The organism is Streptomyces sp. NPDC006193, from assembly GCF_040613915.1.
GTDB lineage: Bacteria > Actinomycetota > Actinomycetes > Streptomycetales > Streptomycetaceae > Streptomyces.
Window position 1 is genome coordinate 1 of record NZ_JBEXTB010000032.1, and the last position, 57,671, is coordinate 57,671.

Genomic DNA, 57,671 nt, shown 5'->3' on the forward strand with positions numbered 1-57,671 from the left:
CGTGGACGCCTTCACCGACCGCCCCTTCGCCGGCAACCCGGCCGGAGTGCTCCTCCTGGACGACGTCTTCCCGGACGCCCGCGCGGGGTGGTCAGTAGGCCTTGCCGAGGTCCTGCCGGGCGTTCTTCGCGTCGTACGCGCCGTCCTGGATGACGATGTCCTGCGGGACCGGCTTGCCCTGCGTGAACGCCTCCAGGGTCTGGAACGCGAGCGGCCCGAACCGCGGGTTGGACTCGATCACACCGCTGATCCAGCCGTCCGCGATGGCCTGGACCGCGTTGCGGGTGCCGTCCACGGTGACGATCTTGACGGCCCCGGGCTTCTTGCCCGCGCCCTTCAGGGCGGCTTCCGCGCCGAGACCCATCTCGTCGTTCTCGGCGTAGATCCCCTTGATGCCGGGCTTGGACTGGATCAGCTGCTCGGTGACCTGCTGGCCCTTCTCCCGCGTGAAGTCGCCCGTCTGCTGGAAGACGACCTTGAGGCCGGGCGCCTTCTCGGCGATGCGGTCCTTGAAGCCCTTGGTCCGCTCGGTGGTGACGTTGTTGCCCGCCGCGCCCAGCAGGATCGCGATCTCGCCCTTGCCCCCGGTCGCCTCGATCATCTGGTCGGCCGCGCGCTTGCCCTGCTCGACGAAGTCGGAGGCTATGAAGCTCACATAGTCCTTGCAGGCGGTGGCGTTGATCTTGCGGTCGATGGTGACGATGGGCACGTGCTTGGCGGCGGCGGCCCGCAGGACCGGCTCCCAGCCGTCGGAGTTGAGAGGCGCGACGACCAGCAGGTCGGCGCCCTTGGCCAGGAGGTCCTGCACGTCGCTGATCTGCTTGGAGAACTGGGACTGGGCGTTGGCGGTCAGCAGCTTCACGCCCCGCTTGCCGGCTTCGTCCTTGATGGACTTCGTCTCGGCGATCCGGAAGGGGTTCGCCTCCTTCTCCGACTGCGAGAAACCGACCGTGGCGCTCTTCAGGTCGATCTTCTTCGCGCCGTAGGCGTCGGCGGTGCAGTTCTTGCCGCCCGGCTCGGGGGTGACGACCTGCTGCCCGGCGTCGGCGGCGGAGGAGCCGCTCGGCGCCGCCGACGCCTCGTCCTCGGACTTCGTGCAGGCGCCGGCGGTCAGGACCACGGCGGCTGCCAGGGCCACGACAACCGGGCGGGTGAGGAGCTGAGGACGGTGAATGGTGCGCTTCATGGTGACCCCGATCCGGTGGCGCTGGAAACATGAGGCGTGACAGCAGGCAAGCGGTGAGGCGGTGGCCTCGTGGGGCTGGTGTGCCGACTGCAGTGTCCGCACGAGGGTTTTACATCGTTGGAAGAGGGCTGTAAACCCCTTGCGCACGACCTGACTCGGCGCGGCGGCCGATGTGGGGGAACGACAGCACCGTGCGGCTGCGCAGCGGTCGGCCCGGCCGCAGGACGGTGCTGGGGAAGTCGGGGCGGTTGGGGGAGTCCGGGAAGTGCTGGGTCTCCAGGCAGATCCCCGCATGGGCGCCGAGGCGGCGTCCCGCGGTGTCGGTGAGCGTTCCGTCGAGCAACTGGCCCGTGTACAGCTGCAGTCCGGGCTCGGTGGTGTGCACGTCGAGGACGCGGCCGCTCGCCGGATCCTCCAGCCGGGCGGCCCGCGCCAGGCCGGGGCCCCGCCGCGGACGGGCGCGCAGCACCCAGCAGTGGTCGTACCCGCCGCCCCGGGCCAGCTGCTCGTCGGCCTCGCCGGCCCGGTCGCCGACCCGGTGCGGGCGGGTGAAGTCGAACGGGGTCCCCGCCACCGCGGCGGGGGCGCCGGGCAGCGGGATGCCCGTCGGGTCGATGGGCAGGTAGGCGTCGGCCTCCAGGGTCAGCCGCTGCTCCAGCACGCTGCGGCCCGGGTCGCCGGAGAGGTTGAAGTAGGCGTGGTGGGTCAGGTTCACCACGGTGGAGCGGTCGGTGACGGCGCGGTAGTCCAGGCTCAGGGAGCCGTCCTCGGCGAGGGTGTAGGTGACGGACGCCTCCAGCGTGCCGGGGAACCCCTGGTCGCCGTCCGGGCTGACCAGGTGCAGCCGCAGGCTCGGCGCGCCGTCCGGCCGGCGGCCCGGTTCCGCCCTCCACACCCGCCGGTCGAAGCCGTCCGGGCCTCCGTGCAGGGCGTTCCCGCGGTCGTTGGCGGGCACCCGGTACGCCGTCCCGTCGAGGGTGAAGACGCCCTCGGCGATGCGGTTGCCGAAGCGCCCCACGACGGCGCCCAGATAGGCCCCCTGGGCCGCGTATTGCGCCGCGTCCGGCAGCCCCAGCACCACCTCGGCGGGCCGGGGGTCGTAGCGGCCGGGGACGCGCAGCGAGTGCAGCACGGCGCCGTAGGTCAGCACGGCGGCCTCGACTCCGCTCGGGCTGCGCAGCACCCAGCGTTCGACGGGCGTGCCGGACGGGGTGGCGCCGAAGGGGGCGGACGACAGGGCGGGGACGGGCAAGATCTCCTCCTTGCGGGACGGGACGGGGAGACACCCGGCCGGGGCCGCACCGTGCGGGCGGGGCCGACGCGGAGCCGAGCCGGACGCGGCCGCCGGCGGGCGGGGACACCGGCGGGCGGGGAGGCCGGACCGCCGTCCGCGGGCGGCGCGGGAACCCGTCGGCGGCTTGCGGTGAGCGACGTTACAACGTTGTAAGCACGGGTCACAAGACCATCGGCGTCCTCGGTCCCGGCTGCGGACCCGGGGTGCGGGCGCGCTGTCGGGGAGCGGGGGACGCCGGGCCGCGGGCGCGCCGCGTCCGAGCGGGGCTGCGGAACTGCCCGCGCGCCGCGCCGGAGCAGGGATGCCGGGCCGGGGTGCGCGCCCGGTCGCGGCAGGGCTCAAGCGGCGTGAGCCCACCGAGCCGAAGCGCGGGCACCGGACCACGGGCACACCCTCCTCCGCGTAGGCCGGCGAAGACCTCCCGGAACGCCGGTTCCTCGGCGGGTCGTCTGCGTCAGCCCGCCGGCGAGTCCGCCCCCGGGACCCGGCCCCTCGTGCTCTCGCGCTCGATCAGCCGGTACTCCGCCCAGATCCGCCGAGGCTCGGGGGCCTCGCCCTCAAGCCGCCGCAGGATCGACTCCACGGCGAGTCGTGCGATGGCCTCCTTGTCCGGAGAGATCGACGTGAGGCTCACCATGCCGAACCGCCCCTCGATCACGTCGTCGAAGCCGACGACGGCGACGTCCTCGGGAATCCGGAGGCCGCGCTCGTGCAGCACCCGCATCGCCCCGATGGCCACCGGGTCGTTGTACGCGAACACCGCGTCGGGCCGCCGGCCGGTGTCCAGGATGCGGGCCATGGCCGCCGCACCGTCCGCATGGCCCCACCCGTCGGTCGTGGCGACCAGGCCGTCGTCGGCGGACCGCCCGGCCGCCATGAGCTCCTCCCGCCAGCCCCGGACACGCAACTGGGCGGGCTCGTTGTGGCCCTGCCGCGCGCCGATGAACGCCACCTCCCGGCGGCCGAGCGCGATCAGGTGCCGGACGGCGGTGCGTGCGGCGGCGACGTTGTCCACGGCGATGTGGTCGTACGGCAGGTCGTAGTGCCGCTCGCCGAGCAGCACCAGGGGCACGTGCTCGGCCCGGTCGCGCAGGTCCTCCGCCTCGAGTTCGATCGGGCTGAGGATCAGGCCGTCGATCACCCGGGCGCGGAACCCCTGGCTGACGAGGACCTCCTGCTCCCGCTGTCCGCGCGTGTGGTCCAACAGCACGATGTAGTCGTGCTCGGCGGCGGCGTCGATGACCGCGGCGGCGAGTTCGGCGAAGTAGGGGTTGCCGAGTTCGGGCAGGGCGAGCGCGATGATCCCCGTGCGGCCCTTCCGCAGGTGCCGTGCGGTGAGGTTGGGCCGGTACCCGAGCTCGTCGATCGCCCGCTGCACCCGCTCGCGCATCGCGGGAGTGACGTACGGATAGTTGTTCACCACGTTGGAGACGGTCTTGATGGACACGCCCGCGTGCGCGGCGACGTCCTTGAGGCTGACCCGCACGAGGTTCCTTCCGGTGGGCTGCCGAGCCTGGACCGGTCGGTGCGCGCCCGGTGCCGGAGCCGTGGCCCCGGCACGAGTCCTCCGGCCGGGCTTGCAACGTTATACGTCCGTCCGGGCAGGGGTGGCAACCCAGGGGGCGGGGTGTGGACGCGGGGAGGGCGCGTAGGGGTGCGGCGAGGAGCTCGGGGCGCTGCGGGGGGGGGGCAGATGCCGGTGGGGCGAGCGGCCCGGTGTGGCGGAGGCGCGCCCGGAGGAGGTGGTGCCGGGCCCCAGCGGGGCGGCGGGAGCGCGCGGACGGCGTCCGCGTGCGGCCAGGATGCTCTGAGGTGGAGGCATGGGGCGCCCGGGGTGCGGGCGCGGGGACCTTCGGGCGGCCGGGCTGTCCCACGGTGCGCGGGCGGCGCATGCCGGTCGCGCGCGTCCCTGGTCGACGCCGGGGAACGGGACCAGGGACGGGGACCCGGCCCACTCCGATCCGCGACTGCCGACTGCCGACTGCCGACTGCCGGCTGCCGGCCAGCGGCGGGGCGACGCACGCGGGGGGAAGGCCGATGCGCTGCGCCGGAACAGGTGTGCATCGCGGCGTTCTGCCGGCCCCGCCCCCGCGGTGGACCTCGCCGTCCGGTGCGGCGCGCACAGCGGCCGGGCGCGGCCACCCCGACCCTGCGGTGGCTGAAGCGGCGGCCCGCCCGCTGTACGGGCGTGCCCGGCGGCCTTCGCCGTCCCGCTGGCCCCCCTGGCCGCGCTCCCCGCCGGCTCTTTCGCCGACGGTCACCCGTTCGGCCGGGTGCGCCGGAGCGACTTCTCCGGCGGGGAACCGGGCCGGCGGAGGTCACCTCTTCCCGCGCCCCGGACGGGACGGCGTCCGCCGGAGCCTGGTGCGGGGGTGCGCGGTCACCGGTGCGCGTGCGCCCTCGGGCATCCGCCCGAGCGCCTGCCGGGCTGAGGCTTCACCGGGCCGCGCCCGCGCTCCGGACCGTCCCGGGCGGGTTCGCCGCCCTCCCGGAGCGACCGGGCCGCCTCCAGCCACCCCCCTGCACGGGCCCAAAGGGATGCGCATCGGGGGCCGGAGAAGCGCGCGGTGACGACCGCGGCGGTCTCCGGCCCCCTGTGCTCTACGCCGTGTGCAGGCGCAGGCCGTAGCGGTTCAGGATCTCGTTGACCGGCTGGAACCAGGTCTCACCGCCGCTGGAGCAGTTGCCCCAGCCGCCGGAGGTGACGCCCTGGGCCTGGTCGCCGGAGATGAACGAGCCGCCCGAGTCGCCCGGTTCGGCGCACACACTGGTCTTGGTGAGCTGGTGCACCGCGCCCTGGCTGTAGTTCACCGTCTCGTTCGTCGCCAGGACGGTGCCGCAGTGCCAGTGGGTCGTGGAGCCGGAGCGGCAGATGGAGGCCCCGACCGGGGCTTCCGCCGAGCCGCGCACCAACTGGTCGGGCACGGTGCCCCAGCCGAGCACCACGGGCACGGTCCACCAGCCGTTGCCCACGCTCACCCAGGCGTAGTCGTTGTCGGGGAAGGACGAGCCCTGGAACGCGCCGACGGCGGAGTGGTCCCAGCCGCTGACGGCGGCCCCCGCCTGGCCGCAGTGCCCGGCGGTGACGAACCCGCCCTGGACCGAGAAGCCGATGGAGCAGCGGACGTTGCCCGTGTAGAACGGGTCGCCGCCGACGGTGCCGGCGGCAAACGTCCGGGGCGCCGCGTTCACTTCGCGGATCTGGACGGGGCCGGCCCGCAGCGCCTTGGCGACGAAGGACTCGACATCGTTGTCCGATCGGCGGGAGGCGACGACGTCCACGATCACGCGGTTGGCCTTGGGGTCCACACGCCAGGCGGCGACGCCCTTGGGCGCCGCGGCCGCGTCGAGCCGCTTCTTCACGGCGTCCAGCCGAGCGGCGGAGTAGGTGGCCGGACGCACGTCGGCGCCGGTCGCGCGCAGTTCGTCCGCGAGGGACGGATCGGTCGAGGCGACGGTCAGTCTCCCGGTGCGCGCGTCGAACCAACTGCCCGCGTACGCACGGCCGGCGAGGCTCCGGGCCCGCCGGTCCACGTCGGCCGCGTGCCGCTCGGCCTGCAGCCGGTGCTCGGCCTCGGACTTCGTCAGGTGCAGGTCCCGCTGCATCGCCTGGACGAGACCCGGAGACATCTCGGGGACGCCGGACCCGTCGGCGGGAGCGGCCTGGGCGGTGGGGGCGAGGGCCGCGATGCCCGCTCCGAGCGCGAGCAGCAGCGCGGTGGCGCGGCGCGGTCGTATGTGAAGCATGGGGGGTGCTTCCTTCCGGTCAGCTGTGGGGGAGCACGCCGGGTGACGCACGCATCCCGGACGTGCTGGGCACTGAGAGCGCTCTCAGTGCAGCGACAGGGTAGTCGCGTGAACCCAACTGGTCCATACCAAGGATGAGTTGACTTGCCGTCGGTGCGGCGTCCGTCGCCAGTCCGGCCACTTGCGGGCACCGGTGCCCGCGGCCCCAAGCCTTCGCGCCGTTCGTGCAGCGGGCCGGACGGTGCCGGTCCCGCGACCAAGGAAGCCCGGTGCCGGGCGAGTTGTGCCGAGGCCACCGCCGACGCCACCGTCCTGCCGCGGACTTCCCGGCGGACTCGGCCCCGTTCCCGCGCCCGGCGCGGACGAGCGCTGCTTGGCGCCGTCACGGCAGCCCCGGACCACCACCCGTGTGCCGTCGGAGGACGCCGTCCACCTTCGCGCGTCGGCGCCGTCGCCGGACCGGATCTGCACCGCGCTTCCCTTCGGGTCGGCCGGCAGGCGCCGCAGCCCACAACCGGCCCGGTCCGAACGGAAGGGCCTACCGCACCGGGCCGGTCGTGACGGTCACGGGTGGCTTGATCCAGCCCGCGGCGTCGGCGGCCTGGACGCCGGCGCCGAAGGCATCGGCCATCTTCTTGAAGCCGCTGTCGTTGGGGTGCAGGGCATCCGACAGGTCCGCGGTGGTCAGAGCGCCCATGTCGACCAGGCGGACGTGCTTGCCCGCGGCCTGCTTGGCCCGCACGATGCCGGGCAGCGTGGCATTGAAGGCCGGCCGGACCGGTTCCTCGGTGCTGCTGGTGGAGACGATCACCGTGCCGACCAGGACGGTGGCGTCGGGGGCGGCTGCGGTGATCCGGTCGATGAGCGCGCTCAGCCGGTCGGGCGCGGTCGAGACCTGGTAGAGGCCGTTGAGGTCGTTGGTGCCTATCTCCAGGGTGACGACGTTGGGCCGGTAGCGGCTGAGCGTGGCGTCCGCGATGCCGGCGATCTGGTCGATCCGCCAGCCGGAGTGACCCTCGTTGTCGGGATCGGACATCGACCCGTTCCGCCCCGAGCCGACGAAGTCCTCGGTGTAGCCCTTGGCTGCCAGCCGGTCCCAGAGGAAGCCCCGGTAGCCGTTGCCCGACGGACTCCCGACGCCCCAGGTGATCGAGTCACCCAGCGGCATCAACCGCAAGGGCGCGGACGCCGCTGCGGGGTGGGGCCCGGCGCCCGTCGTGCCGGCCGTTGCGGGCAGGGCCGTGCCGAGGCCGAGGGCTGCCGTCATCACCGCGACCAGCCCGATTCCGAGACGCCTCATGTGTCTTCCTCCTCCGTGTCGGGGTGAGGGCATGGCCGGCTCGGGCCATGCCCCGGGATGCTGCGCGGGTGTGCCTCCTCCACAACGGGCCGGTCAACGCTTCCAGTCGGACCGCGCTCCGCCCCGGTCGTCGACGGCCGGGCTCAGCCGGCCGCGTCGAGGAGGTCCAGGGCGCTCTGCTGGCAGCCGTAGTCCGGGGCGCCGGGGCCGCCGCCCCAGTGCGGGCCGTACTGGTCGAGGGCGTTGCGGTCCCGGCTGTAGGCGGTGTTCGCCCAGTTGCCGAGGGTCCGGGTGTACGGGTGGTCGCCGAGCTGGGTGTTGAGCCGTCCCAGGCCGCGGACGTACGCGCCCTTGAAGCTGGGGCCGTCGCCGGTGCAGGAGTCGCCCTCGTTCGGCTCGCGCAGCACCCCGTCGGTCTGCAGCCGGACGGTCGAGGCGTCGGCCAGCGTGCGGGCGGTGGTCAGCAGCGCGGAGTCACCGGTGGCCCGGTACAGCTCGGTCAGACCGCCCAGCACCACGCCCTGGTTGTACGTCCACGTCGGCTGGCCGTTGTTGACGCAGGCGTCGCTGAGACCGTCGTTGATCATGTTGTTGCCGTTGATCATGCCGCTGTTCCGGAACCAGGACCACTCGCTCCTCGCCCGGTTCAGATACGTGGTGTCGCCGGGGATGCGGTTGTGCAGGGCGGCGGTGAGCTGGAGGTACAACTCGTTGGTGATCGCGTTCTTGTAGTTGCCGCTGGTGTTCCACCGCACTCCGCCGCCGCAGGTGCCGTTCCAGTTGGCGTACATGTGGTCGGCGTCGGCGCGGGCGGTGTTCAGGTAGCGGCTGTCGCCGGTCATGTCGTACGCGGCCACCCAGGCCAGGCCCCACCAGCCGGTGTCGTCCAGGTATCCGTTCCTGAACTGCCCGCCCTGCGCGCCGATGTTCCTGTCGTAGGTCTGGGCGACGGTGTACGTGTAGCTGCCCATGCCGGTGATCCGGGCGTTGTCGATGATCGCGGTCAGCGCGTTGGCCGCGGTCCACCACCCGTTGCCGCCGAACAGCTTGGTGGTGCGGTCGTACGACATCATCAGCGCGGTCGCCGCGGCGGTCCGCCGGTCACCGGCGTTCCACGTGGTGCGCGCCCACGGTGTGCACGCGATGGCACCGGCCGCCTGCCCGCAGGCCCGCAGCGCCCCGACCCCTTGGGTGCTCCAGTCGTCCACGTTGTACATCAGCGTCCGCCATCCGCGCCCGCCGGACGGGACCGCCGTGTCACCGAGCTTGCTGCCGGCGGCCCAGCTGCGGCCGCCGTCGAAACTGCGGTCGAGCCACACCTCGTCGCCGGCGGCGCCGTTGTCGATGGACGCCCAGCCCATCGCGTCGGCGTCGTCGAAGTGGAGCACGAGGGAGCGTCCCGACAGCGCGGCCGTCACCGGCTGCCGGTCCTGGGGGCTCAGGGCGGGGTCGCGGGCGTCGCAGTACTTGTTGCACACCGCGGCGGCGGTGGCCGAGGCCGGCGACTGCGCGGCCGTCCCGAGGAACAACGTTGTCAGAGCGGTGAGGGAAAGGCCGAGGACAAGCCTGTGGGGCTTCATGGGGGGCTCCGGGACCGATCGACGTGGGGGGGATCAGAGGGCGGAGGGAGAGGGGTGCACGCCGCGGTGGGGACGGGCGCGCTCGGGGAAACTAGTGACAGCCTCACCACCCGTCAATGCTCCGGACGGGCTCTCCCGCCCGACGAGTCCGATCCGGCCGCTCGCACCACCACGCTCGGCAGGCCACCTGGTTCCCGGGACGCAACCGTGACCTCCCGGCGGCTGCCGGCGCAGCGGCCGTCGAGCATCGTCTCGGCCGCCGGCGCGTGCGCCGGGCCGACGCGGAGGGGAGCGGGCACGGCGTGGTCGTGCAGCGCGGGGCGCGGACGCGCCGGAGCCGGGGGAGCGCGCGGGCGCGGCGTTCGGCGCGGACCAGGCGGTCGTTCCGGAGGGCGGGCACCGGCCGTGCCCCGGGGGGCCTCCTACCGATCCGCGCGGGCGCGGGCGCCGGCGCCGCTGTCGTCGCCCGCACCGGCGTCGTCGCCCGCGCCGCCGTCGAGGAGGCCGACGAACATGGTCCGGTGCAGCACCTCGACATGCCGCCGCGCGACCTCGCCCGCCGCGGCCGCGTCCCTGCGCTCCAGGGCGTCCAGCAGCATGCGGTGCTCGTCGTTGGAGGCGCGCAGGGCATCCAGGGGGTAGGGCAGGTAGTAGCGGTACAGCTCGCGCAGGACGGCGCCGTACTGGCCGGTGACCGACGGGACGCCGGTCGCGCGGGCGAGACGCAGGTGGAACCGCTCGTCGCTGCCGTGGAACTCCGCCCAGCTCGGCGCCCGCTCCATCTCCTCGACCAGTGAGCGCAGCTCGGCGAGATCCTCCTCGCCGACGCGGACCGAGGCGAGGTGCGCGATGCCGCACTCCAGGACGAGCCGGTGGTCGATCAGCTGGTGCACCGCCGCGGTGTCCGAGCGGTACGCGTCGGTGGCGACCACCGTGCCGCGCGGCGGCCGTTCGGCGACCAGGGTGCCGCCGCCCCGGCCGCGCCGCCGTTCCAGGACGCCGTCCGCGCACAGGCGGACCAGGGCGCGGCGCGCGGTGATCTCCGCGACCCCCAGTGCCTCGGCGATCCGCGCGGTCGCCGGCAGGCGCTCGCCCGGGGAGAGCAGGCCGAGGTCGACGGCGAGCGCGATCCTGGCGCGTACCGCCTCCAGAGCCGACAGCCTGCGTACGCCGCTCAGTGCGGGGGCGGTGAGCCTGGTTGTCGTGGCGTCGTCAGTGCCGGGCATGGTGACACCCTAACGGCCCGTCCGCGGGCGCCGGGCGGGGCCGGAGCGAAAAGTGTTCATCCTGAACACTCTTGTTTGAGTGCTCATTCTGAACTAGTTTCCCTTCATGTCCCGCGCACTTCCCCTGGCTGTCGCCCAGCTCCCCCAGCGGCCCGCCGACGCCCCCCTCAGCGGCTTCGCCGACGAGGCGCAGAACATCCGCGTCCGCTTCCCGCAGACCCGCCTGGCGGTCTTCCCCGAACTCCACCTCTGCGGCGTCGACGCCCTGGGCGAGGAAGCGGACCGGCGGCTGCGGGACATCGCCGAGCCGCTCGACGGCCCCCGGGTCAGGGAACTCGCCGAGATCGCCGGAGACCTGGGCATGTGGCTGGTGCCGGGCACGGTCTGCGAGCGCGGCCCGGACGGCCGGCTGTTCAACACCGCCGTGGTCCTCTCGCCCGAGGGGCGCCTGGCGGCCTCGTACCGCAAAGTCTTCCCGTGGCGGCCGAGCGAGCCGTACGACCCCGGCGACCGGTTCACGGTCGTCGACATCCCCGGCACCGGGCGGATCGGGCTCGCCATCTGCTACGACGCCTGGTTCCCGGAGGTCGCCCGGCACCTGGCGTGGAAGGGCGCGGAGGTCATCGTCAACCCCGTCATGACCACCACCGCCGACCGGGCCCAGGAGATCGTCCTCGCCCGCGCCAACGCCATCGTCAACCAGGTCCACGTGGTCAGCGTGAACACCGCGGGCCCCGTCGGCACCGGCCACAGCCTCACCGTCGACCCCGAAGGCCGGATCCGGACCGAGGCGACGGGCGCCGGGAGCACCGTCCTCACCGATGTGATCGACCTGGACGACGTCACCCGCGTCCGCACCTACGGCACTGCGGGCCTCAACCGCATGTGGGACCAGTTCACAGACGCCGACAGCCCCATCGAGCTGCCCCTGTACGGCGGCCGCATCGATCCCCGCACCTGGCGGCCGCAGGGACACACCCGGGCGACCTGACCCGCTCCCCTCGCGCCGCACGCCGGCGGCGTGCCCCGTCCCGGCCCCAACCGGCGCTGCCGCCCGCTCCCCGTCCCCACCCGTTCCCCGGAGTCCCCATGTCCCACGGCAATGACGGCGCCCCCGCTCTGGCGCGCACCCTCGGCCTGAGAGCCGTCGTCCTGTTCGGCCTCGCCTACATGACCCCGCTGATCGTCCTCGGCACCTTCGGCGTGGTCGCCGAGACCACCGGCGGCGCCGTCCCGACCGCATATCTCCTGGCGCTGCTCGCCATGCTGTTCACGGCGCACAGTTACGGGCGGATGGCCACCGCGTACCCGGTGGCGGGCTCCGCGTACACCTACGTGCGCAAGGCCGTCGACTCGCGCGTGGGCTTCCTCGTCGGCTGGGTGACCCTGCTCGACTACTTCTTCCTCCCGATGGTCATCTGGCTCATCGGCGGCGCCTACCTCCAGGCCCGGTTCCCCGGAGTGCCGTTCTGGGTGTGGATCATCGGTTTCGTGGCCGTCACCACGGCCCTCAACATCCGCGGCATCAAGACCGCCGAGCGCGTCAACGACCTGCTGATGGTGCTGCAGACGCTCGTCATCGTGTTCTTCGTCCTGCTGTCCCTGCGCCACGTCGTGGACACCGGCGGCGCGGGCGCGCTGGTGAGCGCCGCGCCGTTCACCAACAGCGCCACCACCGCCGCGGGCATCTCGGCGGGCGCGGCCATCGCCGCGTACTCCTTCCTCGGCTTCGACGCGGTCACCACGCTCACCGAGGAGACCGTCGAACCGAAGCGCACCATGCCGCGCGCGATCCTGCTCATCGCGCTGATCGGCGGCGCCGTCTTCATCGCGGTCGCGTACGCCACCCAGCTCGCCCACCCGGGCGGCCGCTTCGACGACTCCGGCTCGGCCGCCTTCGAGATCGCCACGACCATCGGCGGCGACCTGTTCTCGTCGGTCTTCCTCGCCGGGCTGGTCGTCGCGCAGTTCGCCTCCGGCATCGCGGCGCAGGCCAGCACCTCCCGGCTGCTGTTCGCCATGGGCCGCGACGGCGCCCTGCCCCGCACGGTGTTCGCCCGCGTCCACCCGCGCTACCGCACCCCCGCGCTCAACATCGCGCTGACCGGAGCGGTCGGCCTGATCGCCCTGCGCCTGGACGTGGCCACGTCGACCTCGTTCATCAACTTCGGCGCGTTCGTCGCCTTCACCTTCGTCAACATCGCGGTGCTCGCCATGTACGCGCGGGCGCGCCGCGAGGGGCTGAGGCCCAACCCGTTCTCGAGCGCCGTCGCTCCCGCGATCGGCGCCGTCGTAGACGTCTACCTGCTCTGCAACCTCGACGGCAAGGCCCTCACCCTGGGCCTGATCTGGCTGGGGACGGGCGTGCTCTACCTGACGTACCTGACCCGCGGCTTCCGCACCCCGCCGCCCGAGATGTCGTTCGCCGAGCAGGAGGAGACCAGGGGCGACGCCCCGTCCACGACGGGCGGCTGAGACCCTACGGTCTGTGGGTCACCCAGAGCAGTTCCGCCGGCCAGCGGTGCGCCCAGTCGGGTGGGTCGGTTTCGTTGTAGCCGTTGGGCGTTCCGAGTGCGGGCCGCGGCTCGACGAGGTCGTCGATGACGAGACCCGCGCCCCGCAGGACCCTGACCCAGTCGCCGTAGGTGAGCTGATAGCTGGTCGCGCCGTCGCCTTCGGCGATGGCGCCCAGCCCGAAGTAGTCCCGCTGCAGCGTCGTGGTCACGCGGCTCGCGGCCTCGTCGTAGCAGACCTCGAACCACGGGCTGGCGACGTTGAACACCAGGCGCCCGCCTCGGCGCAAGACGCGTGCGGCCTGCGGGACGGCCAGGTGCGGGGGCGCCCAGCTGAGCCCGCCGAAGTCGCAGAACACCAGGTCGAAGCTGTCGGCGGCGAAGGGGAGCCGTTCGGCGGCGCCTTGCACCAGCGGGTAGCGGACCGCTCCCATCGCGCGGGCCGCTGCCGCGAGTTGGGCTTCGGACACGTCGAGTCCGACCACGGTGGCGCCCTCGGCGGCGAGCGCCCTGGACCACTGGCCGGCCCCGCAGCCCAGTTCGAGGACGCGCTTGCCCGCGACGTCGCCCAGGGCGTGCAGGTGCGCGTCGGGGATGGAGTACATGCCCCACAGCCGGGGTGTGGCGCCGATCCGCGGGTCGTGCTCGTGCTGGTAGGCGCTGCTGATCCGGTTCCAGAGCCGCCGGTTGGCGGGGATGCTGTCCACGTGCCGACTCCAGCACTGCCTGCCGGGGGCGGTCAACACGATCAGGGCCGTGGCGACCAGCTCCGCGGCTCGATCCAGGCATCCGCAGGGCGGTATGGCCCTTGGGCAGCCGACCCGGGGTGGCGCGTGGCCCGGCCCGCGGTCGACCGCCTTCGCCCCCGACTGCCGTCCGAACCGCCCGGGTGACGGTCATCACGGACGGCTGTGAGGGGGCGCTGCGTACGCTTGTGCCGTCGTCGCGGCGGGGGACGGGAGAGCCGGCGAAGCCCCCCTCAATCGCCTGACGACGCATCAGACGAGTCGGCAAGTGGTCAGCATGAATCCTGGAGAATACTGGGAGAGCTGCCCGGAGATGCGACTCGTTGTAGGGTGTCGAAGCAGCCCTTGACCTGCAAAAACGCAGGCAGGGAGCCTACCTTTGGGGGTGCCCCGATGTTGCGTACCATGTTCAAGTCCAAGATCCACCGTGCCACCGTCACCCAGGCCGACCTGCACTATGTGGGATCGGTGACGATCGACGCCGATCTGCTCGACGCCGCCGACCTGCTGCCCGGCGAGCTGGTGCACATCGTGGACATCACCAACGGCGCCCGTCTGGAGACGTACGTCATCGAGGGTGAACGCGGGTCCGGGGTCATCGGGATCAACGGGGCGGCCGCCCACCTCGTGCACCCGGGGGACCTGGTGATCATCATCAGCTACGCCCAGGTCACCGACGCCGAGGCGCGCGAGCTGCGGCCCCGGATCGTGCACGTCGACGCGGACAACCGGATCGTGTCCCTGGGGTCCGACCCGTCCGAGCCGGCGCCCGGATCCGACCAGCAGCGCAGCCCGCAGGCCGTCCCGGCGTCGGCCTGACCGGCCGGGCAGGACCAGAACCAGGACCAGGAGCGTGCGCCCATGAGCCAGATCGAGATCCGCGACGACCGGGCGGCGGGCCGCCTGGAGGCCGTCGGCGACGGTGAAGTCGTCGGCCGCATCGAGTACTTCCTCCTCGAGGCCCCCGGGCGCGCGCTCGTCCCGGTCCACACCGTCGTCGAGCCCGCCCACGAGGGGAAGGGCATCGCCGGGTCGCTCGCCCGCGAGCTGTACGCCCTCGCCGGGCGCGAGGGCGTCCCGGTGGCCCCGCTGTGCCCGTACGTCGTCACGTGGGCCGAGCGCCACCCCGAGGCCGCTCCGCCCGCCGACCCGGCGCTCCGCAGCGCCGCGAAGGAGTGGCTCGCTGCGCACCCCGGCCGCTTCTGAGGACGGGTTCTGCGGGACGGTTCGCCGACGGTTCGCCCTGCCGGGTGAGTGACCGGGGGCCGGCCGGGTAGGCGGGGGAGTACTCCAGAGGCGACGATCAGTGACTGCCGGAGGACCCCATGACGAACCCGCACCCCGACCCGGTCCCGCCGGGCCCGACCCCGGGCCCGACCCCGCCGGATCCGTACCCCAGCCCGGTCCCGCCCCCGGAACCGGGCCCGCAGCCCACTCCGCCCGCGCCGGGACCGGACCCGACGCCGCCTCCGGCGCCGCCGCACCCCGGCCCGCCGGGCCCCTCGCCGTCTCCGGTCCCGCCGGGGCCGGAGCCCGTACCGAACCCGGAGCCCGGCCCGCCCCTCACCTGAGGAGCGGGACCGAGCGGCCCCGCAGGGGGCGCGGGCAGCGGCGCCCCGCCACGGGCGACCCGCCCCCGTACCCCCACACACACCGCCAAGTCGATGCGCGGCCGCGCGGTGCTTCCAGCGAGGTTGGCCTTGAGGAGCGGCTCCGGGCCACCGACAAGGCCGATGCCAAGCCCGCCGCCGCCGGGCCCGGCGGCGGGATGCGCTACCTACGCGGGTTCGCGCACGGCATTCGCGCACCGGGTCACTCCGCTCCGGTCGAACCCGCGCGCCCCCGTCAACCGGCGCGCCGAAGCCAACCCCCGCGTCAGCCGCTTCCTCCGTGCCGGCCGCGACGCACGAGCCCCGCGCCCCCGGCCGCTCCGCTCAGGCCCCGCCGCACCAGCCACGCGTACGCGGTCCACGCGCACGCGGTGCACGCGCCACGCGTACGCGGTCCACGCGTCCCGCGCTCACTTCGCGCCCCGCTCCGGAGCAGCACCCGCCCGCGCGGCACCGGCCCGCGACCCGCGCCCCGTGCGACACCGGCCCCGTGACACCCGCGCCCCGCGCGGTACGGGCCCCGCGACAGCCGCGCCCCGCGCGGTACGGGCCCCGCGCCAGCCGCGCCCCGTGCGACACCGGTCCCGTGCGACACCGCCCCCGTGACACCCGCGCCCCGCGCGACACCGGCCCCCGTGCGACACCCGCGCCCCGAACCACGGCGCCCCCGTGCGACACCGGCCCCGTGATACCCGCGCCCCGACCACGGCGCCCCCGTGCGGCACCCGCGCCCCGCACCACCGCAGCCCCGGGCGGCACCCGCGCCCGGACCGCAGTCCGCTACGCGCTCACCTCGTCCCGCTCGCCGCCCCACAGCGTGTGGAACGACCCCTCCCGGTCGACCCGCCGGTAGGTGTGCGCGCCGAAGAAGTCCCGCTGGCCCTGGGTCAGCGCCGCCGGCAGGCGCTCCGCGCGCAGGGCGTCGTAATACGCCAGCGCCGCCGCGAACCCGGGCGTCGGCACCCCCTGCCGCGTCGCCGCGACCAGCACCTCGCGCCAGTCGTCCTGCGCGGCGGCGATCTCGCCGGCGAAGGTCTCGTCGGAGAGCAGGCTCGGCAGGTCGGCGCGGGCGTCGTACGCGGCGCGGATGCGGTCCAGGAAGGCCGCCCGGATGATGCAGCCGCCGCGCCAGATGGAGGCGACCCGGCCGAGGTCGATGTCCCAGCCGTACTCCTCGCTGCCCGCGGCGATCTCGTGGAACCCCTGCGTGTACGACACGATCTTGGAGGCGTACAGGGCCTGCTCCACCCGGTCGGCGAAGGCCGCCGCCTCCGCCTCGCCGAGCGCCGACGGCTTCGGCCCCGCCAGGCCCCGCGAGGCCTCCCGCAGCGCCGCGTGACCCGACAGCGACCGGGCGAACACGGCCTCCGCGATGCCCGACACGGGCACGCCCAGGTCGAGCGCGATCTGCACGGTCCAGCGGCCGGTGCCCTTCTGCTCGGCCTGGTCGACCACCACGTCCACGAACGGCTCGCCGGTGGCCGCGTCCACGTGGGACAGCACCTCGGCGGTGATCTCGATCAGGTAGGAGTCCAGCCGGCCGGTGTTCCAGGTGCGGAAGATGTCCGCGATCTGCGCGGGGGAGTACCCGGCGACATCGCGCAGCAGCTGGTACGCCTCGCCGATCAGCTGCATGTCGGCGTACTCGATGCCGTTGTGGACCATCTTCACGAAGTGCCCGGCCCCGTCGGGGCCGACATGGGTCACGCAGGGCGCGCCGTCGGCCGCCTTCGCGGAAATCTTCTCCAGCATGGGGCCGAGGGACTCGTACGACTCCGGCGAACCGCCCGGCATGATGCTCGGCCCGTTGAGCGCGCCCTCCTCGCCGCCGGAGATGCCGGTCCCGACGAAGTGGATGCCCCGCTCGCGCAGCTCCCGCTCCCGGCGCCGGGTGTCGGCGAAGTGCGCGTTGCCGCCGTCGATGATCATGTCGCCGGGTTCCAGGAGCGGGGCGAACTCGCGGATCACCGCGTCCGTCGGCTCACCCGCCTTCACCATGATCACCAGGCGGCGCGGGCGCTCCAGGGCCGCCACGAACTCCTCGGCGGTCTCGGCCGCGACGAAGCCGCCCTCGTGCCCGAACTCCTCCACCAGCGCCTTCGTGCGCGCCGACGTGCGGTTGTGGACGGCGACCGTGTAGCCGTTGCGCGCGAAGTTCCGGGCGAGGTTGCGGCCCATGACCGCGAGGCCCGTGACACCGATCTGCGCTGAAGTGCTCATACCGCCTGCTCCCTGGTTGCCTCGTGACTACGGCTCCGTCAGTACGGGCCCTCGCCCATCCTGACGTGCCGCTCCGGCGGGCGCACATCCGACCCGCCACGCATGTGTACGCAGCGGGGGCGCGTTCTGCCTCAGTCACCGTAGAGCGCGGACCGAAGAAGGGGACGTTCCCGGCCACTTGGCGCGGCCGGGAGGCCGAATCCGCGTCTTGTCATGGTCTCTTCGCGGCGCTTACTTTTGCCCCTCCTGACGCCCGCCGAGGGGATTTCGGACATGGCCGCACGCGGCCGGCACCGCCGGTACCAGCCGAACAGGATCAACCGCGCCTCACTCACCGTCACGGCGAGCGGCGCCGGCCTCGCGATCCCGCTGGTCGCCGCCGGCACCGCGGACGCAGCCGGCGCCGCGACCTGGAACAAGGTCGCCGCCTGCGAGTCCAGCGGCAACTGGAGCATCAACACCGGCAACGGCTACTACGGCGGGCTGCAGTTCACCCAGTCCACCTGGGAGGCGTACGGCGGCGCCCGGTACGCGCCGCGCGCCGACCTGGCCACCCGGGGCGAGCAGATCGCCGTCGCCGAGAAGGTCCTCGACGGGCAGGGGCCGGGCGCCTGGCCGGTGTGCTCGGTGCGGGCCGGGCTGAGCCGGGGCGGGCCCGCTCCCGACGTGCACACGGCGAGCAGCCCCGCGCACCCCGCCAAGACGCGCTCCGACCGGTCGCGTTCGGTGCGGGACGTGCAGCCGCAGAACACCCCGCAGTCCCGCGCGGGCCGGGCCGAGATGTACACGGTGGTGCACGGCGACACGCTGTCCGGCATCGCCGGCGACCAGCACGTGAAGGGCGGCTGGCACGCCCTGTACTCGGCCAACCGCACGACGATCGGCGCGGATCCCGACATGATCCTGCCCGGCCAGCGGCTCAGCCTGAGCGACACCGCGACGCCCGGCGCCCGGCACCGGACCACGCCCCACACGGCGCCGAAGAAGCCGTCGAAGACCCCGAAGGCGCCGAAGAAGAAGGCCCCGTCGGAGCACCGCACCACCCACCAGGCGCCCCCGGCCGGGCACGCGCGGGTCGCCCCGGTGACCGCGTCGGTCGGCACCGGCTACCACGTGGCGGGCCCCCACTGGTCGAAGGGCTACCACACCGGCGTCGACTTCGCCGTCCCGACCGGCACCTCCGTGAGGGCGGCGGCGACCGGGCACGTGGTGTCCGCGGGCTGGGGCGGCTCGTACGGCTACCAGGTGGTGCTCCGGCACGCCGACGGCCGCTACACCCAGTACGCCCACCTGTCGGCCATCTCGGTGCGGGCCGGCCAGAGCGTCGCCGCCGGCCAGCGCATCGGCCGCTCCGGCGCCACCGGGAACGTCACCGGCCCGCACCTGCACTTCGAGGTGCGGACGGGACCCGGCTTCGGCTCGGACGTCGACCCGCTCGCCTATCTGCGGGCCGGCGGCGTCAGGATCTGATCCGCGTGCGGCACCGGTCCGGGACCGGCAGCGGCACATGGACGCCCGCGGGCAGCGGGGCGTAGGACGCGGGGAGCAGCCCGTCGGCCGGTTCACCGCCGCCGGCCTCCGCCCCGCCCGGCCCCGGCGCGAGCAGCTCGCGCAGCGCCTCCCCGGCCGGGGAGGCGCCGGTCCCGGCGGCGCGCTGCTGCGGCACGGCGACGAGCGTCTCCGCCGCGTCCCGCGCCGGCGCGCCGTCCGCGGCCGGCGCCTGCGGGGGCGACATCCGCTCCGTCGTCAGCATGATCAGGCCGCCCGCCGCCACCGCTCCGCAGCCCAGGGCGAGCACGGAACCCGTGGTGCCGTGGCGGAACGTCTCACCGAACATCAGGATGCCGACCGCGGCGGCCAGCACCGGGTTGACCACCGTCAGCGTGGCCAGCGGGGCGGCGAGGCCGCCGTTCCGGTAGGAGGCCTGGGACAGCAGGACCCCGGCGGCCGAGAACACGCCGATCGCCGCGAGCGAGGACAGGTCGGCCGCGGTGACGCCCCCGGTCCAGTCGACGGCGACGGTCTTCGTGAACACCGACGCCATGCCGAACGCGATGCCGGCCGCGGTGGCGAGCAGCACGCTGCGCACCGCGGGATGCCGCTGCGCGGCCAGGCCCGCGCCCACCAGGGCCGCCACCGCCGCGCCGGTGACCAGCGCGACCGCCACCCGCTGGGCCGGGGCGAGGGAGTGCCCGTCGGCGGAGCCGACCAGGGCCAGCAGACCCGCGAGGCCCACCGTGGACATCAGGGCGCCGCGCCAGGCGGTGGCGCCGGCCCTGCGGCCGACGCACAGCGCCGCCAGGGGCAGCGCGAAGACGATGGTCAGCGCGCCGAGCGGCTGCACGAGACTGAGCGGGCCGCAGGCCAGCGCCACGACGTGCAGCAACCCGCCGAGACCGTTCAGCGCCAGCGCTCCCCACCAGCCCGGGCGGCGCAGCGGCAGGTACGCGGCGCCGTGCGGGGACGACACCGCGACCTGCTCCTGGACGATCGCTCCGCCCGCGTAGGCGAGGGCGGAGACGAACGACAGGAGCACGGACAACGCCAGGGCGCTCATCGGTGTCTCCTCTGCCTGCGGCGTGGGTCCTGGGCCCGGCGCGACGGACGATCGGCTTCCATGGCAACACTCTGCCCGTCCGAGCCCTTCCCGTCGTCGTACCTGAGGCCGCCATGCGTCCTACTGCCGATGGAGTACGCCGGCGGGGCGATCATCCCCAGGACGGGCGCGGCGAGGCGGAGACCCGCGGCGCCGGCTCGGGAACGGGCCTGATATCAGTGCCGGTCGTGGACCTCGACCCCGATCTGGCCGCCCTCCGCCCCCTAGGGGGCTTCTTCGTCCTGCGCACCCTCCGGGACCCTGCGCACCCGGCAGCCCCAGCAAACCCCGCCGCCCCCGCAGACCCCGCGCACCCGGCAGCCCCCGCCGCCCCCGCAGACCCCGCGCACCCGGCAGCCCCCGCCGCCCCCGCAGACCCCGCGCACCCGGCAGCCCCCGCGAACCCCGCAGACCCCGCGCACCCGGCAGCCCCCGCGCACCCGGCAGCCGCCGCGGCCCCTGCGGACCCGACGGCTCCGGCGGACCCCGCGCACCCGGCGGCCCCGGACGGCGCGGACGGCGCGGGCGGAGCCGACGGCGGCGCCGGTCCGCTCCGGCTCCCGACCCTCGCGGAGACGTACGAGGACGGCGACGCGGTGACCGTGCGTGTCGCCACCGTGGCGGACCGGCTGGGGACCGCCGAGCCGCGGGTCGCCGCGTCCCTCGCCCACCAGGGTCTGGCCGCCCGGCTGTGGTCGGCGGCACTGGGCTGTGCCGTGCTGTACGGAGGGCTGCCCGACCTGGACCCGCGCCTGCTGCGCTGGGACCCCCGCGCCCCGGCCCCCGACGACCTGTGGCTCACCGCACTGCGCCCGCTGCCCGGCACCGCCGGCGCCGTCGCCGGCACGGTGCTGCACGGCCATCTCGTGCCCCTGGGCGCGGTCCTGCGGGCCCGTTACGGCGTGGCCGAGGGCCTGCTGTGGGGCAACGCGGGCTCCGCGCTCGCCGCGACCGCCCGGGAACTGGGCCGCTGGGCCCGCGCCCGGGGCCGTGCCGACGTCGCGGCGCGGACCCGCGCCCTCACCGGCGAGCTGTTCGAGCACGCCCTGCTGCGCACTACCGGCACCCGCACCGGCACGGCCTTCCGCCGCCGCAGCTGCTGCCTGTACTACCGCGTCCCCGGCGGCGGGCTCTGCGGCGACTGCTGCCTCACCCGCCCGCCGCGCTCTTCCCCGCGCGCCGGATCTGGGTGACCATGAAGGGGAAGATGCCGCGGAGACCAGGGGGTTGTCGGGTGCGAGTGGGACTGCTGACCCGGGAGTACCCCCCGGACGTGTACGGCGGCGCCGGTGTCCATGTGGAGTTCCTGGCGCGCGAGTTGACCCCGCTGGTGGACCTGGAGGTGCACTCCTGGGGCGAGGGGCGCGCCGCCGGCGTCGTCCGCCACCGCCCCTGGTCCGCCCTCGACGGGGCCAACGACGCGCTGCGGACCTTCTCCGTGGACCTCTCCGTCGCCGCCGCCCTCGAAGGCCGCGAACTCGTCCACTCCCACACCTGGTACGCCAACCTCGCCGGCCACTTCGCCAAGCTGCTGTACGGCGTCCCGCACGTGGTGACGGCCCACTCGCTGGAGCCGCTGCGCCCCTGGAAGGCCGAGCAGCTCGGCGGCGGATACGCCCTGTCGGCCTGGGCCGAACGCACCGCGATGGAGGCCGCCGACGCGGTGATCGCGGTCTCGGGCGCCATGCGCGAGGACGTCCTCGCCTGCTACCCGGCACTGGACCCGGCCCGCGTGCACGTCGTGCACAACGGCATCGACACCCGGCTCTACCGGCCCGACCACGGCACCGACGCGCTCACCCGGCACGGCATCGACCCCGCCCGCCCCTACGTGCTGTTCGTCGGCCGGATCACCCGGCAGAAGGGCGTGCCCCATCTGCTGCGCGCGGTGCGGGACATCGACCCCGGAGCCCAGGTGGTGCTGTGCGCGGGGGCGCCGGACACCCCGGAGATCGACCGGGAGTTCCGCGAGCTCTTCGACGAGCTGCGCCGCGTCCGCGCGGGCGTGTTCTGGATCCCGCAGATGCTGCCGCGCCCGGAGGTGATCCAACTGCTCACGCACGCCGCCGTGTTCGCGTGCCCCTCGGTGTACGAGCCGCTCGGCATCGTCAACCTGGAGGCGATGGCCTGCGGCACGCCGGTCGTCGCCTCCCGGGTGGGCGGCATCCCCGAGGTCGTGGACGACGGCCGCACCGGCCTGCTGGTGGACGCGGACGACGACTTCGCGTCCGCACTCGCCCGGGCACTGGACACCGTCCTCGGCGACCGGGACGCGGCCCGGCGGATGGGGGAGGCCGGACGGCGGCGCGCGGTGGCCGAGTTCGGCTGGGACGCGGTGGCCCGCCGTACGGCCGGGCTGTACGAGGAGATCCTGAAACAGGCTTAGTCCGGCCCGCGCGGGGCAGCCATGCTTTCAACCAGGGTGAGGGGAGCAGCCATGCGTCGCGGAGGGCCTTCCGTACTCGGAATCGTGCTGGCGGGGGGCGAGGGCAAGCGCCTGATGCCGCTCACCGCTGACCGCGCCAAACCCGCGGTCACCTTCGGCGGCACGTACCGTCTCGTCGACTTCGTCCTGTCCAACCTCGTCAACGCCGACGTGCTGCGCATCTGCGTGCTGACCCAGTACAAGTCGCACTCGCTGGACCGGCACATCACCACCACCTGGCGGATGTCCAGTCTGCTCGGCAACTACGTCACCCCGGTTCCCGCCCAGCAGCGGCTCGGCCCGCGGTGGTACCTGGGCAGCGCCGACGCGATCCTGCAGTCCCTGAACCTCGTGCACGACGAACAGCCCGAGTACGTGGCGGTATTCGGCGCCGACCACGTGTACCGCATGGACCCGCGGCAGATGCTGGCGCAGCACATCGAGGGCGGCGCGGGGGTGACGGTTGCCGGCGTCCGGGTGCCGCGCACGGAGTCGTCGTCCTTCGGGGTGATCACGACGGGCTCGGACGGCCGCACGGTCGAGCGGTTCCTGGAGAAGCCCGCGGACCCGCCGGGCCTGCCGGACGCCCCCGACTGCGTGTTCGCCTCGATGGGCAACTACGTCTTCACCACCAAGGCCCTGATCGAGGCGCTGCAACGGGACGCCGAGGACACCGAGTCCGTGCACGACATGGGCGGTTCGATCCTGCCCCAGCTCACCGCGCGCGGCGAGGCCCAGCTGTACGACTTCGGCGACAACCACGTGCCCGGCGAGACCACCCGGGACCAGGGCTACTGGCGGGACGTGGGCACCCTGGACGCCTACTACGAGGCGCACATGGACCTCATCGCCGAGCGCCCCGCCTTCAACCTGTACAACCGCCAGTGGCCCATCTACACGCACTCCTACCAGCTCTCGCCGGCCCGCTTCAACGCCGGCGGCATCGCGAGCGAGTCAATCGTCAGCGCGGGCTGCCTGATCCGCGGGCAGGTCACGCGCTCGGTGCTCTCGCCGGGCGTGCGGGTCGACCCGGGCGCGGTCGTGCAGGGTTCGGTGCTGCACGACAACGTGCACATCGGCCGGGGCGCGGTGGTCCGCGGCGCGGTCCTGGACAAGAACGTGGAGGTCCCGCCGGGGGCGACGATCGGCGTCAACCCGGAGCGGGACGCCGAGCTGTACACCGTCTCCCGCAACGGGGTGATCGCCCTGGGCAAGGGGCAGCGGGTGCCGTGAGGGCCGGGCCCGGCGTGCGCCGCCGCATCCGCCCCGCCCCCGCGCTCGTGTTCCGTTCCGCGCCCCCGTGCCGGGAACCCGACCCCGCCCGCCCCCCGCCCGACCCCTGCGGCCGACGGGGGACCGGGCGGCGGCTCCCGTGGCCCGGCCCCTGGAGCGCGCCGGCCGCCCGCCCGCTCCCGCCCCCCTGACGGTCCGTCCGGCACTTCGGTCCGCTCGCGCGCTCGCGCGCGACGCGATCCGCCCAACGCGCCGGGATGCCCGGGTTTGCGTCGTCCGCCCTTCAGGATGCAGGCAACGATGTCGAACCTGCGGAGGTCATCCGACATGAGAGGGACCCGGCGCACGCGGCTGTGCCTGGCCGGGGTGATGGCAGCGTCCGCGCTGATCGCCACCCCCGCCGCACGGGCCGCCGAGCGGACCGACGGCCACCTCGCCGACCTGGTCAACCCCTTCATCGGGACCCAGAACGAGGGCAACACCTTCCCTGGCGCCGCCGTGCCCTTCGGCATGGTGCAGTTCTCCCCGGACACCGGGCACAGCACCGGCTACGACTACACGCACGACCGCATCCGCGGCTTCTCGCTGGTCCACCTCTCGGGCGTCGGCTGCCGCATCGGAGGCGACCTGCCCGTGCTGCCCACCACCGGCGACGTCACCCGCACGGACTACGCGCAGTACGCGGCCGCCTTCTCGCACGAGGACGAGACGGCGAGCCCCGGCTACTACCGCGTCGGCCTCTCCTCCGGCATCCGCGCCGAACTGACCGCGACCGAGCGCACCGGCGTGCAGCGCTACACCTTCCCGGCCACCGGCAAGGCCAACGTGCTGCTGAACGCGGCCCAGTCGCTGCACAAGTCCGCCGGCAGCGCGGTGGAGATCCTCGACGACCGCACCGTGCGCACCGAGATCACCGGCCACGGCTTCTGCCGGGACACCGGCCCGTACACCGTCTACACCGTCACCCGCTTCAGCCGGCCCTTCACCGCCTACGGCACCTGGGACGGCGGGACCGTCGCCCCGGGCGCCCGCAGCGGACGCGGCGGCGCCTACGTCCGCTTCGACACCACGCACGACCGTACGGTGGAGGCGACCACGGCCCTGTCGTACGTCGACGCGCGCGGCGCCGCGGTCAACCTGCGCGCCGAGGGCGGCCGGTCCTTCGACGCCGTGCGCCGGCGGGCGCGCGAGCAGTGGGAGCGCCGGCTCCGGGGCGTCCGGGTGCGCGGCGGCACGCCCACGCTGCGCCGGACCTTCTACTCCTCGCTGTACCGCTCGTACCTCGCGCCCAACGTCGGCAGCGACGCCGACGGCCGCTACTTCGGCTGGGACCGCCGCGTCCACCGCGCCCGCGGCTTCACGTACTACCAGAACTGGTCGCTGTGGGACACCTACCGCACCCAGGCCCAGCTGCTCGCCCTGCTCGCGCCGCGCGAGGCACGGGACATGGCCCGGTCGGTGGTCGCGGTCGACGAGGACGGCGGCTGGCTGCCCAAATGGGGCTACGGCCCGGTCGAGACGAACGTGATGAGCGGCGACCCGGTCACCCCGTTCCTCACCACCGCCTACCACATGGGGCTGCTCAGGGGCTTCGAGGAACGGGCCTACCGGGCGCTGCGGAAGAACGCCGACGGCGTGCCGCCCGCCGCGTACCCGGGCATCGGCCGGGAGGCCAACGCCGAGTACATCGCGCAGGGCTTCGCCCCGTACATCAAGGGCCGCCCGCTCGCCAAGATGGGCGACTCCGACTACCACCACGGCGCCTCCGTCACCCTGGAGTACGCGCTCGCCGACGCCATGCTCGCCCAGATGGCCCGCGAACTGGGCCATGCGGACGACGCCGCCCGCTACGCGGCCCGCTCGCGCAACTACCGCAACATCTTCGACCCGTCCACCGGCTTCTTCCGCGCCCGCGACGCCGCCGGCGCCTTCACCGGCTCCCCCGACCCCGCCCGCGGCACCGGTTTCCACGAGGGCACCGCCTGGCAGTACCAGTGGCTCGTGCCGCAGGACCTGCCCGGCATGATCGACCTGATCGGCGGCACCCGCGCGGCCAACGACCGCCTGGACGCCTTCTTCGCCTACGACCGGCTGCTCGCGGATCCGGAGAGGACCGCCCGCGAGGTGTGGGTGCACGGCGACCCGTACGCCTACTACAACGCCGCCACGTACAACCCGATGAACGAGCCGGATCTCGTCGCGCCGTACACCTATCTGACCACCGGCCAGCCCTGGAAGACGACCGACGTGGTGCACGCGGCGCTGACCCTCTTCACGGACAGCCCCACCGGCATGACCGGCAACGACGACCTCGGCACCATGTCCGCCTGGAACGTGCTGTCGTCCATCGGCCTCTTCCCGGTCCAGCCGGGCTACGACACCTGGGGCCTGACCACCCCGGTCTTCGACCGCGTCGACCTGGTGCTGGACCGCCGCTACTGGCCGGCCGGCCGGCTGACCGTGACCGCGCCCGGCACCTCGGCCGGCGACCGCTACGTGCAGGAGGTGCGCACGGACGGGACGGTCCACCGCCGGACCTACCTGACGACCGGCGCGCTGCGCTCCCTGCGCTCCCTCGCGTTCACGGTCGGCCCGCGCCCGTCGGAGTGGGGTACGTCACCCGAAGCGGCGCCGCCCGTTCTGAGGTGACCTCAGGCGGCTCCCGCGTCCCGCCCCTTTCGGAGGGGCGGGATGTCACCTGATCTTAACTGTACGTAACGCGATCGTACTTGACTGTAATCGATCGACGGGGATTGACTGCTGTTCACCCGTCACCGACGCGTGAGGCACACCCTTGACTTCCGATCTGCTCGCCCCCCTCGACCTGGCCTTCTGGAACATGGAGTCCGGCCGGCACCCGATGCACCTCGGCGCGCTCGGGGTCTTCGCCGCGCACTCGCCCACGGCCGGCGCCCACGCCGCCGATCTGCTCGCCGCCCGCGCCGCCGCCGTGCCCGGCCTGCGCATGCGCATCCGCGACGTGTGGCAGCCGCCGGCCTTCGGCGGCGCCGCCCGCGAGACCGCCCCGGACTTCGACCCGCTCGACCACGTACGGCTGCACGCCCCGGCCGCCGACTTCCACGCCGCCGCCGGCCGGCTGATGCAGCGTCCGCTGGAGCGGGGCCGGCCGCCGTGGGAGGCGCATGTGCTGCCCGGCGAGGACGGGGAGTCGTTCGCGGTGCTGTTCAAGTTCCACCACGCCCTCGCCGACGGGCTGCGCGCGCTGAAGCTCGCCGCCGGCGTCCTGGACCCCGTGGACCTGCCCGCACGCGCGCCACGCCCCGTCGAGCCGCCGCGCGGCCTGCTGTCCGACGTGCGCAGCCTGCCCGGCCGGGTCCCCGGGCTGGTCCGGGGCGCGCTGTCCGACGTGGGCCGGGCCCTGGACATCGGCGCCTCGCTCGCCCTGTCCACCCTCGGCATGCGCCCGTCCTCCGCGCTGGCCTCCGCGCCCAGCGGCACCCGCCGCACCGCCGGGGTCGTCGTCGACATCGACGACGTCCACCGGGTGCGCAAGAGCGCCGGCGGCACCGTGAACGACGTCCTCATCGCCGTCGTCGCCGGCGCCCTGCGCCGCTGGCTGGACGAGCGCGGCGACGGCAGCGAGGGGGTCGCCCCGCGGGCCCTCGTCCCGGTGTCCCGGCGCCGCCCGCACACCGCGCAGCCGCAGGGCAACCGGCTCTCCGGGTACCTGATACCGCTTCCGGTCGGCGATCCGGACCCGCTCGGCCGGCTGGGCGCGGTGCGCACAGCGATGCTCCGCAACAAGGACGCGGGCTGCGACCGGGGCGCCGGCGCGGTCGCCCTGCTCGCCGACCACGTCCCGGCCCTCGGCCACCGGCTCGGCGGCCCGCTGCTCGGGCAGGCGGCCCGGCTGTGGTTCGACATCCTGGTCACCAGCGTGCCGCTGCCCGGGGTGGGGCTGCGGCTCGGCGGCCACGAGCTGACCGAGGTCTATCCGCTGGCCCCGCTCGCACCCGGCCAGGCCCTGGCGGTCGCGATCTCCACCTACCGGGGGCGCGTGCACTACGGGCTCGTCGCCGACGCCCAGGCCGTGCCGGACCTGGACCGGTTCGCACACGCGGTGTCGGCCGAGGTGGAGACGCTGCTGAGGGTCTGCGACCCCTGAGCGCCGGCCGCCGGACGGACGGGGTCCGGGGCGCGCGGTTTGGCCCCCGGGCCCGGCGCTCCGTAAAATGCCCCGTTCGAAAGCGGGCGCGAGACGGAGCGCTGCGCGGGTGACCAGGGAACGGCAGCGCGATGACGGTGACAGAGGACGGCTCGGCGTCCATGGACGAGATGGTCTACGGGCCCGGTATCGACCCCGAGCGGCTCGCCGTCTGCCTGAGCGTGCTGGAGGAACTCGACCGGCTCGACGTGGACCACCCCGACGCGATCGCGGTGCGGCGGGCCACCTCGCACATCTACCGCACGGTCAAGCAGCGCCGCCGCCAGGAGCGCCGGGCCGCCAAGACCGCCCACGACCGCGCGGTCACCGAGGCCACCGCCACCGGCTCCGCCCAGCGCATCGACGACGAGACCGAGGGCGTCCTGCCCTCCTCCAAGGTCGAGCCCGGCCGGATCGCGGGCATACTCCAGCGCCCGCGCTCCTGCTACATCTGCAAGACCCGCTACGTCGAGGTCGACTACTTCTACCACCAGCTGTGCCAGAAGTGCGCCGCCGAGAACCGCGCCAAGCGGGACGCCCGCGCCGACCTCACCGGCAAGCGCGCCCTGCTCACCGGCGGCCGCGCCAAGATCGGCATGTACATCGCGCTGCGCCTGCTGCGCGACGGCGCCCACACCACGATCACGACCCGGTTCCCGAACGACGCCATCCGCCGCTTCAAGGCCCAGCCCGACAGCGACGAGTGGATCCACCGGCTGAAGATCGTCGGCATCGACCTGCGCGACCCCGCCCAGGTCGTCGCCCTCGCCGACTCCGTGTCCGCCGAGGGCCCGCTGGACATCCTGATCAACAACGCCGCCCAGACGGTACGCCGCTCCCCGCAGGCCTACAGCGAGCTGCTCGCCGCGGAGTCCGCCCCGCTGCCCGCCGGCGAACTGCCCGCAGCGGAGGTGATCGGCACCTTCGGCTCGGGCGCGGTCGCCGAGCTGCCGGTCGTCGGCGGCGGCGCGCTGAGCGCGCAGGACGTCACCGACCTCGCCCTGGTCTCCGGCTCGGCGTCCCTGGAGCGGATCGCCGCCGGCACGGCGATCGACGCGGGCGGGCTGGTGCCCGACCTGCACGACACCAACAGCTGGGTGCAGACGGTGGAGGAGGTGACCCCGGTCGAGCTGCTGGAGGTTCAGCTCTGCAACTCCACCGCGCCGTTCATCCTGATCAGCCGGCTGCGCCCGGCGATGGCCGCCGCCGCGGCGCGCCGCACCTACATCGTCAACGTCTCCGCCATGGAAGGCGTCTTCGACCGCGGCTACAAGGGCGCCGGCCACCCGCACACCAACATGGCCAAGGCCGCCCTGAACATGCTCACGCGCACCAGCGCCCAGGAGATGTTCGAGAAGGACGGCATCCTGATGACGGCCGTGGACACCGGCTGGATCACCGACGAGCGCCCGCACCCGGACAAGGTGCGCCTCGCCGAGGCCGGCTTCCACGCCCCCCTCGACCTGGTCGACGGCGCCGCCCGCGTCTACGACCCCATCGTCCGCGGCGAGGCGGGCGAGGACCTGTACGGCGTCTTCCTGAAGGACTACGCACCCGGCAGGTGGTGAGGGGGCGGGTTCGCCGTAGGCCGAGCGGGTGATTCACCGCGCCACGCGGGTGATCCGCTTCGAGCCAAAACGCCCCGGAACGAGCGGTATTGAGGGACTGGCTGAAACGTGTCGGTCACCTCATGACTGTTCTCCCTATCGAGCGGGCGCCCGCTCATTTGGCTAACCTGGAGCGGACGGACAGCAGTACGGAGTCCACCGACACCCACCGTCCGTCCCGGGGCGAGCCGGCCGACAACGGCCCGCTCCGCCACGAGGTACCGGCGCCACCGCGTCCGAACCGGCTTTCCCTTCAGACCTGAGCGGGCGTCGAGCACCGGAGTGCAGGCTGCCGGAACGCCCCGAGGGTGACCGACACATAAGGAGTGCGCGGTGACACCGGAGAAGACGAATCGCGAACAGCGCCCCGAGGAACGCACGGAGGGCGCGGGCCGCCGGCCCGGCGAACTCGGCAGCCTGGACGTGTGGGCCCGGTCCGCCCCGATCCGCCTGGCGGGTTACGAGGACGACCTCGCCGAGCCCCACATCCTGCCCAGCGTCGACTGATCCCCGGACGGGCCCGCAGGACCGGAACGCATGGGCGTGACAGACTCACGCCCATGCCGATCAGAGAAGCCACGCCGGACGACTGGCCGCGGATCTGGCCCTTCTGGCACCGCATCGTCGCCGCCGCCGACACCTACACCTGGGACCCGGACACCCCCGAGGAAGCGGCCCGCGCCCTGTGGATGGCTCCGGACAAGCGGGTCTACGTCGCCGAGGACCCGCCCGGGCAGGTGGTCGGCTCCGCCTACCTCACCCCCAACTACGGCGGGCCCGCCTCCCGGGTGGCCAACGCCGGCTTCATGGTCGACCCCGACCACGGCGGCCGCGGCATCGGACGCGCCCTCGCCGAACACGTGCTGGCCGAGGCCACGGCCCACGGCTACCGCGCGATGGTCTTCAACGCGGTCGTCGAGACCAACCCCGCCGTCGGCCTCTGGACATCCCTCGGCTTCACCGTGCTGGGCACGGTCCCGGAGGCGTTCGAGCACCCCCGGCACGGCTGGGTGGGGCTGCACATCATGTACCGGGCCCTGGGCCGGCCGGGGGACTGACGCCGCCGGTCCGCGCGTGAGCGGCCGGCCGGACGGCGGCGCCTCGGACGCGGTCCGCTACCGCCCGCCGGCAGCCGGAGCCGTCCGCCGCCACGGCGCGAGCCTCTCCAGCTCCTCCGCCAGGTCCAGCAGCACGGGCTCCGTGCCCGGGCGGCCCACGAGCTGGACGGCGCAGGGAGCGCCGGAGCGCAGGACGCCGAACGGGACGGACATCGCGGGCCAGCCCGTCAGGTTCCACGGCGGGGTGAACGGCGAACAAGCCGTGTTCACCAGGACGTTGCGCAGCCAGCCCCGCTCGTGCCACGGACCGGCCTGCGGGGAGCGGCGGGCCAGCGCCGGGGTCAGCAGGACGTCGTGCTCGGTGAAGAACGGGGCCAGCCGGGCGCGCAGCCGCTCGCGCGCGGCACCGGTGCGGACGGCGCCGGCGAAACGCCGTCCCACGGCCGCGTGCACCCGGGTCCTCCGGGCGAGCCGCCCCCGGTCCAGGCCCTCGGCGTCCACGGCCGTCCCCGCCGTCCAGTGCCGCAGGGCCGTCACGCCCAGGGAGGGCGGATACGGCGGCTCGGCCCGCCGCACCTGATGGCCGGCCCGGGCCAGCAGCCCGGCCGCCTGCCGGACCGCGGTCGTGTACGGCCGGCTCACGGGCACCCCGGCGAGCGGGCTGCGCAGGGCGACGGCGACCTTCCGGGGCGCCCGCTCCGGCCGGTCCGCCGGCCCGGCCCCCGCGAGGACCGCCAGCGTCAGCCGGAGGTCCTCGACCGTCGTGGCCAGCGGGCCGTTCTCCGACATGCCGAACCAGTCGCCGTCGCCGATGCCCGCCGGCACCACCCCGTGCCCGGGCTTCAGCGTGACCAGCCCGCAGTTCGCCGCCGGGATGCGCAACGAGCCCATCCCGTCGTTGCCGAGCGCCAGCGGCACCAGGCCGGCGGCCACCGCCGCCGCGCTCCCGCCGGAGGAGCCGCCCGCCGTTCGGGTGAGGTCCCACGGATTGCGGGCGATGCCGTACGGCCCCTCCGTGGTGCCGAAGACGCACAGCTCGGGCACGTTCGTCAGGCCGACGACCACCGCCCCGGCCGCCCGCAGCCGGGCCACCGTGGCATGGTCCCCGGCGGCCGGGCCGTCCGGGGTGGCGGTGGAGCCGTTGCGGCACGACTCACCGCGTACCGGCAGGTTGTCCTTGACCGCCAACGGCACACCCGCCAGGGGGAGTCGATCGAGACCGGGACGGGCCGCCAGGGCGTCGGCCTCGGCGAGCGCGGCTTCCGCCCGGACCTTCCGGAACGCCCCGATCCGCCCGTCGAGCCGCTCGATCCGCGCGAGGTGCTCCGCCACCACCTCCCGCGGCGTCACCCGCTTGTCGCGGACGGCGGCGGCGATCCCCGCGGCACTCCGGCCGGTCCAGCTGCTCACGGGCGCTCCTCGTCACTCGTCGGTACGGGCGGCACGCAGGGAGAACTGTGCCCGCCCGGGCGCCGTCCGTCGAGTGGCGCGGGCCGGAAACCGCTGCCGCCCCGCGCGGCGGCCGGGCCCCGCGGTTCGGCGTGCGCGCCGCGGGGGAGCTGTCCCCCCGTCGGCTTCCGCCGTCACCGCACCCCTGGCGCCGGCCCGTGCGGTCCCCGCCCCGCCGCAGCAACGGAGGATCCCGCATGCACGACGACCGCACCCTGGTGGAGGCCCGTCTCCGGCGCGTTCTCGACGAACGCGTACGCCCCGCCGTGTACCCCGAGTCCGTGCCGCTGCGGACAGCGGTGTGGCACGCGCCCGGCGAACCCGTCCCGGTGGCGGAGGGTCTCGCGGCCGACCCCGAGCCGATCGCGGTGGGCGACCGGTGGGGCGCGCCGTGGGGGACCAGCTGGTTCCGGGTGACCGGCACCGTGCCCGAGGAGTGGGCCGGGAGGACCGTCGAGGCCCTGCTCGACCTGGGCTTCGACGAGAACATGCCCGGATTCCAGTGCGAGGGGCTGGTCTACCGGCCCGACGGCAGCCCGGTGAAGGGCCTCCACCCGCGCAGCCAGTGGGTGCGGATCGGCGCTCCCGTCGCGGGCGGCGAGGAGGTGCGCCTGCACGTCGAGGCCGCCGCCAATCCCGTCGTCCTCGGCCGTCCGCCCTTCCGGCCCACCCCGCTCGGCGACCCGGACACGGCCGGGCGCGAGCCGCAGTACACGCTCACCCGCATGGACCTCGCCGTCTTCGACGAGACCGTGTGGCAGCTCGTGATGGACCTGGAGGTGCTGGGCGAGCTGATGGCCGAGCTGCCCGTGGACTCCGCGCGCCGCTGGGACGTGCTGCGGGCGGTCGAACGCGCCCTGGACGCCGTGGACCTGCAGGACGTGAACGGCACCGCCGGCCGGGCCCGGGCGCTGCTGACCGGGGTGCTGTCCGCTCCCGCCGCGCCGTCCGCGCACCGGATCAGCGCCGTCGGGCACGCGCACATCGACTCGGCGTGGCTGTGGCCGCTGCGGGAGACCGTGCGCAAGGTCGCCCGTACGGCGGCCGGCATGACCGCGCTCATCGACGACGAGCCGGAGTTCGTGTTCGCCATGTCCCAGGCGCAGCAGTGGGCGTGGGTGAAGGAGCACCGGCCCGAGGTGTGGGCGCGGGTGAGGAGGGCCGTGGCGGAGGGCCGGTTCGTGCCGGCCGGCGGCATGTGGGTGGAGTCGGACGCCAACATGCCCGGATCGGAGGCGATGGCCCGCCAGTTCGTGCACGGCAAGCGGTTCTTCCTCGACGAGTTCGGCATCGAGAACGAGGAGGTCTGGCTCCCGGACACGTTCGGCTTCGCCGCGGGCCTGCCGCAGATCATCAGGGCGGCCGGTTCCAGGTGGCTGCTGACCCAGAAGATCTCGTGGTCGCGGACGAACAGCTTCCCGCACCACACCTTCCACTGGGAGGGCATCGACGGCACCCGCATCTTCACGCACTTCCCGCCCGTCGACACCTACAACTGCTCCATGAGCGGCGCCGAGATCGCCCATGCGGCACGGAACTTCAGGGACAAGGGGCGGGCCCGGCACTCCCTCGCGCCCACCGGGTGGGGCGACGGCGGCGGCGGCGCGACCCGCGAGACGGTCGCCAAGGCGGCCCGGCTGCGCGATCTCGAAGGGTCCGCGACCGTCGTGTGGGAGACCCCCCGCGCGTTCTTCCGCAGAGCCGAGGCCGAGTACGGCGAGCCGCCCGTCTGGGTGGGCGAGCTGTACCTCGAACTGCACCGCGCCACCCTCACCAGCCAGGCGAGAACCAAGCAGGGCAACCGGCGCAGCGAACACCTGCTGCGCGAGGCCGAGTTGTGGTCGGCCACGGCGGCGGTGCGCACCGGGTTCCGCTACCCCCTGGAGGAGCTGGACCGCATCTGGAAGACGGTGCTGCTGCACCAGTTCCACGACATCCTGCCCGGCTCGTCCATCGCCTGGGTGCACCGGGAGGCCCGGGCGACGTACGAGCGCCTGGCCGCCGAGCTGACCGGGCTCGTCGAGGCCGCCCAGCGTGCGCTGGCCGGCGAGGGCACCGTCCCGCTGCTGTTCAACGCCGCCCCGCACGCCCGCCACGGCGTCCCGGCGGGCGGCGCCGCCACCCCGGCCGCCGCCGGCGGCGCCACCGTGCTGACACCCCTCGGGGACGGGGGCCACACGCTGGACAACGGCCTGCTCCGGGTCACCGTGGACGCCCGCGGGCTGATCGTCTCCGTGTACGACCGCGCGGCGGACCGCGAGACGATCGCCCCCGGCCGGGCCGCGAACCTGCTCCAGCTCCACCCCGACCTCCCCAACATGTGGGACGCCTGGGACGTCGACTCCTTCTACCGCAACACCGTCACCGACCTCACCGGGGCCGAATCCGTCACGGCCGGCGAGGACGGCGCGTCGGTACGGGTCGTACGGGCCTTCGGCGCCTCCCGCGTCACCCAGGTCCTGTCGCTGCCCGCGGGGGAGCGGCGGCTGCTCATCGACACCGAGGTCGACTGGCACGAGACGGAGAAGATCCTGAAGCTGGCCTTCCCGCTCGACCTGCACGCGCAGCGATACGCCTCCGAGACCCAGTTCGGGCACGTCCACCGCCCCACCCACACCAACACCTCCTGGGAGGCGGCCAAGTTCGAGGCCTGCAACCACCGCTTCGTCCACCTGGCGGAACCCGGCTGGGGGGTGGCGGTCGTCAACGACTCGACGTACGGCCATGACGTGACCCGGACGGTGCGCGGCGCCGGCGACCGCGGCACGACGACGACGGTCCGGATGTCGCTGCTGCGCGCCCCGCGCTTCCCCGACCCGGAGACCGACCAGGGCGTCCACCGCTTCCGGCACGCCCTGGTGCCCGGCGCCCGCGTCGCCGACGCGGTCCGCGAGGGGTGGCGGATCAATCTGCCGGAGCGGCGCACGACCGGCGCCCGCGCGGTCGCCCCGCTGGTCACGGTGGACGACGACGCGGTGGTGCTCACGGCGGTCAAGCTCGCGGACGACGGCAGCGGGGACGTCGTCGTCCGCTTCCACGAGGCCCACGGCGGTCGGGCCCGGGCCGTCCTCACCGCCGGTTTCGAGGTCGCGGACGTCACGGTGACGGACCTGCTGGAGCGGCCGTGCGGCGAGGGCGAGCCGCCGGGGCGCGACGGCGGGCGGATCAGCGTGCGGCTGCGGCCGTTCGAGCTGATGACGCTGCGGCTGCGCAGGAGCTGACCGGCTCCCGGCCGGGCGGGCGGCCGGTCCGCGGTCACGGCCCGTGGACCGGTCCCGCCGGCCGGGTGGGCGGCAGGTACTCCCGTACGAACGTCCGCTCCCAGCAGGCCCCCGTCTCCCGCAGCTCACGCCAGGTGGTGAAGCGGTACCGGAACAGGCGGGCCCGGACGTAGCGGGGCGGGGTGTCCGGCGGGAACGGGGAGCGCCTGAGCAGCCGCAGCGTGTCGGGGTCGTTCGCCAGGAGGCGTTCGACCAGAGCGCCGAACCACTCCCCGGCGTAGGCGGGCGACAGCGCCGCGAACCACATCAGCCAGTCCAGGCGCAGGTGGTAGGGGGCGAACTGGCGGGGCCAGCGCCGGGGATCGCCGGGCTTGCCCCGGAACGCGTACTCCCGCCAGTCGGCGTCCTCGCCCGGGGTGTCGTCCAGCGTGCCCTCGACCACCACCTCGTAGCGGACCCGGCTGACGCTGCCGAACGCGCCGTAGGTGTTCACCAGGTGCAGCGGGTCGAAGGAGCGGTTCATGACCTGGCGGCGGGAGATCAGGTTCACCACCGGGCGGTGGCTCAGGAAGACCAGCAGTGCGGCGACCGCGAGCACCACCGCCTCGTACCACAGCGGCGCCGACGGCGCGGACCGCGCCGGCGCCGGCAGCCGCAGCGCGGACAGGGCCAGCACGACGGTGATCCAGTTCAGCCACGAGAAGTTGCCGGACAGCACCAGCCACAGCTGGGTGACGATCATCAGGGCCGCGGCGGCCGACGCGACCGGCTGGGGGGTGAACAGCAGCACCGGCACGACCAGCTGGGTGACATGGTTGGCGGCCGCCTCCACCCGGTGCAGGGGCTTGGGCAGACGGTGGAAGAACCAGCTCAGCGGGCCCGGCATCGGCTGGGTCTCGTGGTGGTGGTACAGGCAGGTCAGCTTCCGCCAGCACTCGTCGCCCCGCCACTTGATCAGCCCGGCCCCGAACTCCACCCGGAACAGGATCCAGCGCAGCAGGAACAGCACGGCGACGGGCGGCGCCACCTCGTCGTTGCCGAGGAAAGCGGCCAGAAAACCCGTCTCCAGCAGCAGCGACTCCCAGCCGAACGCGTACCACGTCTGGCCCACGTTCACGATCGACAGGTACAGCGCCCACGGCGCCAGCCACAGCAGGACGCCCGCCCACAGCGGCAGCAGCGAGTCCGCCCCGGCGAGCAGGGCCGCCGACACCGCGCAGCCCGCCCACGCGCACCCCGCGAAGAAGCGGTCCGAGTAGTGCAGGTGGAACAGGCTCGGGGAACGCCGGAACGGCACCCGGGCCGTGTAGCGGGGGATCGGCAGCATGCCGCGCTCGCCCAGCAGCGCCCGGAACTGAAGGGCCGCCGTCAGGAACGCGACCAGGTACACGGCGGCCAGGGCCCGCTGGAAGACCAGCCGGCTCAGCCAGTAGTCGGGTGCGGTGAACCAGTCCACGGCCGTGCCGCCCTCCCTCGTGCGGCTGCGCCGGCGCCTCGTCGTCGCCTTCCCCTCCGGGTTGCCGGGCGGACCCGGGTCATGCCCACCACGGCGAGGAATCGTCCCCGGCGATACGGAGTCCGCGCCCGGCCTCGGTCCGGCTGCCGCGGTCGAAGAATCGGGCGAATGCTGGCAAGGTGGCTCCATGGCCGATCGGGGAGCGCGTGCCCCGTCACTCCCGCAGGACTGGCCCGTCCATGCGGACCCGATCCTCGCGCTCAACCGCATGGGCAGCTTCGACTGGGACCTGGACGCCGGAGCGTTCCACATGGACGCCCAGGCCTTCGAGGTGTTCGACCTGCTGCCCGAGGAGTTCGACGGGCGCCCGGAGTCACTGGCCGTCCGGGTGCCGCCCTCGGAGGCCGCCCGGCTCGACGCGGTGGTCGCCCGGGCGATCAAGGACGGCAGCGAGAACTACCGCGCCTACTTCCGCATCCGCTGCCGCGACGGCACTCCCCGCTGGACGCACACCCAGGGCTACATCCGGCGCGACGACTCGGGCCGCCCGCGCCGGGTCGTCGGCATCGTCCGCGACGCCACCGAGGAACTCGCCGACAGCGCCTCCCGCAGCCTGCGGGCCGCCCAGGTCCAGGCCTTCCGGCAGCAGACCGGCGTCGTCCAGGTGATCTCCGCCGCCCTGGCCCACGCCCGCAGCGTCCAGGACGTCATCGACGTCCTCAAGGACACCCACGGCCTCCGGCACCTCGGCGCGGCCGGCGTGGTGATGGGCCTGGTGGAGGCGGGCCGCATCCGGCTGGTCGCCGAGGGCCCCGCCGACAGCTTCGTGCCCGGCACCCGCGTCACCCGGCTCGACGAGCCGTACCCGATGAGCGAGGTCGTCCGCACGCTCACCCCCCGGTTCATCGAGTCCCCCGAGGAGTTCGCCCACGGCTACCCGGTCCTGTGGCCGCACCTCACCGGCCTGCACGTCACCTCGGCCGCCTACCTGCCGCTGATCGCCCAGGCCCGCCCGATCGGCGCGATGGGCCTGCTCTACGACGACCGGCGCGGCTTCTCCGCCGAGGAGCGCGCCGTCCTCGTCGCGCTCGGCAGCAGCATCGCGCAGAGCCTGATGCGGGCCATGCTCTACGAGGAGGAGAAGGACCTCGCCCAGGGACTGCAGCAGGCCATGCTGCCCCGCACCATCCCCAGCGTCCCCGGCGCCGACATCGCGGTGCGCTACCGCTCGGCCGCCCTGGGCCGGGACATCGGCGGCGACTGGTACGACCTCATCCCGCTGCCCGGCGGCATCTCCTCCGGGGGAGGCCGGGTCGGCGCGGTCATCGGCGACGTCCAGGGCCACGACACGCACGCCGCGGCCGTCATGGGGCAGCTGCGGATCGTGCTGCGCGCCTACGCCGCCGAGGGCCACACCCCGGCCGCCGTGATGGCGCGCGCCTCCGTCTTCCTGCACGAACTCGACACCGACCGCTTCGCCACCTGCCTGTACGCGGAGGCCGACCTGTCGACCGGGCTGGTCCAGATGGTCCGCGCCGGGCACATCGACCCGCTGATCCGGCACGCCGACGGCGCCTGCACCCGGGTCAGGGCCGAGGGCGGGCTGCCGCTCGGCCTGTCCGCCGAGTTCGGGCGGCTGGAGTACCCCGTCGCCACGCTGGAACTCGACCCCGGGGACACCCTGGTGCTGTGCACCGACGGGCTCGTCGAGCGGCCCGGCGCCGACCTCGACGACGGCATGCGCAGCCTCGCCGCGCTGGTCGGGGACGGCCCGGACGACGTGCGCGACCTCGCCGGCCGGCTGATCCGGCTGGCCGAGGAACAGGGCGGCGACGACGACGTGGCCCTGCTCCTGCTGCGCCGCCGCGTCCTGCGGACCCCGCGCGCAGGCGGCCGGCTGCAGCAGCACGTGGCGCCCGGTGACCCGGAGGCCCTCGCCCGGGCCCGGCACATGATCCGGGCCGCCGTGCACGCCTGGGGCGCCCGTGACCGCGCCGACGAGATCGAGCTGGTCGCCGACGAGCTCATCACCAACGCCCTGCTGCACACCGAGGGCTCCGCGATCGTCACCCTGCGGGAGCTGGAGGGCGGCGAGCGCAGGCTGCGCATCGAGGTCGAGGACTCCTCCAGCGCCCTGCCGCGCCGCCGGGAGGCGGGGGTGAGCGGCGTCTCCGGCCGCGGCCTGCTCCTCGTCGAACGGCTGGCCGACGTGTGGGGCGTGGAGGCGCGGGGCGGCGGCAAGGCGGTGTGGTGCGAGTTCCGTGCGCCGTAGGACCGGGCCGGGCCCGCGCCGTGTGGCGTCGTCGGCGCCGGGTGGCACCCTGGACGTATGCCGGAACTGCCCGAGGTGGAAGCGCTGGCCGACTTCCTCACCGAGCACCTCGCCGGACGCCGGGTGGTGCGGGTGCTGCCGCTCGCCATCAGCGTCCTGAAGACGTACGACCCCCCGGTCACGGCCCTGGAGGGCGCCGCGGTGACGGCCGTGCGCCGGTACGGCAAGTTCCTGGACGTCGAGACGGACGGCGGGGACGGCGGGCTGCACCTGGTGACCCATCTGGCCCGCGCGGGCTGGCTGCACTGGAGGGACCGGCTGCCGGACGGCCCGCCCCGGCCCGGCAAGGGGCCGCTGGCGCTGCGCGTGGCGCTGGAGACCGGTGAGGGCTTCGATCTCACCGAGGCCGGCACTCAGAAGCGCCTCGCCGTGTACGTCGTCCGCGACCCGCAGGAGGTGGAGGGCATCGCCCGCCTCGGCCCGGACCCGCTCGCCGACGACTTCGACGAGGCCCGCCTCGCCGCCCTGCTGAAGGACGAACGGCGCCGGCTGAAGGGCGCGCTGCGCGACCAGGCGCTGATCGCGGGCGTCGGCAACGCCTACAGCGACGAGATCCTGCACGCCGCGAGGATGTCCCCGTTCAAGATCGCGGCATCGCTGGACGCGGAGGAGACCCACCGCCTGTACCAGGCGCTGCGGCAGACGCTCACCGAGGCGGTCGAGCGCTCCCGCGGCCTCGCCGCCGGGCGTCTGAAGACGGAGAAGAAGAGCGGCCTGCGCGTCCACGGCCGCACCGGCGAACCCTGCCCGGTGTGCGGCGACACGATCCGCGAGGTCTCCTTCAGCGATTCCTCGCTCCAGTACTGCCCCACCTGCCAGACCGGCGGCAAGCCGCTGGCCGACCGCCGGCTGTCCCGGCTGCTGAAGTGAGGACCCCGGTCGCGGCCGCACAAGTGAGACCCCCGGCACGTCCGTGGGCGGTCACCGCGCCCGGACGGTGACCAGCAGCTTCCCGTCGGCGGTGCGGATCTCGTACCGGTCGATCTGGTCCGGATGCAGCGCGGCGGCTCCCATCGTGCTGGTGGGCCGGGCGCCGTCGCCGGAGGCGGTCCACCCGGCGACGACCTGCCGGCTGCCGTCGTGGCCGACCGCCACCAGCCGGCAGGCGTGCGGCCCGGAGCCGTCCCTGACCTCCAGGCGCAGGTCACTGCCCCAGTCGTGGTCCGCCGAGGTGACGCGCGCCCACACCCCGGTCTCCGGATCGGTGGCCGCGGTGACGTGCGGGCCCGCGGCCGGTTCCGCGTGGCCGGAGAAGGCCACGATCCCCGGCCCGGCCACCGCCAGCACCACCGAGGCGGCCAGGCCGTACAGCAGCCGGCGGCGCCGCGCCCGGTGCCGCCGGGCGAGTTCGCCGAACAGCCGGTCCAGCAGCCGGGGGCCGGGCTGCGCCATGGGGTGCACGAAGCGCGGCGTGGCCCGGCGGTACAGCATCAGCTGCCGGGTCGTGGCCCCGAACTCGGTCACGTGTGCCGCGCACTGAGGGCACTCCATGAGGTGGTCCTCGAAGCGGAAGGCCTCCGCCTCGTCCAGCACGCCGAGCGCGTACGCGCCGACGTCGCGATGCCTTTCCAGGGACCTCATGCCGAATCCTCGTGCCGATGGGTGCGGGTGGGGTTACTCCTTGCTCCCACCCGTACGCAGCAGGCCGCCGAATCACTCAAGCCGCGCGCAGAATCGCGGACAGGGGATTCGGAGCGGACCGGCCCGCGGATTGGTGCGGATTCCGAAAACCTTCGCGGTCCCAGAGACCCGGCAGGTCAGAGCGGGTCAGAACAGGTGGATGGCGAGGTGTCCGAGCGGCAGCCCGAGCCGCCAGGCCGGGGTCCACACCTTCGGCCCGTCCTCCTCGCCGAGGAAGGCGCCGCCGCCGGGCACCGCGTCGAGGTCGGGCGCCAGCAGCTCGGTCTCCTCCAGCCAGCGCCAGGCCTCGGCCGCCAGCGCCAGGTCGGGACCGGGCGCGCCGGACGCGGCCGCCCGCTCGGTGAGCTCGGCCATGCGCGTCCGCACCCAGTCGCGCCAGGGCTGGTCGCAGGCGGTCAGCGACAGCCAGTTCTCCAGCTGGGAGATCACCCGGAGGCCGGACAGCTCCCCGTCGGCGTCGGACAGGAAGACGGTCAGCGCCAGCGCGTCCCGGCCGGCCCGGAACTCGAAGGACGTCGGCGGCATCAGATCGCCGGTGCGCAGCAGCTCGTCGGCGATGTACTCGGCGTAGAACCAGGCCATCGGGACGGCCGGTGCGCCGCCGTCCCTGCCGTCCGCCCTCTCGTGACCTCTGTGCGGCATCCCTTCCCGCCCTTCCTCCGGTGTGCGCGCGTCGCCCCGTCCCCGGCCCCGAGCCCGGAACGCGGATGGGGACAGCCCATTGCCCCGGCGGTGTCCACGGCAAGGCGCTTTGCCGAGCCTTGACCCGGCTTCCGGTTTCACCGCAGGTCGGGCGCGTAACCGGGGAGGACCCGGCGCAGGGCGCGCAGCGCGTAGTACGCGCGGCTTTTCACGGTACCGGGTGGAATACCCAGGGTTTTCGCCGCCTCGGCCACACTGGCCCCGCGGAAGTACACGAGTACGAGCACGTCACGGTGGTCCGGCGTGAGTGTCTTCACAGCCTCCCGGACGTCGAGCACCGCGGCGGCCCGCTCGGCGGGGTCGGCGGTCACCCGGGCGTCCTCGGGGACCGCCTCGGGGACCTCGGGCGGGCGGGCCCGCCGGGCCCGCCGCGCGTCGATGGCGAGCCGCCGGGCGACGGTCAGCAGCCAGGGGCGTACGGAGTCGAAGCCGTCGGCGTGCAGCGCCTCGGGGTGGCGCCAGGCGCGCAGCAGGGTCTCCTGGACCAGGTCCTCGGCCCGCTGGCGGTCGCCGTCGCAGAGCCGGAACAGCAGGGCGAACAGAGGGCCGCCGTGCTCGCGCTGGAGCGCGGCCAGCTCGTGCTCGGCGGTCGTCCGGTGGGTGAGTGAGGTCGCGGCCGTCATGGCCGTATGGCAGCGCGGGGCGCGCCCGGAGGACAGGGCGCGGACCCGGCCGTGCGGCGGACGGTCGATCGCGTCGGCGAACGGTCGGACGAGCGGTGCCTCAGGACGCCGGACGGGCTAATCACCGGACCCGGACTGTTTATTCAGCTCATCGGATTCATACCCATATGCCCGTCACGGTCTTTGTCTGTATGTACGACAACCCTGGGGTGAGTTGATGATCGGACGCAGACAGCAGGTGGCCCTGGCCCTGACCGCCCTCCTGGCGTCGGCGGCGGCCTGCCAGAACCACCACCGGCAGCAGGCCCAGGGGCGCCCGGCCCCCGCCGCGTCCCGCGGCTTCACGCTCGTCGCCTCCGGAGACGTCCTGCCGCACACCTCCGTCATCGACCGGGCGTCCTTCGACGCCGGCGGCAGCGGCCACGACTTCCGGCCCATGCTCGCCGGCGTCCAGCCGGTGGTCTCGCGGGCCGACCTGGCACTGTGCCACATGGAGACCGTCTACGGCGGCGACGGCGCCTACACCGGCTACCCCGTCTTCAAGTCCCCGCCGCAGATCGCCGACGCCCTCGCCGCGACCGGCTACGACGGCTGCTCCACCGCCTCCGAGCACGCCCTGGACGACGGCGCCGCCGGCATCCGGCGCACCCTGGACGCCCTGGACGAGGCCGGCCTCCGGCACGCCGGGACCGCCCGCGACGAGGCCGAGGCCCGCTCGGTCACCCTCCACCGGGCGGGCACCGCGAAGGTCGCCCACCTGGCGTACACGTTCGGCACCCGCGGCATCCCGCTGCCGCCCGGGAGACCCTGGGCGGTCGACCTGATCGACGCGGACCGGATGATCGCCGACGCCCGCGCCGCGCGGCGGGCCGGCGCCGACGTCGTGGTGGTCTCCGTGCACTGGGGCACCGAGTGGCAGGAGGCCCCCGACCGGCTCCAGCTCGGCCTCGCCCGGCGGCTGACCGCCTCCAGGACGAACGGCCGCCCGGACATCGACCTGATCCTCGGCACCCACGCCCACGTCCCGCAGGCGTACGAGAAGGTCAACGGCACCTGGGTGGTCTACGGCATGGGCGACCAGATCGCCGGCGAGATGTACGACGCCCACGGCGTCCGGGACCCGCGCGGCAACGAGTCCACGATCGGCCGGTTCACCTTCGCCCCGTCGGCCCGCCCGGGCGAGCGCTGGCAGGTCGTCCGGGCCGAGTTCGTCCCGCAGTGGTACGACCTCGACGCCGGCCGCGTCGTCGACCTCGACCGGGCCGTCGACCGGGGCGCCGACCTCCAGGGCGTGCGCGACCGGATCAGGAACGTGGTGCTCAGCCGCGGGGCCGCCGCGGACGGCCTGGTCATGGCGGACTGATCAGTCCACGGGCCGCCGGGCGGCCAGCACCGAGTGCCGGTAGGAGTAGGCGAAGTAGATCACGCAGCCGAGCGCGAACCACAGCGCGAACCGGACCCAGGTCTGCCACTGCAGGAACGTGATCAGCCAGACGGAGAAGACCACGCCCAGCGCCGGCACGAACGGCATCCACGGGGTGCGGAAGCCGCGCGGCAGTTCCGGCCGCCGGTAGCGCAGCACGATCACCGCCGTGCACACCACCACGAACGCCAGCAGGATGCCGATGTTGGTCAGCTCCGCCGCCTGGCCGATCGGCACGAACCCGGCGATGAGGGCCGAACCCACGCCGACGATCCAGGTCACCCGGGTCGGCACGTGCCGCGTCGGGTGCGTCTTGGCGAACCAGATCGGCAGCAGCCCGTCACGGCTCATGCTGAACCAGACCCGGGTCACGCCCAGCATGAACGTGAACATCACCGTCAGGATGCCGATGATCGCGCCGACCGCGATCACGTCCGCGAGCGCGCCCAGCCCCACCGACTTGAACGCCGTCGAGAAACCGGACTCCTTGTCGATGTCCTTGTAGTTCTGCATGCCGGTCAGGACCAGGCAGGCCGCCACGTACAGCACCATCGAGATCGCCAGCGAGTACAGGATCGCCTTCGGCATGTGCCGCTGCGCGTCCTTCGACTCCTCGGCCGCCGTCGACATGGCGTCGTAGCCGAACACCGCGAAGAACACGGTCGCCGCCCCGGTGAACGCGCCGCCGAGGCCGTACGGGAAGAACGGGCTGTAGTTGCCGGTGTCGATGTGGAACACGCCCACGCCGATCACCAGCAGGACCACCAGCACCTTCAGCGCGACCACGATCGTCTCGAAGCGGGCCGCACTGCGGATGCCGAGGTTGAGCAGCCAGGCGATCAGCAGGCAGAGCACGGCCGCGAACAGGTCGACGCGGTGCCCCGCCCCGGTGCCGGGCGCGCCCAGCATCCACTGCGGCAGGTCGGCGCCCATCGCGTCGACCAGGAAGCTGAAGTAGCCGGAGATGCCGATGGCCACCACCGCCACGATCGCGGTGTACTCCAGCAGCAGGTCCCAGCCGATGAACCAGCCCGCGAACTCGCCGAGCACCGCGTAGCCGTAGGTGTACGCCGACCCCGCCTTCGGGATCATCCCGGCGAACTCGGCGTACGACAGCGCCGCGCAGGCGCTCGCGACGCCGGCGACGAGGAACGACACCAGCACCGCGGGCCCGGCCGTGCCGTTGGCCACCGTGCCGGCCAGCGTGAAGATGCCCGCGCCGATGATGCCGCCCACGCCGATCGCGGTGAGCTGCCAGAGCCCCAGCGACTTGTCCAGCCGGGTGCCCTCGGCTACTTCCGTCTCCTCGATGTGCTCGATGGGTTTGCGGCGGAAAATGCCCTCACCCGCGCGGGAACTGTCCATGCGCCTCACCTCTTCGCCGAAGGCAAACGGCTGACGGCCGATCGTTCGGGCTCGCGGAGCCCAGCGGGGAAGCCCCCCGCACGGCCCATGCCGGCGTCCATGTGCGCGACGCCCGCCGCTCCGGCCGGCGGGCGGCCAGATGGGCGCGCAGGGCGGCGAGCCCCGGGTGCACGTTCGCGGCGTCCCACAGCAGCGAGTGCGGGTACACCGGTGTGGGGTCGGTCAGCGGGATGCGCCGCAGATCGTGCCCGGCGGGCCACACCAGCCTCGTCCGCTCGCCGACGATCGTCGCGAGCGAGGCAGAGCGCGCGACCGCCTCCAGCAGCGCCTCGATACCGAAGTCCGGGCCCACGGAGTCGATGACCAGCCCGAACCCGGAGGCGAAGTCCGCGTAGTAGGCCGCCCACTCGGTGCCGTCCACGATACCCGGCATCCAGATCCGGTGCCCGGCGAGCTCGGCGGGGGCCACCGTACGCTCCCCGGCGAGCGCGTGCCCCGGACCGGTGAGCAGGTGCAGCGGCTCGTCCAGCACCCGGGCGGCCCGCACACCCCCGGGCAGCCGCCCGGTGACCGCGCGGAACGTCGCGTCGACCGTGCCCGCGCGCACCGCGGCGACGGCCGTGTCCGCGTCGAAGAGGGTCACGACGTCCAGGTCCGTCGTCGGAGCGTCCTCGTGGAAGGCGCGGAGCAGGGCCGCGGGGGCGAGCTGGGGCCCGATCACGTCGACGCGCAGCGCGCGCCGTCCCGGACGTACCGAGGCCGCGGCCCGCTCGGCGGCGAGCAGCAGCTCACGGGCGTGCGGCAGGAACGCCTGCCCGTCGACCGTCTGCTCCGCCCCGCGCGCGGTCCGGGCGAACAGCCGCACCGCGAGGTCCTTCTCCAGGGCCGCGATCCGCTTGGAGACGGCCTGCTGGGTGATGCCGAGGACGGCCGCCGCGTCCTGGAACCGCCCGCTGTCCGCCACCGCGACGAAGGTGCGCACCGCCCGCAGATCCACCCCGTCAGCCTAGCCCCACAACCAGCGGTTCTACCCGGCGCGGTTCCGGTTGTTTGCCTCGCGGGCCTCCCGCTCGTTTTCATGTCCTCCGGTCCACGGAAGGGTGAGGCATGCGTCTGGGGCGGCGGTTCGGGTGGCTGTGGGCGGCGTACACCGTCAGCACGTTCGGCACCTGGCTGGCCTTCGACGCCTTCGCGATGATCGCGGTCCTCGTGCTGCACGCCGGGTCCGCCCAGGTGTCGCTGCTCGCCTCCGCCGGCGCCGCCGTCGGCGCGGTCGCCGCCGTACCGCTCGGACCCTGGGTGGAGTTCCGCCGCAAACGGCCCGTGATGATCGGCGCCGACCTCGTGCGCTGCGCCGCGCTGCTCACCGTGCCGGCCGCCTGGGCCCTCGGCGCGCTCGGCTTCCCGCAGCTGCTGCTCGTCTCGATGGTCGTCGCGGCGGCCGACATCACCTTCACGGCCGCCTCCGGCGCGCACCTCAAGGCCCTCGTCCCGCCGTCCGGGCTGCTCACCGCCACCAGCAGGTTCGAGTCCACGACCTGGACCGCCACCGTGCTCGGACCGCCGCTGGGCGGCGCCGCGGCCGGCCTGCTCGGCCCGGTGGCGACGGTGGCGGCCGACGCCGTCAGCTACCTGCTGTCGGCCCTCGGCATCCGCGCGATCGGCGGCGACGAACCCCGCCCCGGCCCCCGTGCCGCCGCACCCCGCGCCGGCGACCTCCTGGAAGGCTGGCGCCACCTGCTCACCAGCCCCCGGCTGCGCCCGCTGTTCCTCAACACCATCCTGGTCAACGGCCTGATCATGGCCGGCGCCCCGCTGCTCGCGGTCCTCATGCTCGGCCCGCTGGGCTTCGCCCCGTGGCAGTACGGCCTCGCCTTCGCGCTGCCCTGCCTGGGCGGCCTGCTCGGCTCCCGGCTGGCCCGCCCGCTCGTCGCCCGGTACGGCAGCGGCCGGGTGCTGCTCACCACCGGTGTGCTGCGCGCCTGCTGGCCGCTCGGCCTGGCCTTCGTCCGCCCGGGCCCGCCCGGCCTGCTGCTGGTGATGGCGGTCGAGTTCGGGCTGATCACCTGCATCGGCGTGTTCGCCCCGGTGCTCGCCACCACCCGCCTGGAGCTGACCCCGGCCGACCGGGTGGCCCGTACGCTCGCCGCCTGGTCGGTCACCGGCAAGGCCACGACCGCCGCGTTCACCGCCCTGGGGGGCCTGCTGGCCGCGCTCACCGGCCCGCGCACCGCGCTCGCCCTGGCCGGAGCACTGCTCCTCGCCACCCCGCTGCTGCTGCGGCCCCGCCCCACGGTCACGGAACGACCGTCACCGGCCAGCGTCCCGCCTTCACCAGCCGGACCGCGACCGAGCCGATGATCCGGTGCCCGGCCTGTTCCGAGGCGCCCACCACCACCGCGTCCGCCTTCAGTTCGTCGGCCGCCTTCACCAGGCCGTTGTAGGGATCGCCGCGGAAGGTGTGGAACTCCCACCGCACCTCGAATATCCCCTTCAGCCGCTCGGCCGAGTCCCGGATCTGCGCCACCAGGTCCTCGGCGATCTCGTCGGTGGCCTCCGCCACCGGCGCCCCGAGCGCCGCCCCGGCCGCGAGCACCGGCTGGACGTACACCACGGCCAGCAGGGCGTGCTGCCGCCGGGCCAGACCCGCCGCATAGGCGGCGGCACGCATCGAGGAGTCGGAGCCGTCGACCCCGACCAGGACGACCTTAGGCCCGTCCGTGCCCCGCTCGAACCGGTGCGCGTGCTGCTCGTGCTGTTCCGTCACGGCCAGAGGCTATCCGACCCGGCGATCGCCGTGGACCGCGGACCGCGCGCACCTCTGCGAGGACGCGGCTCCCGGGCCGGCCGGCTCCCCGGCTCCTCCGCACCCCGAGGTGCCGCGACGCGTGCCCGTCGGCACGTGACACACCGTCAGCGCTTCTCACCTGGGCACGGGTGCACGGGCGCCCAACTGCGCGCCGCCGCACCGGAATCACGCGTCCGCGCAAACCCCGGGGGAACAGGGGCACCCGAACAGCGGGCAGCGGCCCGCCGCCGCGCTGGGGCCGCCGCCCCGGACGGCGCCCGGCCTCGACGGAGGGGACCAGGCCGGGCCCGCCGCCCCGGACGCGGACCTGCCCGGCCAGGTCCGCGTCCGGCACCAGGGGCCCGGCCGGCCGCGCGCCGCGGGTGCGCACCGAGACGCGGTCCGCCCCGCCACGGGCCCCGCCCCCCTCCGCAGCTGACCCGGCACCGCCTGCCCGCAGCCGGCCGCCCCGCCGCACAGCGGCGCCGGCCCACCGGGCGGCTGCCCGCCGGTGCGCAGCCGCCGGACCCCGCGCCCCGCTCCGCCGTCCGGGTGCTTTCGCGCCGCCGCACCGGTGCCGTTGCCGTGCGGCGGCGGCCCGCCGGGCGACTGATGAGTCATGCAGAAGGATCAGTTCTTCACCCGGCGCCGGATGCTGCTCGCCGGCGCCGCACTGGGCGCCGCGGGCACGGCCGGAGCCGTCCTGGCGAGCGGCGGCACGGAGCCGGCCGGGCCCGCCGCGGTCCCCGTCGCGGGTCCGCAGGCCCGCCAGGCGCTCGCGCCCTCCGCCTTCCGGCTCCAGCCGCTCACCGGACACGGCCCGCCGCGCGCCGCGCCCCGCAGGCTGAAGGTGCGCAGGGAACCCATCCTGCGGCTCTCCGGGCGCGGCAGGCGCATGGTGCTGACCTTCGACGACGGCCCCCACCCGGAGTACACCCCGCACATCCTGGACACGCTGGCCAAGTACGACGTCCGGGCGATGTTCTTCGTGTGCGGCGAGATGGCCGTCGCCAACCGGGAACTGCTCGCCCGGATGGCCGACGAAGGCCATGTCGTCGGCAACCACACCTGGACGCATCCGCTCCTGACCACGCTCGGCCGCCGGGCGATCCGCTCCGAGATGGAACGCACCAGCGACATCATCGAGGACGCCTACGGCGAGCGCCCGCAGTGGTTCCGCGCCCCCTACGGCGCCTGGAACCGGGCCGCCTTCCAACTGGGCGCCGAGATGGGCATGGAGCCGATGGCCTGGACCGTGGACACCACCGACTGGACGGAACCGGGCACCGCCGCCATCGTCGACCGGGTGGAGAGCGGCGCCGCCCCCGGCGTCGTGGTCCTCTCCCACGACGCCGGGGGCGACCGATCGCAGAGCGTCCGCGCGATCCGCGAGTACCTGCCCTATCTGATCGACTCCGGGTACCACCTCACCGTGCCGCGCCGGCGTCTGTGACGCGTTCCGTCCCCCCCCTCGCCCGCCGGGCCGTCGGACTCAGCCGACCGCGACCAGGCGGGCGAAGACGACGACGTTCCCGTCGTAGCCGTTCTGCTTCGAGAAGCCGCCGCCGCAGGTGATGACCCGCAGTTCCGGAGCCCCCTTCGAGCCGTACACCCGGTCGCCGGGGAAGTTGTCCTTCTCGAAGAGCTCGACGCCGTAGATCTCGAACACCGCGGTCCTGCCGTCCTGGCGCAGCACCTCGACGCGGTTCCCCTTCTTCAGGGCGCCGAGGCCGTAGAACACGGCGGGGCCCTGCTTGTTGTCGACATGGCCGACGACGACGGCGGTGCCCTTCTCACCGGGCGAGACCGCTCCGGTGAACCAGCCGGCCAGGTTGGGGTCCTCCGGCGGCGGCGCGCCGACCCAGCCGTTCGCGTCCAGTCCGACCGGCACGACCGGCGCGTCCACCCGGATCGCGGGGATCCGGACCCGCTCGACGGCGGAGAACGGCAGCGGGGCGGGCGCGGGGGAGGTGAAGGCGCCCGGCGTGGCGCGGCTGTCCGGGGCCGCCGCGGAGGCGGGCTGCGGCGGGCCCGCGTCGAACTCGCCGGAGCCGTTGCGCATCAGCGCCAGCCCGGTCAGCAGGACGAGCGCTATCACCCCCCAGGGGGCGCGCCTCCTCCGTCGCTCCTCCTCCTCGGCCAGCTCGGACAGCATGGACGCAGACATTCGCCAACCCCTCTCGACGCGGGCTCACCACGTCCCTCGCGCATGGGGAAACGCTAAGTCCCGCGCGCGCGGAGGGCGACGGGGCGAACGGCGAACGGGTGGCCTGCGGACGGTTCCGTGCGCCATCCGAGTTGCCGTTTCCAGGGAATTTCTGACGGTCCGTGACCTGCAGCAATATCGGATTGTGTGGTTTACCGGCGGCGTGTTGGCTCACCAGGACGGACCATTCTCGACATGCGGGCGTGTTCCGCACGTCAGAGGGTCTTTCCGGGAGGTGCTTTCTCGCCGATCCACCGGGAACGGGACCCGGGGCGCCTTCCGCGGAGGATCACATGCGAAACCAGCGTGCACTCGCGGCGGCGTGCGCCGCGGTCGCCGTGCTCGGGCTCGCCGCCCCCGTGGCCGTCGCGGACGGCATGGGCAACGGGGGCGGCCCGAGCAGCACCGACACCACGGTCATCGTCCCGGGCACCGGCGCCGGCGCCGTCCCCGGCAACGGGAACGGGAGCGGGAACGGCCGTGGGGGCGATGGGTTCGGCAACGGCAACGGCCGTGGCGGCGAGGGCTTCGGGAACGGCAATGGGAACGGGAACGGCCGCGGGGGCGACGGCTTCGGGAATGGGAACGGCAACGGCCGTGGCGGCGACGGCTTCGGAAACGGGAACGGCAATGGGAACGGCCGCGGAGGTGACGGTTTCGGTAACGGCAACGGGAACGGGAACGGCCGTGGGGGTGACGGCTTCGGGAACGGGAACGGCAATGGGAACGGCCGTGGGGGTGACGGTTTCGGTAACGGCAACGGGAACGGCCGTGGCGGCGACGGCTTTGGAAACGGGAACGGCAATGGCCGTGGGGGCGACGGCTTCGGAAATGGGAACGGCAACGGCAATGGCCGTGGCGGCGACGGCTTCGGGAACGGCCGCGGGGGGGACTTCGGCGGACGGGGCGGAGACGGCTTCGGCGGGCGGGGTGGGGACGGCGACGCGGGGACCATCGTCGTCAGGCCCGGCGTCGTCGCCGCCGGGGCCCGCATCACCGTCACCGTGAACGGCTGCCGAGGCGGGGGCACCATGACCTCCCGCGCCTTCGGCACCGCCCCGCTGCTGCCGTTCCGCGACGACGTCTCGCGCGGTGTCGCCACCGTCGACCGAGGAGCCCGCGCCGGCCGGTACGACATCACCGTCCGCTGCGACGGCCGCACGCTCACCCGACCGGACGCCTTCACCGTGCTCGGCGCCGTCCAGGGCGGTGTCGGCGGCAGCAGGTCCGGCGGAGCGACGCCGACGGACATGGTCATCGGCGGCAGCCTGGTGGGGGCGGCTCTGATCGGCGGCGGCGCCTTCTGGCTGCGCCGCCGCCACCACAGGCGCGTCTGAGCCCCGGCCGGCGAAGGCTGCCGGTGACCGGACCGCGGCCCGGTCCCCGGCAGCCGGGCGCTACCCGGTGACGGCCGGGAAGAGGGTCCGGAACGGCTCGGCGGTCACCGCGATGCCCCGACCGTAGGGGGCGTCGAGGTCCCAGATGAGGAACAGCATGAAGGCGATGGTCGCGGAGAACAGCCCGGCCAGGACCAGTTCCCGCCCGGTGCGGCGGATCTGCAGGGCGAACACCATGCCGATGGTGATCAGCCCTCCGGTGATCAGCCCCCACCACACGACCGACGGCATGGTCGCCCCGGTGGAGTCGGCACGCGCGTTGCGCGCCTGGTCGGCCGCCGCGAGCTGGTCCAGCAGCGGCTGGTAGGTCTGCGCCTCGAAGTCGTTCCTCGGCCGGTAGTCGGTGACGTCCTCACGCACCCGGTGCAGCAGCGCGGTTCCCCGGTCCGTGACCCGCTCGCCGTGCGCCATCGCCGTCCACTCGGTGCGCACGACGTGCGCGACATAGCTGTCGACGTCGTCGCGGACGCGGTCGCGGACGTCCGGCGGGTAGACCCGCACCCGCTCGGAGATCTCGTGCAGCGCCTGCGCCTCGGACTGCACGTAGTCCTGGGCGGCGCTGCGCGCCTCCCACACGCCCGCGATGGCCAGGCCCAGCACGATGGCGTAGATGACACCGATCCACATCGTCATGTACTCGATGACGTCGGGGGTTTCGCTGGGATCCTCGTCCTCGGCCGCCGTCCGGTGCCGCAGCAGCGTGATGACGACCACCACGGCACAGGCCCCCAGCATCGCGAGGACGAGAACAAGCCAATCCGACAACGGGTGCCTCCAGTAATGAGCGGGCCGGCGCGTCAGCGCGGGCGCAGCGCCGCCACGGCGACGATCGCGGGAACGGTGATGAGCAGGACGTAGGTGACGGGGGAGGTGCGGCCCCGCGTCGGACGGCCGACGGGGTGCGGGTGGTACGCCGGGTAGGTCACCGGGGTCGCCGAGGGGCGCGGGGTGGGTGTCGGCGTCGGTGCCGGCCTCGGTGCCGGTGCCGGAGCGGGAGCGGGCGGGGGCGTGCGGGCCGGCCGGGGCGCCTCCGGCGCGGGGGGAGCCGGAGCGGGCCGGGCCGGCGGCTCGGGGGCGGGCGGCTCGGGCGGAGGCGCGGGCGCCCGAGTCGGCGGCGGACTCGGCGCCGGGGGTGTACTCGGCGCCGGCTCGGGCGGAGGCGTCGGCTCGGGCGGGGGCGTCGGCTCGGGCGGCGGGGTGGGCTGCGGCGGTGGGGACGGGGTCGGGGTGGGCGGGCACGGGGGCGGGGGCACAGGCGGCTGGGGACAGGGCGGGGGAGGGGGCCACTCGTGGCCGCCTGCCCGGGCCACCGCCACCGCCACCGTGCCGTCCGGGCCGGCCGAGGCGTACGCGCAGGCGTCGGCCGACGCACTGCCGGCCGGACAGCCCACCAGGGTCCAGGTGAGCGTCAACAGGGCCACCACTCGGGTGGCGGGCGCGCATCGGGTCGCTTCGGGTCCACGCACGACGACGATCATGAGGTGCGCGACGGCGTCGTACGCCGTAGTGCGCCGGGATTGCCCCGAAGGAGGGACACGGAGCGACGGGCTTGACGGTGGGAGGGGCCGGGCGCGCGCGCCTTCCGGCGGCGCCCGTGCGGCCGGGTCGTCCGGGGCCCGGGAAAAGAAATTCCGGCCGCCGTTGAACGCCGCCACCCCCCTGATCCGTACCCATGACCGTGCGGCGGCGCAGCAAGGCGCTGCAATATCCAGGCGATAATGGGGAGTTGACGATGAAGACCTCCTGGCGGGCCGCCTCACTGGCGGTCACAGCCGCTTCGGTGCTGGCGCTGACGACGGCATGCGGTCAGGACAAGGCCGGCACTCCCGCGTCGGGGGCCCAGAACGTCGGGGCCACGGCCGCGGCCGGCGACTACGGCAACCCGGGCGCCGGGACCGCGACCGGCGCGGGCAACGGATACGGCGCCGACGGCAGCAAGACCTCCGCCTCCCCGAGCCCGGCCGCCCCCGCGGGCAAGCTGTCCGTGGCCAGCAACCCCGACCTGGGCAATGTGCTGACCGACGGCTCCGGGCTCACCCTCTACCGGTTCGACAAGGACACCGCCGAACCGCCCAAGTCGAACTGCGACGGCGACTGCGCCACCACCTGGCCGCCGGTGCCCGCCGACGACGCCGACGCAGGCGCCGGCATCGACAAGGCGCTGCTGGGCGAGGTCACCCGGGCCGACGGCTCCAAGCAGCTCACCGTCGGCGGCTGGCCCGCCTACCGCTACGCCAAGGACGTCAACGCCGGTGACGTCAACGGCCAAGGTGTGGGCGGCAAGTGGTTCGCGCTCGCCCCCGACGGCAAGAAGGCCAAGGTGTCCGACCTGCCCGGCCTGTCCGTCCGCAAGGACCCCGAGCTCGGTGAGATCGTCGTGGACCGGAAGGGCATGACGGTCTACCGCTTCCTGAAGGACAAGGCCTGGCCGAAGTCCGTCTCCAACTGCGTCGGCGCCTGCCTGGAGAAGTGGCCGGCGGTCGCCCCGGTCGACGCGGACGACACGAAGGGCGTGAAGAAGAAGGGCCTGATGCCCTTCACCCGCCCCGACGGCGTGAAGCAGATGAGCGTCAACTGCTGGCCGATCTACACCTTCTCCGGGGACAAGGCCCCCGGTGACACCAACGGTCAGGGCGTGGGCGGCACCTGGTACGCCGTCTCGCCCGACGGCAAGCCGGTCGGTGCGCCGGGCAACTGATCACCTCCCCAGGGTCGATCGCCCGCCCGGCCCGGCGCACGGCCGAAGGTCCGCCCCCTCCGTTCCGCACGGAGGGGGCGGACCGCTGTCCGCGCCCGGACGGGGGCGCGGCGCAGGCGTCACACAGCGGGGTCGCGCGGGTACTTGCCGCAGGCTGTGACCGGGAACGGATGGTCAATTTCCGTTTTTGGTCGCTCTGTTGGCGGACGATCAGTAGCCTCAGCTCGAACACCGGATCGCCTACACCTGTCCACGCCTTGGAGAGATACATGGAGCGTCCCGCCTGGGCCCCACGCAGCATCGACATCTCGGTGCCGAGCGTCTCGCGGATCTACGACTACTACCTGGGCGGTTCGCACAACTTCGAGGTCGACCGGGAAGCGGCCCGCAGGGCCATGGAGTTCCTGCCGGGCCTGCCCGCGATCATGCGGGCCAACCGGGCGTTCCTGCGCCGGGCCGTGCAATTCGCCGCCGGCGAGGGCATCACCCAGTTCCTCGACATCGGCTCCGGCATCCCGACGTTCGGCAACGTCCACGAGGTGGCCCGGGCCGCCGCACCGGACGCCCGCGTGCTCTACGTCGACCACGACCCGGTGGCCGTCGCCCACAGCCAGGCCGTCCTGGCGGGCGACGACGACGTCGACGTGGTCGCCGCCGACCTGCGCAAGCCGCAGGAGATCCTCTCGAGTCCCCAGCGGGAGCGGCTGATCGACCTGAACCGGCCAGTGGCGCTCCTCCTCGTTGCCATACTGCACTTCGTGGAAGACGCGGACGACCCCTACGCCGCGGTGGCCGAGCTCCGCGAAGCGCTCGCGCCCGGCAGCCTGCTGATCCTCACCCATGCCTCGTACGAGGGAATCCCGGTTCCCGCCGACCGGGCCGAGGGCGCGGTGGACGTATACAGGGACATTCGCAACCCGCTGGTCATGCGGTCGCGCGACGAGATCGCGCGGTTCTTCGAGGGGTACGACATGGTGGAACCCGGACTGGTGCCGATGCCGCTCTGGCGCCCGGACCCGGCGCCGCAGGACGAGGATCCGTACGCCTTCTCCGGATTCGCCGGCGTGGGGCGTACGGCGTGATCGCGGAGCCGGACGGGCCGGAGGACAGACTGCGGCGCCTGACCACGATCTGGAGCCGGGCGGTCTTCCCGGTGACCTCCACGGCGCTGACCCGGTCCGAATTCGAACAGCAACTGCTGCCGCTGGCACGCCGGTTGAGCGAGCTGCTGCGGGCGCGCAGCTTCGACGCGGAGGCGGCGAAGGCCGTCGGCGCCGCCCTGGTCGCGGCACACTGCACCGACCCCGAGGCGCTCGCCCGCACCCTCGACTGCATCGACGCCTACCTGGTGCTGTACTGCGGGGAGGACGGCCCCCAGGACGAACTGCGCATGCGCTCCTCTCGGTTGCAGCACGCGATGGCCGCCGGCTACGCCCAGGCGCTGCGCGAGCGCACCCTCGCCGAGCAGGAGGCCATCGCCCAGGCCGCGTTGCGGGCGCAGGGCGTGGTCGCCCAGGCGCTGCACGCCAGCGAGGCCCGCTTCCGCGCGGTCTTCGAAGGCGCCGCCATAGGGATCGGCATCGCCGACCTCGACGGCAACGTCCTGCAGGTGAACGAGGCGCTGCTGCGCATGTTCGGCCTGACCGAGCAGTCCCTGCGCGGCCGGCGCGTCCAGGACTGGGTGCACCCCGAGGACGCCCCGCAGACCTGGAAGCTCTACGACGAACTCGTGCGCGGCGCACGCGAGCACTACCACCTGGAGAAGGCGTTCAACCGGCCCGACGGCACCGCCCTGTGGACCAACCTCACCGTCTCCCTGCTGCGCGACCCGGACGGCAACCCGCAGTACCAGCTCGCCCTCATGGAGGACACCACCGAGCGCCGGCTGCTCAATCTGCGGCTGCGGTACGAGGCGACGCACGACGCCCTCACCGGACTGCCCAACCGCACCCTGTTCTTCGAGCGGCTGGAGAAGGCCCTGAGCGCGGGCGAGGGCCAGCGCTTCGGCCTGTGCTACCTCGACCTGGACGGTTTCAAGACCGTCAACGACAGCCTCGGCCACGCGGCCGGCGACCGGCTGCTGGTGGAGGTGGCCGACCGGCTCCAGTCCTGCGCCACCGCGCCCGGCGAGATGGTCGCCCGGCTCGGCGGCGACGAGTTCGTCGCCCTGACCACCGGCCCCGGCACCGAGCGCAAGGTCGACGAGCTCGCCGAACGCATCATGAACGCGCTGGTCACCCCGATCAGCATCGACGGCCGCGACCTCCTGGTGCGCGGCAGTCTCGGCATCGTGGAGGGCCCGGCCGGCGAGCGCACCGCGGCCGAGGTGCTGCGCAGCGCCGACATCACCATGTACCGGGCCAAGTCGGCGGGCGGCAACCGCTTCGAACTGGCCGACCCCGAGGCCGACGCCCGCGCCATCACCCGCCACGGTCTGACCACGGCCCTGCCGACCGCCCTGGAACGCGGCGAGTTCTTCATCGAGTACCAGCCCCTGGTGCACCTCGGCGACGGCAGCGTGCGCGGAGCCGAGGCGCTGGTGCGCTGGCTGCACCCGCAGCACGGCGTCCTCGGCCCCGACCGTTTCATCCCGCTCGCCGAGCACACCGGCCTGATCGTGCCGCTCGGCCGCTGGGTCCTGGAGGAGTCGATCCGCCAGGCCCGCGCCTGGCGGGAGCGGCACGGCGAGGAGACCGCCGCCGGTCCGCTGCGCATCAACGTCAACCTCTCGCCGTGCCAGCTCAGCCACCCCGGGCTGGTCCAGGACACCGTGGACATCCTCGAACGCGCGGGCGTCACCCCGGACGCCCTGTGCCTGGAGGTCACCGAGTCCGCGCTGATCGGCGCCGACGACGACCTGCTCAAGCCGCTGCACCGGCTCGCCGAGATGGGCGTGGACATCGCCCTGGACGACTTCGGCACCGGCTACTCCAACCTCGCCAACCTGCGCCGCCTGCCGGTGAGCGTCCTCAAGCTCGACCGCTCGTTCACCCAGGGCATGCAGCAGTTCCCCGCCGACCCGGTCGACCTGAAGATCGTGGAGGGCATCGTCTCCCTCGCCCACAGCCTCGACCTCGCGGTCACCGTCGAGGGCGTGGAGACCGGCGCCCAGGCCGAGCAGCTGCGGGTGCTGGGCTGCGACACCGCGCAGGGCTGGTACTACGCCCGCCCGGGCCCCCCGGAGCGACTCCACGACCTTGCCATGGCGGACGCCACGGGCTGATCGCGGACGGCTGCCCGCGAACGCCGCCCACGCGGCGACGGGGGCGCCCGGACGGGTCCTCGGGGATCCCTACGGCTGCCCGGCCGCTGCCGCTGCCACGGCGGCGGCCGTCCGGACGAGGGCGGCGGTCGCCGTGGAGCGGGACTGCTGCGGCCAGGCGATCGCCAGCACCGCCGGCGGCGCGTCCGGGACGGGCCGGTAGACGATGCCCGGGCGCGGATAGCGGCGGGCGACGGACGCGGGCAGCAGGGTGACCAGGTCGCCCAGCGCGACATGGGTGAGCAGTTGGGCGAGGTCCCGGCCCTCGCTGCGCACCTCGTCCAGGAACCGGTGCAGGTCACCGGCGCTGAGGCCGAGGTCGGCCAGCTCGACCCGGTCGCGGCCGGCCAGCGGGTGGGCGGCGGAGAGGACGGCGACGCGCGGCTCGGCGGCCAGGACCTCGCTGTCCAGGCCGGTGCGGTCGAAGGGTTCGTGGACGAGCGCCGCGTCGGCCTCCCCGATCCGCAGCAGCCGGGTCTGCTCCTGCCATCCGCACAGCCGGACCGTCACCGGGACGGCGGCCGGTTCGGTGGCGTAGCGCTCCAGGACGGGCTCCAGCAGCCCGCCGTCGCCGTCGGCCTTGAGCGCGAGCACCAGCTTCG

44 protein-coding genes and 1 pseudogene (1 of these 45 running past the window's edge) are annotated in these 57,671 nt (G+C 74.2%); 23 read left to right on the top strand and 22 right to left on the bottom strand.

Annotated elements, in window-relative coordinates; translation table 11 throughout:
• Positions 1–91 precede the first annotated feature (91 nt).
• The 7 genes and pseudogenes from ABZ261_RS24425 to ABZ261_RS24455 form a co-directional block, all read right to left on the bottom strand.
• Positions 92–1,186 carry an ABC transporter substrate-binding protein gene (locus ABZ261_RS24425; RefSeq protein ID WP_356862567.1) on the bottom strand — a complete coding sequence of 365 codons (1,095 nt, stop codon included), beginning with the start codon at positions 1,184–1,186 and terminating at the stop codon, positions 92–94.
• Between the two features lie 109 nt (positions 1,187–1,295).
• A complete protein-coding gene (locus tag ABZ261_RS24430; protein WP_356862569.1) occupies positions 1,296–2,438 on the bottom strand; it encodes an aldose epimerase family protein in 1,143 nt (380 codons plus the stop codon).
• A 496-nt stretch (positions 2,439–2,934) separates the two neighbouring features.
• A complete protein-coding gene (locus ABZ261_RS24435) occupies positions 2,935–3,966 on the bottom strand; it encodes a LacI family DNA-binding transcriptional regulator (RefSeq protein ID WP_356862571.1) in 1,032 nt (343 codons plus the stop codon).
• A gap of 1,115 nt (positions 3,967–5,081) precedes the next feature.
• Positions 5,082–6,227 (bottom strand): S1 family peptidase, encoded by a 1,146-nt coding sequence (locus ABZ261_RS24440; protein ID WP_356862573.1) that lies wholly within the window; start codon positions 6,225–6,227, stop codon positions 5,082–5,084.
• Between the two features lie 568 nt (positions 6,228–6,795).
• Positions 6,796–7,527, bottom strand: a pseudogene (locus tag ABZ261_RS24445) (SGNH/GDSL hydrolase family protein); the annotation flags it as partial.
• Between the two features lie 143 nt (positions 7,528–7,670).
• Positions 7,671–9,107 (bottom strand): glycoside hydrolase family 76 protein, encoded by a 1,437-nt coding sequence (locus ABZ261_RS24450; RefSeq protein WP_356862575.1) that lies wholly within the window; start codon positions 9,105–9,107, stop codon positions 7,671–7,673.
• A 422-nt stretch (positions 9,108–9,529) separates the two neighbouring features.
• Positions 9,530–10,333, bottom strand: coding sequence for an FCD domain-containing protein (locus ABZ261_RS24455; RefSeq protein ID WP_356862576.1), 804 nt, complete (start codon positions 10,331–10,333; stop codon positions 9,530–9,532).
• A 106-nt stretch (positions 10,334–10,439) separates the two neighbouring features.
• Here ABZ261_RS24455 and ABZ261_RS24460 point away from each other — a divergent pair, with 106 nt between their 5' ends.
• Positions 10,440–11,324: a carbon-nitrogen hydrolase family protein gene (locus tag ABZ261_RS24460; protein ID WP_356862578.1), complete on the top strand. Its 885-nt coding sequence runs from the start codon at positions 10,440–10,442 to the stop codon at positions 11,322–11,324.
• 98 nt (positions 11,325–11,422) lie between these two features.
• Positions 11,423–12,808, top strand: a complete 1,386-nt coding sequence (locus ABZ261_RS24465; protein WP_356862580.1) for an APC family permease — start codon at positions 11,423–11,425, stop codon at positions 12,806–12,808.
• Positions 12,809–12,812: 4 nt separating this feature from the next.
• Here the strand turns inward: ABZ261_RS24465 and ABZ261_RS24470 are convergent, their stop codons facing one another.
• Positions 12,813–13,553, bottom strand: a complete 741-nt coding sequence (locus ABZ261_RS24470) for a class I SAM-dependent methyltransferase (RefSeq protein WP_356862582.1) — start codon at positions 13,551–13,553, stop codon at positions 12,813–12,815.
• Between the two features lie 432 nt (positions 13,554–13,985).
• On the opposite strand from ABZ261_RS24470, the gene panD reads away from it, so the two are divergent.
• Both panD and ABZ261_RS24480 read left to right on the top strand, forming a co-directional pair.
• Positions 13,986–14,411: an aspartate 1-decarboxylase gene (gene panD, locus ABZ261_RS24475; protein WP_356862584.1), complete on the top strand. Its 426-nt coding sequence runs from the start codon at positions 13,986–13,988 to the stop codon at positions 14,409–14,411.
• A 42-nt stretch (positions 14,412–14,453) separates the two neighbouring features.
• Entirely contained in the window at positions 14,454–14,798 is a 345-nt protein-coding gene (locus ABZ261_RS24480) for a GNAT family N-acetyltransferase (RefSeq protein WP_356862586.1), read from the top strand.
• A 1,184-nt stretch (positions 14,799–15,982) separates the two neighbouring features.
• Here the strand turns inward: ABZ261_RS24480 and gndA are convergent.
• Positions 15,983–17,422 carry an NADP-dependent phosphogluconate dehydrogenase gene (gene gndA, locus ABZ261_RS24485; protein WP_356862588.1) on the bottom strand — a complete coding sequence of 480 codons (1,440 nt, stop codon included), beginning with the start codon at positions 17,420–17,422 and terminating at the stop codon, positions 15,983–15,985.
• Between the two features lie 273 nt (positions 17,423–17,695).
• Here gndA and ABZ261_RS24490 point away from each other — a divergent pair, with 273 nt between their 5' ends.
• A complete protein-coding gene (locus tag ABZ261_RS24490; RefSeq protein ID WP_356862590.1) occupies positions 17,696–18,892 on the top strand; it encodes a transglycosylase family protein in 1,197 nt (398 codons plus the stop codon).
• Here the strand turns inward: ABZ261_RS24490 and ABZ261_RS24495 are convergent.
• On the bottom strand, positions 18,882–19,979 hold the full coding sequence (locus ABZ261_RS24495; protein WP_356862592.1) for a DMT family transporter: 1,098 nt from the start codon (positions 19,977–19,979) through the stop codon (positions 18,882–18,884). The genes ABZ261_RS24490 and ABZ261_RS24495 overlap by 11 nt on opposite strands.
• A gap of 227 nt (positions 19,980–20,206) precedes the next feature.
• Between ABZ261_RS24495 and ABZ261_RS24500 the strand changes: the two genes are divergently transcribed.
• The 8 genes from ABZ261_RS24500 (at position 20,207) to ABZ261_RS24535 (ending at position 30,506) form a co-directional block, all read left to right on the top strand.
• Positions 20,207–21,211, top strand: coding sequence for a ferric iron reductase (locus ABZ261_RS24500; protein ID WP_356862594.1), 1,005 nt, complete (start codon positions 20,207–20,209; stop codon positions 21,209–21,211).
• Between the two features lie 41 nt (positions 21,212–21,252).
• Entirely contained in the window at positions 21,253–22,404 is a 1,152-nt protein-coding gene (glgA, locus tag ABZ261_RS24505) for a glycogen synthase (protein ID WP_356862596.1), read from the top strand.
• 51 nt (positions 22,405–22,455) lie between these two features.
• Positions 22,456–23,676 (top strand): glucose-1-phosphate adenylyltransferase, encoded by a 1,221-nt coding sequence (gene glgC / locus ABZ261_RS24510; RefSeq protein WP_356862598.1) that lies wholly within the window; start codon positions 22,456–22,458, stop codon positions 23,674–23,676.
• A 327-nt stretch (positions 23,677–24,003) separates the two neighbouring features.
• Positions 24,004–26,325 (top strand): GH92 family glycosyl hydrolase, encoded by a 2,322-nt coding sequence (locus tag ABZ261_RS24515; protein ID WP_356862600.1) that lies wholly within the window; start codon positions 24,004–24,006, stop codon positions 26,323–26,325.
• 145 nt (positions 26,326–26,470) lie between these two features.
• A complete protein-coding gene (locus ABZ261_RS24520) occupies positions 26,471–27,802 on the top strand; it encodes a wax ester/triacylglycerol synthase family O-acyltransferase (protein WP_356862602.1) in 1,332 nt (443 codons plus the stop codon).
• A gap of 131 nt (positions 27,803–27,933) precedes the next feature.
• Complete coding sequence (locus ABZ261_RS24525) at positions 27,934–29,409, top strand: SDR family NAD(P)-dependent oxidoreductase (RefSeq protein ID WP_356862603.1); 1,476 nt, start codon at positions 27,934–27,936, stop codon at positions 29,407–29,409.
• A gap of 372 nt (positions 29,410–29,781) precedes the next feature.
• A complete protein-coding gene (locus tag ABZ261_RS24530; RefSeq protein WP_356862605.1) occupies positions 29,782–29,955 on the top strand; it encodes a hypothetical protein in 174 nt (57 codons plus the stop codon).
• Between the two features lie 53 nt (positions 29,956–30,008).
• Entirely contained in the window at positions 30,009–30,506 is a 498-nt protein-coding gene (locus tag ABZ261_RS24535; RefSeq protein ID WP_356862607.1) for a GNAT family N-acetyltransferase, read from the top strand.
• A gap of 57 nt (positions 30,507–30,563) precedes the next feature.
• On the opposite strand, the gene ABZ261_RS24540 is transcribed toward ABZ261_RS24535, so the two are convergent.
• A complete protein-coding gene (locus ABZ261_RS24540; protein WP_356862609.1) occupies positions 30,564–31,916 on the bottom strand; it encodes an amidase in 1,353 nt (450 codons plus the stop codon).
• Between the two features lie 236 nt (positions 31,917–32,152).
• Here ABZ261_RS24540 and ABZ261_RS24545 point away from each other — a divergent pair, with 236 nt between their 5' ends.
• Positions 32,153–35,176 (top strand): glycoside hydrolase family 38 C-terminal domain-containing protein, encoded by a 3,024-nt coding sequence (locus ABZ261_RS24545; protein WP_356862611.1) that lies wholly within the window; start codon positions 32,153–32,155, stop codon positions 35,174–35,176.
• 34 nt (positions 35,177–35,210) lie between these two features.
• Here ABZ261_RS24545 and ABZ261_RS24550 read toward each other — a convergent pair whose 3' ends face one another.
• Positions 35,211–36,632: a lipase maturation factor family protein gene (locus ABZ261_RS24550; protein ID WP_356862613.1), complete on the bottom strand. Its 1,422-nt coding sequence runs from the start codon at positions 36,630–36,632 to the stop codon at positions 35,211–35,213.
• Between the two features lie 187 nt (positions 36,633–36,819).
• Here ABZ261_RS24550 and ABZ261_RS24555 point away from each other — a divergent pair, with 187 nt between their 5' ends.
• Together ABZ261_RS24555 and ABZ261_RS24560 are read left to right on the top strand one after the other, a co-directional pair.
• Positions 36,820–38,904, top strand: a complete 2,085-nt coding sequence (locus tag ABZ261_RS24555; protein ID WP_356862615.1) for a SpoIIE family protein phosphatase — start codon at positions 36,820–36,822, stop codon at positions 38,902–38,904.
• Positions 38,905–38,961: 57 nt separating this feature from the next.
• Positions 38,962–39,834 (top strand): DNA-formamidopyrimidine glycosylase family protein, encoded by an 873-nt coding sequence (locus tag ABZ261_RS24560; protein WP_356862617.1) that lies wholly within the window; start codon positions 38,962–38,964, stop codon positions 39,832–39,834.
• 51 nt (positions 39,835–39,885) lie between these two features.
• Here ABZ261_RS24560 and ABZ261_RS24565 read toward each other — a convergent pair whose 3' ends face one another.
• From ABZ261_RS24565 to ABZ261_RS24575, 3 genes are all read right to left on the bottom strand, one after another.
• The gene (locus tag ABZ261_RS24565; protein WP_356862619.1) at positions 39,886–40,545 is read right to left on the bottom strand and encodes a zf-HC2 domain-containing protein; all 660 of its coding nucleotides are present in this window, start codon (positions 40,543–40,545) and stop codon (positions 39,886–39,888) included.
• A 186-nt stretch (positions 40,546–40,731) separates the two neighbouring features.
• Positions 40,732–41,247, bottom strand: coding sequence for a hypothetical protein (locus tag ABZ261_RS24570; RefSeq protein WP_356862621.1), 516 nt, complete (start codon positions 41,245–41,247; stop codon positions 40,732–40,734).
• 137 nt (positions 41,248–41,384) lie between these two features.
• Complete coding sequence (locus ABZ261_RS24575) at positions 41,385–41,930, bottom strand: sigma-70 family RNA polymerase sigma factor (RefSeq protein WP_356862623.1); 546 nt, start codon at positions 41,928–41,930, stop codon at positions 41,385–41,387.
• A gap of 217 nt (positions 41,931–42,147) precedes the next feature.
• Here ABZ261_RS24575 and ABZ261_RS24580 point away from each other — a divergent pair, with 217 nt between their 5' ends.
• On the top strand, positions 42,148–43,293 hold the full coding sequence (locus ABZ261_RS24580; RefSeq protein WP_356862625.1) for a CapA family protein: 1,146 nt from the start codon (positions 42,148–42,150) through the stop codon (positions 43,291–43,293).
• Here the strand turns inward: ABZ261_RS24580 and ABZ261_RS24585 are convergent, their stop codons facing one another.
• Together ABZ261_RS24585 and ABZ261_RS24590 are read right to left on the bottom strand one after the other, a co-directional pair.
• Positions 43,294–44,718 carry an amino acid permease gene (locus tag ABZ261_RS24585; RefSeq protein ID WP_356862627.1) on the bottom strand — a complete coding sequence of 475 codons (1,425 nt, stop codon included), beginning with the start codon at positions 44,716–44,718 and terminating at the stop codon, positions 43,294–43,296.
• Positions 44,696–45,715, bottom strand: coding sequence for a LysR family transcriptional regulator (locus ABZ261_RS24590; protein WP_356862629.1), 1,020 nt, complete (start codon positions 45,713–45,715; stop codon positions 44,696–44,698). Before ABZ261_RS24590 ends, ABZ261_RS24585 begins: the two co-directional genes overlap by 23 nt.
• Positions 45,716–45,825: 110 nt before the next feature.
• On the opposite strand from ABZ261_RS24590, the gene ABZ261_RS24595 reads away from it, so the two are divergent.
• Entirely contained in the window at positions 45,826–47,079 is a 1,254-nt protein-coding gene (locus ABZ261_RS24595) for an MFS transporter (RefSeq protein ID WP_356862631.1), read from the top strand.
• Here ABZ261_RS24595 and ABZ261_RS24600 read toward each other — a convergent pair.
• A complete protein-coding gene (locus ABZ261_RS24600; protein ID WP_356862633.1) occupies positions 47,015–47,485 on the bottom strand; it encodes a universal stress protein in 471 nt (156 codons plus the stop codon). The two genes, ABZ261_RS24595 and ABZ261_RS24600, sit on opposite strands and share 65 nt — an antisense overlap.
• A 640-nt stretch (positions 47,486–48,125) precedes the next feature.
• On the opposite strand from ABZ261_RS24600, the gene ABZ261_RS24605 reads away from it, so the two are divergent.
• Complete coding sequence (locus ABZ261_RS24605) at positions 48,126–48,959, top strand: polysaccharide deacetylase family protein (protein WP_356862635.1); 834 nt, start codon at positions 48,126–48,128, stop codon at positions 48,957–48,959.
• A gap of 39 nt (positions 48,960–48,998) precedes the next feature.
• Here the strand turns inward: ABZ261_RS24605 and ABZ261_RS24610 are convergent, their stop codons facing one another.
• Positions 48,999–49,673, bottom strand: coding sequence for a class F sortase (locus ABZ261_RS24610; RefSeq protein ID WP_356862637.1), 675 nt, complete (start codon positions 49,671–49,673; stop codon positions 48,999–49,001).
• Positions 49,674–50,743: 1,070 nt separating this feature from the next.
• Here ABZ261_RS24610 and ABZ261_RS24615 point away from each other — a divergent pair.
• The gene (locus ABZ261_RS24615) at positions 50,744–51,049 is read left to right on the top strand and encodes a hypothetical protein (RefSeq protein ID WP_356862639.1); all 306 of its coding nucleotides are present in this window, start codon (positions 50,744–50,746) and stop codon (positions 51,047–51,049) included.
• 60 nt (positions 51,050–51,109) lie between these two features.
• Here the strand turns inward: ABZ261_RS24615 and ABZ261_RS24620 are convergent, their stop codons facing one another.
• Entirely contained in the window at positions 51,110–51,874 is a 765-nt protein-coding gene (locus ABZ261_RS24620) for a hypothetical protein (RefSeq protein ID WP_356862641.1), read from the bottom strand.
• A gap of 32 nt (positions 51,875–51,906) precedes the next feature.
• Positions 51,907–52,035 carry a hypothetical protein gene (locus ABZ261_RS24625; protein WP_356862643.1) on the bottom strand — a complete coding sequence of 43 codons (129 nt, stop codon included), beginning with the start codon at positions 52,033–52,035 and terminating at the stop codon, positions 51,907–51,909.
• Positions 52,036–52,841: 806 nt separating this feature from the next.
• Here ABZ261_RS24625 and ABZ261_RS24630 point away from each other — a divergent pair.
• From ABZ261_RS24630 to ABZ261_RS24640, 3 genes are all read left to right on the top strand, one after another.
• Entirely contained in the window at positions 52,842–53,807 is a 966-nt protein-coding gene (locus ABZ261_RS24630) for an SCO0930 family lipoprotein (RefSeq protein WP_356862688.1), read from the top strand.
• 269 nt (positions 53,808–54,076) lie between these two features.
• Complete coding sequence (locus ABZ261_RS24635) at positions 54,077–54,889, top strand: SAM-dependent methyltransferase (protein WP_356862645.1); 813 nt, start codon at positions 54,077–54,079, stop codon at positions 54,887–54,889.
• Positions 54,886–57,030: an EAL domain-containing protein gene (locus ABZ261_RS24640; protein ID WP_356862647.1), complete on the top strand. Its 2,145-nt coding sequence runs from the start codon at positions 54,886–54,888 to the stop codon at positions 57,028–57,030. Before ABZ261_RS24635 ends, ABZ261_RS24640 begins: the two co-directional genes overlap by 4 nt.
• Positions 57,031–57,099: 69 nt before the next feature.
• On the opposite strand, the gene ABZ261_RS24645 is transcribed toward ABZ261_RS24640, so the two are convergent.
• A protein-coding gene (locus ABZ261_RS24645) for a LysR family transcriptional regulator (protein ID WP_356862649.1) crosses the window boundary here: on the bottom strand, positions 57,100–57,671 show its 3' portion. 268 nt of this gene lie beyond the right edge of the window; the window shows 572 of its 840 coding nt (coding positions 269–840); its start codon lies beyond the right edge, outside the window; it ends in the stop codon at positions 57,100–57,102.

Excerpts from the sequence above, each read along its gene's own strand:
- ABZ261_RS24480 (WP_356862586.1), top strand. The coding sequence starts at position 14,454 with ATGAGCCAGATCGAGATCCGCGACGACCGGGCGGCGGGCCGCCTGGAG.
- ABZ261_RS24490 (WP_356862590.1), top strand. The coding sequence starts at position 17,696 with ATGGCCGCACGCGGCCGGCACCGCCGGTACCAGCCGAACAGGATCAAC.
- ABZ261_RS24595 (WP_356862631.1), top strand. The coding sequence starts at position 45,826 with ATGCGTCTGGGGCGGCGGTTCGGGTGGCTGTGGGCGGCGTACACCGTC.
- ABZ261_RS24545 (WP_356862611.1), top strand. The coding sequence starts at position 32,153 with ATGCACGACGACCGCACCCTGGTGGAGGCCCGTCTCCGGCGCGTTCTC.
- ABZ261_RS24535 (WP_356862607.1), top strand. The coding sequence starts at position 30,009 with ATGCCGATCAGAGAAGCCACGCCGGACGACTGGCCGCGGATCTGGCCC.
- ABZ261_RS24585 (WP_356862627.1), bottom strand. The coding sequence starts at position 44,718 with ATGGACAGTTCCCGCGCGGGTGAGGGCATTTTCCGCCGCAAACCCATC.
- ABZ261_RS24495 (WP_356862592.1), bottom strand. The coding sequence starts at position 19,979 with ATGAGCGCCCTGGCGTTGTCCGTGCTCCTGTCGTTCGTCTCCGCCCTC.
- glgC (WP_356862598.1), top strand. The coding sequence starts at position 22,456 with ATGCGTCGCGGAGGGCCTTCCGTACTCGGAATCGTGCTGGCGGGGGGC.
- ABZ261_RS24615 (WP_356862639.1), top strand. The coding sequence starts at position 50,744 with ATGACCTCCCGCGCCTTCGGCACCGCCCCGCTGCTGCCGTTCCGCGAC.
- ABZ261_RS24635 (WP_356862645.1), top strand. The coding sequence starts at position 54,077 with ATGGAGCGTCCCGCCTGGGCCCCACGCAGCATCGACATCTCGGTGCCG.
- ABZ261_RS24565 (WP_356862619.1), bottom strand. The coding sequence starts at position 40,545 with ATGAGGTCCCTGGAAAGGCATCGCGACGTCGGCGCGTACGCGCTCGGC.
- panD (WP_356862584.1), top strand. The coding sequence starts at position 13,986 with ATGTTGCGTACCATGTTCAAGTCCAAGATCCACCGTGCCACCGTCACC.
- ABZ261_RS24525 (WP_356862603.1), top strand. The coding sequence starts at position 27,934 with ATGACGGTGACAGAGGACGGCTCGGCGTCCATGGACGAGATGGTCTAC.
- ABZ261_RS24440 (WP_356862573.1), bottom strand. The coding sequence starts at position 6,227 with ATGCTTCACATACGACCGCGCCGCGCCACCGCGCTGCTGCTCGCGCTC.
- ABZ261_RS24425 (WP_356862567.1), bottom strand. The coding sequence starts at position 1,186 with ATGAAGCGCACCATTCACCGTCCTCAGCTCCTCACCCGCCCGGTTGTC.
- ABZ261_RS24455 (WP_356862576.1), bottom strand. The coding sequence starts at position 10,333 with ATGCCCGGCACTGACGACGCCACGACAACCAGGCTCACCGCCCCCGCA.
- ABZ261_RS24580 (WP_356862625.1), top strand. The coding sequence starts at position 42,148 with ATGATCGGACGCAGACAGCAGGTGGCCCTGGCCCTGACCGCCCTCCTG.
- ABZ261_RS24515 (WP_356862600.1), top strand. The coding sequence starts at position 24,004 with ATGAGAGGGACCCGGCGCACGCGGCTGTGCCTGGCCGGGGTGATGGCA.
- ABZ261_RS24630 (WP_356862688.1), top strand. The coding sequence starts at position 52,842 with ATGAAGACCTCCTGGCGGGCCGCCTCACTGGCGGTCACAGCCGCTTCG.
- ABZ261_RS24555 (WP_356862615.1), top strand. The coding sequence starts at position 36,820 with ATGGCCGATCGGGGAGCGCGTGCCCCGTCACTCCCGCAGGACTGGCCC.
- gndA (WP_356862588.1), bottom strand. The coding sequence starts at position 17,422 with ATGAGCACTTCAGCGCAGATCGGTGTCACGGGCCTCGCGGTCATGGGC.
- ABZ261_RS24450 (WP_356862575.1), bottom strand. The coding sequence starts at position 9,107 with ATGAAGCCCCACAGGCTTGTCCTCGGCCTTTCCCTCACCGCTCTGACA.
- ABZ261_RS24460 (WP_356862578.1), top strand. The coding sequence starts at position 10,440 with ATGTCCCGCGCACTTCCCCTGGCTGTCGCCCAGCTCCCCCAGCGGCCC.
- ABZ261_RS24570 (WP_356862621.1), bottom strand. The coding sequence starts at position 41,247 with ATGCCGCACAGAGGTCACGAGAGGGCGGACGGCAGGGACGGCGGCGCA.
- ABZ261_RS24575 (WP_356862623.1), bottom strand. The coding sequence starts at position 41,930 with ATGACGGCCGCGACCTCACTCACCCACCGGACGACCGCCGAGCACGAG.
- ABZ261_RS24560 (WP_356862617.1), top strand. The coding sequence starts at position 38,962 with ATGCCGGAACTGCCCGAGGTGGAAGCGCTGGCCGACTTCCTCACCGAG.
- ABZ261_RS24610 (WP_356862637.1), bottom strand. The coding sequence starts at position 49,673 with ATGTCTGCGTCCATGCTGTCCGAGCTGGCCGAGGAGGAGGAGCGACGG.
- ABZ261_RS24605 (WP_356862635.1), top strand. The coding sequence starts at position 48,126 with ATGCAGAAGGATCAGTTCTTCACCCGGCGCCGGATGCTGCTCGCCGGC.
- ABZ261_RS24465 (WP_356862580.1), top strand. The coding sequence starts at position 11,423 with ATGTCCCACGGCAATGACGGCGCCCCCGCTCTGGCGCGCACCCTCGGC.